The sequence below is a fragment of the Paenibacillus sp. FSL K6-2441 genome (assembly GCF_037964765.1).
Taxonomy (GTDB): Bacteria; Bacillota; Bacilli; order Paenibacillales; family Paenibacillaceae; genus Fontibacillus; species Fontibacillus phoenicis.
This window is the reverse complement of record NZ_CP150174.1, coordinates 4,117,672-4,175,342: the sequence shown is the minus strand read 5'-3', so window position 1 is coordinate 4,175,342 and position 57,671 is coordinate 4,117,672. Positions and strand designations below refer to the sequence as shown.

The 57,671-nt window shown below is 48.1% G+C and carries 50 protein-coding genes (2 of these 50 only partly in view); 47 read left to right on the top strand and 3 right to left on the bottom strand.

All coding sequences use genetic code 11. The features are described from left to right. From NSQ80_RS19285 to NSQ80_RS19145, 29 genes are all read left to right on the top strand, one after another. A protein-coding gene (locus NSQ80_RS19285; RefSeq protein WP_339300459.1) for a hypothetical protein crosses the window boundary here: on the top strand, positions 1-189 show its end. 666 nt of this gene lie to the left of the window's left edge; only the last 189 of its 855 coding nucleotides appear in the window; its start codon lies off the left edge, out of view; the stop codon is at positions 187-189. Further along, positions 114-1,349, top strand: coding sequence for a helicase-related protein (locus NSQ80_RS19280; RefSeq protein ID WP_339302191.1), 1,236 nt, complete (start codon positions 114-116; stop codon positions 1,347-1,349). Before NSQ80_RS19285 ends, NSQ80_RS19280 begins: the two co-directional genes overlap by 76 nt. Before the next feature lies 1 nt (position 1,350). Continuing rightward, on the top strand, positions 1,351-2,610 hold the full coding sequence (locus NSQ80_RS19275) for a hypothetical protein (protein ID WP_339300457.1): 1,260 nt from the start codon (positions 1,351-1,353) through the stop codon (positions 2,608-2,610). Between the two features lie 112 nt (positions 2,611-2,722). Next, on the top strand, positions 2,723-3,139 hold the full coding sequence (locus NSQ80_RS19270) for a TIGR03826 family flagellar region protein (protein WP_028538147.1): 417 nt from the start codon (positions 2,723-2,725) through the stop codon (positions 3,137-3,139). A 132-nt stretch (positions 3,140-3,271) separates the two neighbouring features. Next, the gene (locus NSQ80_RS19265; RefSeq protein ID WP_028538146.1) at positions 3,272-3,565 is read left to right on the top strand and encodes a flagellar biosynthesis anti-sigma factor FlgM; all 294 of its coding nucleotides are present in this window, start codon (positions 3,272-3,274) and stop codon (positions 3,563-3,565) included. Beyond that, positions 3,562-4,062: a flagellar protein FlgN gene (locus NSQ80_RS19260; protein ID WP_028538145.1), complete on the top strand. Its 501-nt coding sequence runs from the start codon at positions 3,562-3,564 to the stop codon at positions 4,060-4,062. Before NSQ80_RS19265 ends, NSQ80_RS19260 begins: the two co-directional genes overlap by 4 nt. Positions 4,063-4,087: 25 nt before the next feature. After that, positions 4,088-5,653, top strand: a complete 1,566-nt coding sequence (gene flgK, locus NSQ80_RS19255; protein WP_028538144.1) for a flagellar hook-associated protein FlgK — start codon at positions 4,088-4,090, stop codon at positions 5,651-5,653. Between the two features lie 18 nt (positions 5,654-5,671). Further along, positions 5,672-6,574 (top strand): flagellar hook-associated protein FlgL, encoded by a 903-nt coding sequence (flgL, locus tag NSQ80_RS19250; RefSeq protein ID WP_339300452.1) that lies wholly within the window; start codon positions 5,672-5,674, stop codon positions 6,572-6,574. A gap of 11 nt (positions 6,575-6,585) precedes the next feature. Next, positions 6,586-7,158, top strand: coding sequence for a DUF6470 family protein (locus NSQ80_RS19245; protein WP_339300450.1), 573 nt, complete (start codon positions 6,586-6,588; stop codon positions 7,156-7,158). A gap of 70 nt (positions 7,159-7,228) precedes the next feature. Continuing rightward, the gene (gene fliW / locus NSQ80_RS19240; protein WP_339300448.1) at positions 7,229-7,687 is read left to right on the top strand and encodes a flagellar assembly protein FliW; all 459 of its coding nucleotides are present in this window, start codon (positions 7,229-7,231) and stop codon (positions 7,685-7,687) included. Then, positions 7,665-7,901, top strand: coding sequence for a carbon storage regulator CsrA (gene csrA, locus NSQ80_RS19235; RefSeq protein WP_339300446.1), 237 nt, complete (start codon positions 7,665-7,667; stop codon positions 7,899-7,901). The genes fliW and csrA overlap by 23 nt, the downstream gene beginning before the upstream one ends. 167 nt (positions 7,902-8,068) lie before the next feature. Further along, entirely contained in the window at positions 8,069-8,899 is an 831-nt protein-coding gene (locus NSQ80_RS19230; protein ID WP_339300444.1) for a flagellin, read from the top strand. 75 nt (positions 8,900-8,974) lie between these two features. Continuing rightward, complete coding sequence (locus NSQ80_RS19225) at positions 8,975-9,307, top strand: flagellar protein FlaG (protein ID WP_339300442.1); 333 nt, start codon at positions 8,975-8,977, stop codon at positions 9,305-9,307. Between the two features lie 15 nt (positions 9,308-9,322). Beyond that, positions 9,323-10,804, top strand: a complete 1,482-nt coding sequence (gene fliD / locus NSQ80_RS19220) for a flagellar filament capping protein FliD (protein ID WP_339300440.1) — start codon at positions 9,323-9,325, stop codon at positions 10,802-10,804. 42 nt (positions 10,805-10,846) lie between these two features. Next, entirely contained in the window at positions 10,847-11,230 is a 384-nt protein-coding gene (gene fliS, locus NSQ80_RS19215; RefSeq protein ID WP_339300438.1) for a flagellar export chaperone FliS, read from the top strand. Between the two features lie 5 nt (positions 11,231-11,235). Beyond that, positions 11,236-11,574, top strand: coding sequence for a hypothetical protein (locus NSQ80_RS19210; RefSeq protein ID WP_339300436.1), 339 nt, complete (start codon positions 11,236-11,238; stop codon positions 11,572-11,574). A 16-nt stretch (positions 11,575-11,590) separates the two neighbouring features. After that, positions 11,591-15,817, top strand: coding sequence for an IPT/TIG domain-containing protein (locus NSQ80_RS19205; protein ID WP_339300434.1), 4,227 nt, complete (start codon positions 11,591-11,593; stop codon positions 15,815-15,817). Positions 15,818-15,873: 56 nt separating this feature from the next. Continuing rightward, a complete protein-coding gene (locus NSQ80_RS19200; RefSeq protein WP_339300432.1) occupies positions 15,874-16,971 on the top strand; it encodes a glycosyltransferase in 1,098 nt (365 codons plus the stop codon). Between the two features lie 17 nt (positions 16,972-16,988). Beyond that, positions 16,989-18,887, top strand: a complete 1,899-nt coding sequence (locus tag NSQ80_RS19195) for a glycosyltransferase (protein WP_339300431.1) — start codon at positions 16,989-16,991, stop codon at positions 18,885-18,887. 16 nt (positions 18,888-18,903) lie between these two features. Next, complete coding sequence (locus NSQ80_RS19190; protein ID WP_339300429.1) at positions 18,904-20,631, top strand: glycosyltransferase family 4 protein; 1,728 nt, start codon at positions 18,904-18,906, stop codon at positions 20,629-20,631. 20 nt (positions 20,632-20,651) lie between these two features. Continuing rightward, complete coding sequence (locus NSQ80_RS19185; protein WP_339300427.1) at positions 20,652-21,308, top strand: class I SAM-dependent methyltransferase; 657 nt, start codon at positions 20,652-20,654, stop codon at positions 21,306-21,308. Positions 21,309-21,322: 14 nt separating this feature from the next. Further along, positions 21,323-22,741 (top strand): glycosyltransferase family 4 protein, encoded by a 1,419-nt coding sequence (locus NSQ80_RS19180; RefSeq protein WP_339300425.1) that lies wholly within the window; start codon positions 21,323-21,325, stop codon positions 22,739-22,741. Between the two features lie 300 nt (positions 22,742-23,041). Next, entirely contained in the window at positions 23,042-23,239 is a 198-nt protein-coding gene (locus NSQ80_RS19175; protein WP_009225364.1) for a cold shock domain-containing protein, read from the top strand. Between the two features lie 191 nt (positions 23,240-23,430). Then, on the top strand, positions 23,431-23,934 hold the full coding sequence (locus tag NSQ80_RS19170; RefSeq protein WP_339300423.1) for a VanZ family protein: 504 nt from the start codon (positions 23,431-23,433) through the stop codon (positions 23,932-23,934). 132 nt (positions 23,935-24,066) lie between these two features. Next, the gene (raiA, locus tag NSQ80_RS19165) at positions 24,067-24,618 is read left to right on the top strand and encodes a ribosome-associated translation inhibitor RaiA (RefSeq protein ID WP_009225366.1); all 552 of its coding nucleotides are present in this window, start codon (positions 24,067-24,069) and stop codon (positions 24,616-24,618) included. Between the two features lie 224 nt (positions 24,619-24,842). Then, positions 24,843-27,350, top strand: coding sequence for a preprotein translocase subunit SecA (gene secA, locus NSQ80_RS19160; protein WP_339300421.1), 2,508 nt, complete (start codon positions 24,843-24,845; stop codon positions 27,348-27,350). 413 nt (positions 27,351-27,763) lie between these two features. Continuing rightward, positions 27,764-28,874 (top strand): peptide chain release factor 2 gene (prfB, locus tag NSQ80_RS19155; RefSeq protein WP_339300419.1). Its coding sequence is split into 2 segments (ribosomal slippage): positions 27,764-27,835 and positions 27,837-28,874, totalling 1,110 coding nucleotides; the frame shifts between segments, so codons are not numbered across the junction. Positions 28,875-29,010: 136 nt separating this feature from the next. Further along, positions 29,011-29,895, top strand: a complete 885-nt coding sequence (locus NSQ80_RS19150) for a YitT family protein (protein WP_260071087.1) — start codon at positions 29,011-29,013, stop codon at positions 29,893-29,895. Between the two features lie 224 nt (positions 29,896-30,119). Then, positions 30,120-32,456, top strand: a complete 2,337-nt coding sequence (locus NSQ80_RS19145; protein ID WP_339300417.1) for a fibronectin type III domain-containing protein — start codon at positions 30,120-30,122, stop codon at positions 32,454-32,456. Positions 32,457-32,489: 33 nt separating this feature from the next. Here the strand turns inward: NSQ80_RS19145 and NSQ80_RS19140 are convergent, their stop codons facing one another. Next, the gene (locus NSQ80_RS19140; RefSeq protein WP_339300415.1) at positions 32,490-33,215 is read right to left on the bottom strand and encodes a PIG-L family deacetylase; all 726 of its coding nucleotides are present in this window, start codon (positions 33,213-33,215) and stop codon (positions 32,490-32,492) included. 232 nt (positions 33,216-33,447) lie between these two features. On the opposite strand from NSQ80_RS19140, the gene argC reads away from it, so the two are divergent. The 14 genes from argC (at position 33,448) to NSQ80_RS19070 (ending at position 51,120) form a co-directional block, all read left to right on the top strand. Then, positions 33,448-34,503 (top strand): N-acetyl-gamma-glutamyl-phosphate reductase, encoded by a 1,056-nt coding sequence (argC, locus tag NSQ80_RS19135; protein ID WP_323079143.1) that lies wholly within the window; start codon positions 33,448-33,450, stop codon positions 34,501-34,503. Positions 34,504-34,543: 40 nt separating this feature from the next. Further along, entirely contained in the window at positions 34,544-35,779 is a 1,236-nt protein-coding gene (gene argJ / locus NSQ80_RS19130) for a bifunctional glutamate N-acetyltransferase/amino-acid acetyltransferase ArgJ (protein ID WP_339300414.1), read from the top strand. A gap of 64 nt (positions 35,780-35,843) precedes the next feature. Then, the gene (gene argB, locus NSQ80_RS19125) at positions 35,844-36,629 is read left to right on the top strand and encodes an acetylglutamate kinase (RefSeq protein ID WP_009225373.1); all 786 of its coding nucleotides are present in this window, start codon (positions 35,844-35,846) and stop codon (positions 36,627-36,629) included. A 57-nt stretch (positions 36,630-36,686) separates the two neighbouring features. Further along, positions 36,687-37,949, top strand: a complete 1,263-nt coding sequence (locus tag NSQ80_RS19120) for an aspartate aminotransferase family protein (RefSeq protein WP_323077924.1) — start codon at positions 36,687-36,689, stop codon at positions 37,947-37,949. Positions 37,950-37,952: 3 nt separating this feature from the next. Then, entirely contained in the window at positions 37,953-38,915 is a 963-nt protein-coding gene (gene argF / locus NSQ80_RS19115) for an ornithine carbamoyltransferase (RefSeq protein WP_260071093.1), read from the top strand. Between the two features lie 24 nt (positions 38,916-38,939). Then, positions 38,940-40,178 carry an argininosuccinate synthase gene (locus NSQ80_RS19110; protein WP_009225376.1) on the top strand — a complete coding sequence of 413 codons (1,239 nt, stop codon included), beginning with the start codon at positions 38,940-38,942 and terminating at the stop codon, positions 40,176-40,178. Between the two features lie 260 nt (positions 40,179-40,438). After that, on the top strand, positions 40,439-41,854 hold the full coding sequence (gene argH, locus NSQ80_RS19105; RefSeq protein WP_339300408.1) for an argininosuccinate lyase: 1,416 nt from the start codon (positions 40,439-40,441) through the stop codon (positions 41,852-41,854). A gap of 158 nt (positions 41,855-42,012) precedes the next feature. Further along, the gene (locus NSQ80_RS19100; RefSeq protein WP_198524797.1) at positions 42,013-43,260 is read left to right on the top strand and encodes a transposase; all 1,248 of its coding nucleotides are present in this window, start codon (positions 42,013-42,015) and stop codon (positions 43,258-43,260) included. A 560-nt stretch (positions 43,261-43,820) separates the two neighbouring features. Next, positions 43,821-45,818, top strand: coding sequence for a methyl-accepting chemotaxis protein (locus NSQ80_RS19095; protein WP_339300406.1), 1,998 nt, complete (start codon positions 43,821-43,823; stop codon positions 45,816-45,818). 240 nt (positions 45,819-46,058) lie between these two features. Continuing rightward, entirely contained in the window at positions 46,059-46,703 is a 645-nt protein-coding gene (locus NSQ80_RS19090) for a YhbD family protein (protein ID WP_339300404.1), read from the top strand. After that, positions 46,703-47,425, top strand: a complete 723-nt coding sequence (locus NSQ80_RS19085) for a hypothetical protein (protein ID WP_339300402.1) — start codon at positions 46,703-46,705, stop codon at positions 47,423-47,425. The genes NSQ80_RS19090 and NSQ80_RS19085 overlap by 1 nt, the downstream gene beginning before the upstream one ends. A 29-nt stretch (positions 47,426-47,454) precedes the next feature. Then, entirely contained in the window at positions 47,455-48,201 is a 747-nt protein-coding gene (locus NSQ80_RS19080; RefSeq protein ID WP_339300400.1) for a hypothetical protein, read from the top strand. Between the two features lies 1 nt (position 48,202). Next, entirely contained in the window at positions 48,203-49,753 is a 1,551-nt protein-coding gene (locus NSQ80_RS19075; RefSeq protein ID WP_339300398.1) for an MDR family MFS transporter, read from the top strand. Between the two features lie 98 nt (positions 49,754-49,851). Then, positions 49,852-51,120 carry an MFS transporter gene (locus tag NSQ80_RS19070; protein WP_339300396.1) on the top strand — a complete coding sequence of 423 codons (1,269 nt, stop codon included), beginning with the start codon at positions 49,852-49,854 and terminating at the stop codon, positions 51,118-51,120. A gap of 90 nt (positions 51,121-51,210) precedes the next feature. On the opposite strand, the gene NSQ80_RS19065 is transcribed toward NSQ80_RS19070, so the two are convergent. Continuing rightward, the gene (locus tag NSQ80_RS19065) at positions 51,211-52,512 is read right to left on the bottom strand and encodes an MFS transporter (RefSeq protein WP_009225384.1); all 1,302 of its coding nucleotides are present in this window, start codon (positions 52,510-52,512) and stop codon (positions 51,211-51,213) included. A gap of 369 nt (positions 52,513-52,881) precedes the next feature. On the opposite strand from NSQ80_RS19065, the gene NSQ80_RS19060 reads away from it, so the two are divergent. After that, positions 52,882-53,547 (top strand): DNA-binding response regulator, encoded by a 666-nt coding sequence (locus NSQ80_RS19060; protein WP_339300393.1) that lies wholly within the window; start codon positions 52,882-52,884, stop codon positions 53,545-53,547. Positions 53,548-53,806: 259 nt separating this feature from the next. Here NSQ80_RS19060 and NSQ80_RS19055 read toward each other — a convergent pair whose 3' ends face one another. Further along, positions 53,807-55,420 (bottom strand): VanW family protein, encoded by a 1,614-nt coding sequence (locus NSQ80_RS19055; RefSeq protein ID WP_339300391.1) that lies wholly within the window; start codon positions 55,418-55,420, stop codon positions 53,807-53,809. 231 nt (positions 55,421-55,651) lie between these two features. Between NSQ80_RS19055 and ftsE the strand changes: the two genes are divergently transcribed. The 3 genes from ftsE to NSQ80_RS19040 form a co-directional block, all read left to right on the top strand. Continuing rightward, the gene (ftsE, locus tag NSQ80_RS19050; RefSeq protein WP_339300389.1) at positions 55,652-56,338 is read left to right on the top strand and encodes a cell division ATP-binding protein FtsE; all 687 of its coding nucleotides are present in this window, start codon (positions 55,652-55,654) and stop codon (positions 56,336-56,338) included. Beyond that, positions 56,328-57,242, top strand: a complete 915-nt coding sequence (ftsX, locus tag NSQ80_RS19045) for a permease-like cell division protein FtsX (RefSeq protein ID WP_260071105.1) — start codon at positions 56,328-56,330, stop codon at positions 57,240-57,242. Before ftsE ends, ftsX begins: the two co-directional genes overlap by 11 nt. Positions 57,243-57,338: 96 nt before the next feature. Continuing rightward, positions 57,339-57,671, top strand: the start of a protein-coding gene (locus NSQ80_RS19040; protein WP_260071106.1) for a M23 family metallopeptidase. The gene runs 885 nt beyond the window's last position; only the first 333 of its 1,218 coding nucleotides appear in the window; it begins with the start codon at positions 57,339-57,341; its stop codon lies off the right edge, out of view.

Below are 57,671 nucleotides of genomic sequence, written 5' to 3'. Positions count from 1 at the left end.
GCACGCCCTGCGGGTCGTGCGGCTCCCGCGGCTGCGCCTACTGCGAGGCGTGCCTCGCGCTCGGGCGCAGCCGCTCCTGCGCGCTGCTGCTGCGCGGCAGCAGCGCGGGCGCCGTGCCGCCGCATGCCGGAGGCGGCACGGCCGCGGGCCTGGCCCCCACCGGGTCCCTGCTGGACCGGTGGGGGCTGAGCACCGCCCAGCGCAGCGCGGCGGGGCAGGCGCTGCGCTTCCTGGCGCAAGCGCAGGAAGCGGCTTCGCAGCGGCCAGGGGCAGCAGCAGCTCACGGAAGGCAGGCTCTCTCTCTGGTCTCGCGGCGCTCCCTCTCGCGCCAGATGGAAACCGAGCCAAGACCGCCGCGCTTCCTCCTCTGGGCCGTAACCGGTGCCGGCAAAACCGAAATGATCTTCCCGTTGCTGCGCTATGCATTGGATAGCGGCGGCCGGGTGCTGGTCGCGACGCCGCGCCGTGATGTCGTGCTGGAGTTGGCGCCGCGGGTGGCGAAGGCTTTTCCCGAGGAGCCGATGGCGGTCTTGTATGGCGGAAGCCCGCAGCGATGGGAGGAGGCGCGGTTGATCTTGGCTACAACCCATCAGCTGATGCGGTTTTACCAGGCCTTTGATTTGGTTGTGATCGACGAGCTGGATGCTTTTCCGTATCACAACGATCCGATGCTGAACTTCGCGGCGGAGGCCGCTTGCAAACCGGAGGGGCGGTTTATTCTCCTCTCTGCGACGCCGCCTGCGCGGATGCGAAGAGAGATCCGGGCGGGGCGGTTACCGCATGCGAAAGTACCGGCAAGGTATCACGGCCACCCGTTGCCGGTTCCTGAAAGAATCACTATGGCGAGCGTGGAGTTGTGCCTTCGCCGCCGCGTGTTGCCCTCAGCACTGCTTCACCCGCTGCGGCATTCCGTTCAGCGCGGGGCGCAGATTTTTCTCTTTGTCACGCGGATTCGCCAAATTGCAACTTTTTCTGAGCTCTTGCGGACTTATTTTCCCGGGATCCGTATTGAAGGGACTTCTTCCACCGATCCGGACCGGAATGAGAAAGTGCGCGCCTTTCGGGAAGGGCGAATTCGCATGCTGGTGACGACAACGATTCTGGAGCGCGGGGTCACCGTACCCAAAAGCGATGTATACATAGTGGATGCGGACAGCGACTTGTTTGATGAAGCCTCATTGGTGCAGATGGCAGGAAGAGCCGGCCGCTCCAAGGACGATCCGAACGGAAAGGTTGTGTTTGCCGCACCGGCGTGGACCAAGTCGCAGCGAGATGCGATTCGGCAAATCCGGATGATGAACGCGGCGGCTTACAAAAACGGCTTTATACAGGTAAAGGAGGTTCAATAAGATGATGAAGTCATCCCAGAGTGTTGCGAATGATGGTTCAAGCACGCGAAACCGAAATCGGCGTGGGGTTGCCAAGTTCCGATATTCCAAGCAAAGTCCTGCGGGACAATCCGTCGGCAGATGGATTTCAGGGCATTTCGACGAGACTCATGTTGATCTGATGAATTCTAGCCTGTCTCATTCAGCTGGAATAGGAGCACCAGCGGCAACCTGGCTCCGTTCTGCGGATGATTTCATATCAGGCTCTGACGCTTTGTCTTCCAGCACTTTTTTCAATACTGAGGAGAAAAGCTTTTCCTGGAACGGATTGTTAGCTCCGTTACATCAGTTGTTGGCACCTCCCGCCATCCCTTGCTTAACGTGTGGAAAGACAATATCCGAGCGCGTACGAGGTTATCCAGAAATCTGCCTATCCTGCTATCTCTCGATCCCTTGGATCAAAAACCCTCGTTGCCAAATCTGTGGTCGGTCAATGGGTTGCCCGGATTGCACTCGGAAAGGACAAGCCCCCCGCAGCTTCGTGATGAATCGAAGTGCTGTTGCCTATAGCCCGGCGATGCGCGAGTGGCTTGCCCAATATAAATACCGTGGAAATGAAACCTATGGCACGATTCTAGCTCGAATGACGGGTGTGGCTTACCGGCAAATGGTGAAGGAATTAGAAGAAGCAGGTTATATCAGCAAAGGTAAAATCGGCGAATCTTCCTTCCGATTTCATGCGGTAACCGCCGTTCCAGTCAGCAGCGAACGCATGCAGGAACGTGGATTCAATCAAGCCGCTCGGTTGGCCTATGGTGCTGCAACGGCAGGGCGAATCCCTTTGCTGAATTTGCTGGAACGTTCGCGCCACACCGAGAAACAAAGCTTCAAGACACGATGGGAGCGCCTGCATGACCTGCGCGATGTTTTTCGCCCGACTGCTCTTGCCGCAGAAAAACTTTTGGCAGCAGCAAACGAGGTGAAGCTGAATCGAAGCCAGCCCTCCTACTGGGCGACATCTTGGGCGTGGGCTTTTGGAGGGGAGATGCATGCCAAACCTCAGGCTACCGCACAGAAGTCCAACGATTCAGATGTTGCAAAACCGAATTACTTTTCCCAAATCCTACATGATCAGTCGCCTGAGCCGATTCGTATATTACTAGTCGATGATGTCTATACGACGGGAAGCACGCTTGAGGCTTGCTCCCGCGTACTTCATGAGCTTTGTGGACGCATAGGTCGCCGCGCCGAAGTTTATTGTTTGACTTGGGCTCGATCCTAGAAAATGTAAACTTCCTAATTCTTCTGATCAAATATATAGACGAACCCCCTATAAATGAGGTAATCTAGCATCAAACGAAGCGATTCTTGAAAGGACGTCGAAGCATATGGGGATCAATCTAGAGAATTGTCCGCGCTGCGGGAGATTGTTTGCCAATAATTTCAGAGATATTTGTCCTTCTTGTATCAAGGAAATTGAAGAAGAGTACGAAAAATGCCTGAAATATTTGCGTGAAGAGAAAATGGCCACAATCCAGGAAGTTCATGAAGCAACTGGTGTTTCTATTCGTCAAATCACTAAATTCATAAAAGAAGGTCGCATTTCCGTTGCAAATAACCCGAACATGATGTATCCCTGCGAAGTATGTGGTGTATTAATTCGGGATGGAAATATGTGCGATTCTTGCCGCACTCGTCTTGTACGCGGTTTTGCTGCAGCAGCTAGAGAGGACTCCCAGAATGGCCAGGAATTTGGCGATAAGCGTGGCAATGGTGCTTACAATGCAATCGACAAATTCCGTAGTCCTTAATGACTAAAACCCTGATTCTTTGGCATAATATTCTTTAACCTCCAATCGTTCGCTATTAAAAAAGCCTAAACCAACGCCGATAAACTTAGTAAAGATTATCGGCTTTTTTATTTGAAGCGAGGTGAATGTAAGTTGAAAATCAATGAAACGGGAAGAATCGGCGGAATTAATCCATATCTACGAAATATTGAAAATCGTGACAACCATTTACCAAAAAAGAAACAAGTAGACCAAGTTTCCATCTCATTGGAGGCTAAGGGGATGCTTGAGGAATATAAAAAGGTTCAGGACCCTCAGCGTATTGAACGGATTGCCAAATTGAAGGAAGAGGTGTCGTCGGGGACATACCATGTGGAAGCCGGGAAAATCGCAGAGAAGCTAGCTCCATACTTTAAGTCGTTTATCGAATCAGGTGAAAAAGAATGAGTGTACAACAAGTTGTCGACGCATTGCGACATTTGGACGAGTTGTACCGCACCTTGATTGAACTTGGGGCTGAGAAGCAAAAAGCGATTATGGCTAATGATGTGGCTGGTTTGACTCAAGTCATGACCAAGGAAACCCGATTGCTGAAACAAGCAGCTGAGTTAGACGAACTGCGTGAGGAGTCCGTATTCCGGTTTTTGAAGGAGAAGGGAATTCGCTCACAATTAAACCTTACGATCACGGAAATGAGTCGCTTGGTATTTGATACCGAGGAGAAGCAGATGCTTTTGGACGCACAGAGGCAATTATCAATAACATTACAAGAATTGAAACGTCTTAACGCTATTAATAAAGAGCTAATTGAGCAGTCGCTTACGTTTATTGATTATAGCTTGAATCTGTTAACAAGCCTGCCTGAGGACGAATTGATGTACACTGATCCAACGAAACAACAGGCTACGAAGAAAAATAGAAGTTATTTCGATACTAGAGCATAAGGGACGACAGGAAGCGAGGTAAATTATGAGATCGACTTTTCATACGCTCGAAGTGGGCAAGCGAGGAATTCTGGCACAGCAAACAGCACTTGCCACAACTGGTCATAATATTACGAATGCCAATGCACCTGGCTACTCTCGTCAAGTTGCGAAAATGGCAGCGGCAAGACCCATTGAGTTCCCAGGATTAACCAAATCAACAAACCCCAACCAACTCGGCATGGGTGTAGAAGTTACCAGTATCAGAAGAATCCGCGACTTTCTGCTCGATATTGAGTATCGGAATCAAAATTCAGATCTATCCACTTGGAATGTTAAACAAGAGGCACTGTCCAATATTGAGGGGATCTTCAACGAACCTTCTGAAAACAGCATCGCCACAAGTATCTCGGAGTTTTGGAACGCTTGGCAACAATTGAGCAAAAACCCCAGTAGTTCGGACTTGTCCTCACGTACAGTCGTTCAGCAGAAAGCAATTGCTTTGACCGAAACTTTCAATCATATTGCATCACAATTAAATACGCTTAGTAGCAATATTACTCAGCGAATTGATGTGAAAGTGGCTGAAGCTAACAATACGATTCAACAAATCTCCGACTTGACGATAATGATCAATCGAGTGGAAGGTTTGGGGGATAACGCAAACGATCTGCGAGATCAGCGGGACTTACTCGTGGATCAATTATCTTCTTTAGGCAATGTCCAGGTTACAGAAACTGATGATAACTATCAGGTTATGTTTGGTGATGTACTAGTTGTGAATGGTACGCAGGCACCAGTAGAGTTTACTTTGGCTAATACAGCGTCTCTCACCAAGGGTGAGATTGCAGGATATATTGAATCTCGTGATGTATTTGTTCAAGGCTACATTAACCAAATGAATGTGATGGCAAACACTTTGGCAACAGGTAAAATTGAAGTCACATTACCTGCCGGATCTATTTTGCCGGATGGCGTTACAATTCCTGGAGCCCAAATGGATCCAGCCAACCCGCGGAAATTGATGCAGGATATTAAATATACCGTTGATGGGTTAAATGGTCTGCATAAGTTGGGGTACACTCTCCAGGAGCCAGCGACCGTGGGGAAAGATTTCTTTGTATCTAGCGATGGCGGAGCTATTACAGCGGCTAATATTCGTGTTAACCCGGAAATTCAAGCTAATCTTGCTAATATAGCGGCATCGATGCGCACAGAGCAGGTAACAGTGAACGGTGTTGTAACGGAGAAAGTGCTTCAAGGGAACGGTGACCTTGCTTTGCTCATCGCTTCACTATCCGAAGGGAAGTTTGATTACAGTACTCAGAACGGTGCGCTTACTAATGAAGGTACCTTTGGGAGCTATCTTCAATCGGTTATAGCTCAATTAGGTACGGATTCGGACGACGCTTACCGTATGGTTCAGAACGGCACGTTGTTGTCCGATCATGCTGATAGTATGCGACAGGCCGTAAGTAGTGTATCGCTTGATGAAGAAATGGCGGACATGATCAAATTCCAGCATGCCTACAGTGCATCCTCTCGTGTGATTACAACCATTGACGAGATGTTGGATAAACTAATTAATGGTACCGGTGTAGTCGGGCGGTAGATAGGAGATGAATGACAAATGCGTATTACTCAATCGATGATGAGCAGATCCATGATGAGCAATCTGCAAAATAACTACCGACGTTTGGACAAGTATCAGGAGCAAATGATGACGAACCGTCGCCTCAACCGTCCTTCCGACGATCCAGTTGGCGTCGCAAGCGCCTTGCAATATCGGGCAGAGATTAGCTCGACTACGAAGTTTGAAGAGAATGTGGAAGATGCGGATTCTTGGATGGCTTTTACGGATAGCGTATTAACGGAAACAACGCAAATTATACAGCGTTTGTCTGAACTCGCGGTGCAAGGTGGAACGGATACCGTCCCGGCTGATGCGAGAAATAATATAGCTCAAGAAGTGGATCAGCTTTACAAGCAACTGGTTTCCCTCGGCAATTCTCAATTCAAGGGGAAATACATCTTTAACGGGGAACGCGTGAATGAACAGCCATATCCAAGCGATCCAGCTAATACAGCATATAGTTTGGATCAAGGAGAAGTTGATTATCAGATTGGAGCGGGAATCTATATCTCTGTTAACCTTTTAGGAGACAAGGTATTTGGAGCATCAGGAGATCCAACGGGCCTATTTGCTGTTATTGATAGATTTAAAAATGCCTTAACTGATACAAGTCCTGCTGGAACCCAGGCTATCCAAGATATCATCCCACAGCTTCAAAAAAATCTAGAAAATGTGATTACCGCTCAGGCTGAAGTTGGCGGTAAGCAAAACCGACTTGAATTCACAATGAGTCGACTAGAGGATCTGAATTTAAACTACGTCTCGCTTCAGTCTTTGACGGAAGATGCCGATATGCCTTCCGTTATTACCGAGCTAAAGACAGCGGAAAGTATTTATCAGGCCTCGCTAGATACAATGGCACGGATCATTAGACCAAGTTTACTCGACTTTCTGAACTAGGAGGGATTTTGGTGCAAATTCCTCGCATTCAGATTCAACAAGGCTATAGCAAGATTGCGTTAGAGACGACTCCAGGACGTTGGAGCATTGAGCAACCCAGGCCTTCACTTAACTTGCATCAAGAGCCTGGGAAGTTAGAAATGCAGCGAACAGACGGAACACTTGAGGTTGATGCGAGAAGAGCTTGGTCGGCTCTAGGGTTAGCTAAATTTGATGAGTTTACGGATCGAATAGCACAAAGCTCGTTAGAGTCATCCTTGCAAAATATTGCTGAAATTGCGCAAGCGGGTGACCGGATGATGGCGTTTCATAAGCCGGGAAATGCCTTTGCCGAAATTGCACGACAAAACGCACTTAAGGATAGGCCTATCGAATATCGCGGTTCTCCGGATTACGATAATGTTGATGTGACCTTTACTCCAGGGTCACTCTCAATGAATTATCTTCCAGGCAAAGTTACCGTTGATCCCGAGCTTCGTAAGCCGGTTATTGATTATTATCCAGGTAAAGTTAATCCGTACTTAGTCCAAAAAAACTTTATATTTATGACGGCAACAGGAAGGCAACTAGATGAAGTTGTCTAAAGGAGTATAGCTATATTGAAAACAAGTTGTTTCATATAGCTATTTTTTGTTAATTCAAGGAGGTCTCTCTGTGAAAATAAAATCAGTAAGATTTGGTGAAATAGAAGCTAATTCCGATAACACTTGGACTTTTGCTTCACCCATTCTAGGTTTTGAAAACTTTAAAACCTTTGTTCACCTGACTCAGACCAATAGTCCTTTTGAATTTATTCAATCCGTGAATGATGAAAATCTAGCTTTTGTTGTTGCAGATCCATTTCAATTCGAGGCGAACTATGAGTTTTCATTGGATCAACGTTGGCTCGATATCCTCAATATTCAAACGAAAGATCAAGTTCTTGTAAGATCCATAGTAACAGTTCGCTCCTCTGCGGATATAACGATGAACCTTAAAGCCCCGCTAGTGATAAATTTGAAAACAAAGGAAGCGGCTCAAATTATTTTGGATCGCCCAGAGTTCAATACTCGACATTCGATTTTTAATGCAAATCAGCGGGAGGTCAGCCATGTTGATATTGTCGAGAAATAAAGGGCAAAAAATCATGATCAACCACGATATTGTGATTTCTATTGTCGATGTTTCCGGAGATCAAGTGCGAATCGGTATCGAGGCCCCTAAGCAAGTAACTATATATAGAGAAGAAATTTACAATGCCATTCAACAACAAAATAAAGATGCGATTGTAATAAATGGGGATATTAAGCAATTTTTGCTTGAAATTGATCCACCAAAACCAAAATAATTTTTTAAAAATGTTGATTTGCCTGTAAACAATATAAAAAAGGTCTCCGATATATATATTATGGGGCGAAAGTTATGGTATTGGCGGCCGCAAGCCATAAAATCGACCAAACTAACGGGTGAAGCAAGGATGCTAATCACCAACACATTCCAAGGAGGAATTCTAGTATGCGTATTAACCACAACATCAGTTCTTACAACACTCAACGTCAATTGTCTTTTAACAACACGCAACAAGGTAAATCTCTGGAGAAATTGTCTTCCGGCTACCGGATCAACCGTGCTGCGGACGATGCTGCTGGTCTGGCAATCTCCGAAAAAATGCGTAACCAAATCCGTGGCTTGGAGCAAGCTTCCAGAAACGCTTTGGACGGCATTTCTTTGATCCAAACAGCTGAAGGTGCGTTGAACGAAACTCATGCTATGCTGCAACGTATGGCTGAATTGTATGTACAAGGCGCTAACGAAGTTTTGACTACTACAGATGCTGCTAAAATCGATGCGGAAATTAATCAACTTACTCAGCAGATCGGTTCCATTGCACAACAAACGCAATTTAATACCAAAAAATTGCTTGACGGGTCCACATCATCCGTTATTTTTCAAGTTGGTGCTAATGGTGGCGAGACGATTACTCTTAATCTGCAAGCTGCGCTTGCAACTTCTCTAGATATTGCTGGTTTGACTAGTTTGTCTTCGAATCCAACAGCAATGAACTCGACTGCTGCTGCAAACCTTGCTTCTGTTCAAGCGGCAATCAACTCGATTTCTGCAATTCGTTCTGATCTCGGTGCTGTTCAAAACCGTCTGGAACATACAATTAACAATTTGGGCACTACTTCCGAGAACCTTCAAGCAGCTGAATCCCGTATTCGTGATGTTGATATGGCTAAAGAAATGTCCGAATTTACGAAGAACAACATTCTTCAACAAGCTGCTACTGCAATGTTGGCACAAGCCAACCAGCAACCTCAAGGTGTATTGCAGTTGCTGCGTTAATTTTCATCTTAGCCGGCCGGGATACCGGCCGGTTTTTTTATATAAGTTAGTTTAATGTGAAGAGGAGGAAACGAAGTGAGAGTTGATCCGAACTCTTCATCTGCTTTTCTGACACCGGGTATAAGGGATGTTCATTCCTCCGCTTTGTTGAGACCAATTGATTCAAAAGACACCCCGAACAAGGAGGATTATACGGTAGAGGAACTTGCGGATAAGATTAATAAAAATCTAGCTGAAGCAGGGACTCATATCAAAGTAAAGCTACATGAAAAAACGAATACTATTATGGTGACTGTAGTATCTGATGAAACTAATGAAGTTGTTATGGAGATTCCCAGAGAAAAGACCCTCGACCTGATGTATAGTATGTGTGTTCGGGCAGGGATATTCATGGATGAAAAAATGTAGAAAGGGGGAGATAGAGTGACTTCTCCAATTCGATTGACAGGATTTAGCGGGATGTTGGATACAGATAGTCTTATTAAAGATTTGATGAAAGCGGAACGTATCCCCCTTGATAATGTTCTGAGAAAAAAACAGTTTACTCTTTGGCAGCGTGAAGATTATCGTTCAATGAACACAGCATTATTATCTTTTCGATCTGTTGTTAACGATCTGCGTTATGAGTCAAACTTCCAAACAGTTAGAGCAAGTTCCTCTAATTCTAGTGTGCTAGAAGTGGCATCTGGTGGGGCGAACCCTAGTTTGAGTCTGGTCAATGTTACTAAACTGGCAACGTCTGCAACTATTGTAGGCGGTCAAGTTACTCAATCTCCAACTGATCCGGTGTCTGTGGGCGGTACAGTAACCATAACCGGTGCTACGGGTTCGGCAGAAATTACGATAACTGCAGGGACATCAACGATGGATTCCATAGTAAAGGACATAAACAGCAACTCCTCTATAACTGGAGTAAAGGCAAGTTTTGATAACACAACAGGTGTGTTATATCTTAGCTCAAATTCTACAGGGGCAGCATCCAAAATCGAAATCACATCGAGTGGAACTAATGCGCTGGCTCAAGTTTTTCAGTTGGACAAGTTATCAGCGACCGGGGGCGATGCGGAATTTACTGTAAATGGTGGCTCAGTAATTAAGTCAAACTCAAATAATATAACTATTAACGGAGCTCAAGTTACACTTCGTGGCAGTGGCGAGGCGACTATTAGTGCAGTTACGGATCGAAGTACAGCAATTGATAAAATCAAGAATTTCGTAGCAAAATACAATGAAATAATAGACTTGTTTTCTACTGCTACTTCTACTAAGCGGAACCGGGATTATCAGCCTTTGACAACTGAAGAGAAAAGTGCAATGTCCGAAAGCGAAATTGAATTGTGGGAGAAAAAGGCGAGAGCAGGTACATTGTATCAAGATAGCTTGCTTACGGGGGCGCTTGGATCTTTTCGTTCAGCATTGAATACCCCACTAGATTTATCCAATAAAAGTCAATTGGATATGCTATCTGACATAGGGATTACAGTCAAGTCAGACTGGAGGGAGAATGGTAAGTTAGAAATCGACGAAACCAAATTGAGTGAGGCTATAAATACTCGTTTTGATGAAGTTGTTCAGTTGTTTACAAAGACATCTGACACAATTGCCGATACTTCGGATAATGTCAAGAAGCGTAGAGGAGAGCTAGGTTTTGCCGAGCGTATTTATGAAGAAATAACAAAGCAATTGACAAATCTTACAAAAAAAATCGGCTCTGGATCGATCGAAGCTTTGGATGATAGTGTGTTAGGAAAGCAACTCAAAGAACTTGGTGATAGAGAGTCGGATTTGGAACGGAAATTGGAGGATATTGAGACAAGATATTACAAGAAGTTTACGGCTATGGAACAAGCTCTTCAAAAACTCAACAGCCAAAGTTCTTGGTTATCTTCTCAATTAGGCGGATAGTTTTGAGAATGTTAATAGAATTAACTTATGGAGAGATTAAACATGCAGAACACACAACAATTGCAATACCTAAAAGTACAGGTTGAAACAGCTAGCCCTGGCGAGTTGACTTTAATGTTGTATCAAGAGATCGTAAAATCTTTGCTTAAAGCAAAGCAATTTTATGCTTGGAAACAATATGAAGAGATGAATACGGTGTTGCACAAAGTGCGAAGCATTTTTAATGAACTGATCATAACATTGAATTTCAAGTACGAGATATCCGAGGATCTTAGAGATTTATATTTATTTTATAATGCTCATATTGCCAGATTTATCGTTAGTAAGGACGAGGTTCTTCTTGATGAAACTCTTGAATTTGCTAGATTGATGGTAGATACATGGAAGCAAGCATTAATGACTTTGAAAACTGGTAAAGGTAATTAAGTGAAATGACAAACACACCTGAAACGACTATCGATCAGATCCTCTCGCTTTATAGAGAGTTTCTGAAAGCCCCTTCTTTTGAAAGTTATGAATCAAGAGAGAATGAAATAGGGGCTCTGTTTGACGAACTGAAACAACAAGATCTCGGTAATGTCGACCACTTGAAAATACTTGAACTCAAACAATTACATGATCACGTAATAAGTATAATTCTATTAGAAAAAGAAAGTCTTGGAGAAACTATTTCCGTCTTTAATAAAAAAAAACGTGCTAAGTATCAATATGGAAAAGTATCCAATTACGAAAGTGGTATGGATGCTTTTTTCCTAGATTATAAAAAATAAAAAGGAGGTTTAGTTTATGAAGTTCCCCATAACCAAAGGAATGTTAATACTTCTAGCTGCTGTCCTCATCTTCGTGCAGTTTCCAATGACAAATGCAATTGCATCAGGGAATGAAGCCGTCCAAATTAACAAGACAGTGAATCCTATTGCAATTATTGAGGGGGGAGAAGCTGAAGTAAGACTGGATGTTTCAGGTTCAGGAGATGTTAATTTTGTAAAGCCTAATGATATTATTTTGATCATTGACCGTTCTGGAAGTATGGTCTCCGGCGAAGACAAAATGACTAATGCTAAAAATGCGGCCAAAGGATTCATTGATTTGGTCGACTTTAGCAAGCACCGAATTGGTATTGTAGACTTCTCGAGTGATGTGAAATATAAAGGTCTATCGTCTGACCCAAATGATTTGAAAAACTACATTAATGGAATACAAGCAGGTGGTGGTACTAACACAAAAAGTTCTATTGAAAAGGCACGTGAGCTGTTAAGCAACCATAGAACTGATGCCCAGCCTGTAATCCTATTACTGACTGACGGTGAAGCTACAGAGCCAACTAATCCTGAAACTGCACGTGTTAAAGCGCTGGAACAAGCTGGACTTGCTAAAGATGAAGGAATTGTCTTTTATACAATTGCCCTATTAAAATCCAACGAAGATCCTGAAACTAGTGCCCCAAACCAATTGATGAAGGAGATGGCCACTACAGCTCATCACCATCATTTTGTACTAGGTTCAGTAGGACTTACCGAAATTTATAAGGCTATTGTTGACGAAATAGGGGTAGCAAGTGCCTATGATGTTTCGGTAACCGATACAATAGGACCGGAGTTCGAAATCGTACCTGATTCCTATACACATAATATCCCACAGCCTGTTATAAACGGAAATACTGTTACCTTTAAGTTTAATGAGCTAAAAGAGGAAACTCTTACCCTTACATATAAGATTAGACATAAGCCAGGATCTAGAGTTGGTAATCTGTCTGTAGGTGGGGCGAACATCAATGTCACCTATAAGGATTATGCAGGTTCTCAGCGTCAATTCACTGTAGCACATCCAACTATTAATGTTAAATACCCTGCACCGGAAATCACATCAATAGTTGAAAATAAGGGAGCAATTGTTGGTGGTGAAAATGTAATCATAAACGGTAAAAATTTTCTCCCAAATCCATCAGTTCTTTTCGGTAATACTCCTGCTACATCAGTCCAATATGTTGATTCTACGAAATTGATTGTAACAACGCCGAAGGGTACACAAGGAGAGGTAGTAGTCAAGGTAATAAATACAGATTCTCAATATGCTACTGCTTCTTATAGATATATCGCAAATCCTGTTGTAACTTCAATTCAACCGAATATCGGCCCCTTGGCAGGAGGAACAAAGGTCACAATCATCGGAGATTATTTCCTTCCGGGAGCGATTGTAAAATTTGGTGATTTGCCAGGAGAAGTTATTTCTGTTTCCCCGAAACAGATTGTTGTGACTACCCCTGCAGTTTCTGCAGCAGGCTCAGTTGATGTTACAATTGAAAATCCTGATGGGACATTCGTTGTTGTTCCGAATGGATATTCGTATGTACTTGCACCAGAAATTATAAGTGTAACACCTGCTAAAGGACTAACACTTGGTCAAGAAAAGATAAACATTAAAGGTAATAATTTTCTTAGTGGAGCAAAAGTTTATTTTAATAATACATTAATTTCGTCATCGGTAATTTCAGGTGGAATAATTGAAGCAACAACACCCACTTGGGCCGTTGCTGAAAATGTAAAAATTACGGTAGTAAATCCCGATGGACAAGAAACTGTTCTTAATCCTGGATATCAATATGTCTACCCGGCCCCATCTATCGTAAGTGTCACCCCAAACCAAGGGGAAGTTACGGGTAATCTTATGTTAGATATAAGAGGAGAATATTTTCAAAATGGGGCTAAAGTATTTTTTGATAATGTTGAACTAACTGGAGTTATTTTCTACTCCGGAACACAGCTCAAGGTAAGAACTCCAAGCTGGGCAGATCAAGATATTGTTGATGTTAAAGTAGTTAATCCGGACGCTCAAGCAGCAACTGTAACAGATGGATTTGCATATACCTTACCTGCAGCTCCCCAACTAACAGAAATAAGCCCGATTGAAGGGCCTTTAAGTGGCGGAACTAGTGTCAAGATAACAGGTAAGAATCTTGGATTAGTTACTAATGTCTATCTTGATAATGCAAATGTTCCAATTAAATCGAATAGTGGAACGGATATTATAATCACCACTTTAAAAGCAACAACTCCTGGCAAGGTAGATATCAAGGTAGTTGATAAATATGGTAGAGAGTCCATATTAGTAAAAGCTTTCGAATATCTTGCTCCGCCACCACCGCCATTGCCTACTATCGTTTCTGTTACTCCTAATGAGAGTGAAATGAAAGGCGGTATTACAGTAATTATAAAAGGAACTAACTTCGAGGGAACGTCAAAAGTATACATTAACAATATTGCGGCTCCAACCCTTTTTTATAGCAGCAAAGAACTTAGAGCAACTGTTCCAGCGTCGACTGTTAGTGGTACAGTTGATGTGAAAGTGGTTAATTTGAGTGGGGAAGAGGCTGTTGCAGCTGATGCGTTTACGTATCTTGCTCCACCACCAAAGGCAGCCCCAGTTATCTCTACTGTGACCCCGAGTGAAGGTGCGTTACAAGGAGGATATATAGTTAGGATTCTTGGTAGTAACTTTGACTCAACTGCAAAGCTTTACTTTAATGACTCTATTGTCCAATCAACGTATTATTCAAGTTCAGAAATTCGGTTGACGGTACCTCCTGCTCAGGTTGCTGGAACTGTCGATGTGAAGGTTGTCAATTCGGATGGCCAAGAATTCGTTGCAACAGATGCTTTTACCTATTTGGCCCCGCCACCTCCGCCAGCTCCAACAATTACTTCAGTAACACCAAATGAAGGGAAGATTGATGGCGGTTATTATATTATTGTTAAAGGATCTAATTTTTCTAGTACCTCTAAAATTCACATTGATAATCAACCAGTTTCAACTCTATATTATTCAACGAGTGAATTAAGAGGTTTAGTTCCAGCTTCGTCTATTGAAAAAGTGGTGGATGTTAAAGTTTTGAACTCGGATGGTCAGTCCGCAATCGCAGCAGGTGCATTCAAATATGTTGCACCACCACTTCCACCAGGTCCAACCATATCTTCCTTATCGCCAAATAATGGTGTGTTAACAGGAGGATATTATAGTTTCATTAATGGTGAAAACTTTAACACCACATCCAAAGTATACTTTAACGATTCTCTCGTAGGATCTACATTTTACTCAAAAACACAGCTTAGAGTGCTGGTTCCTGCCAACTCAGCGACTGGTCCAGTTACTGTAAAAGTTATAAATGGTGATGGTCAAGAAGCTGTTATGGTAAATGGTTTTACTTATTTAGCTCCACCTCCACCTACAGTTACTCAAATTACTCCAAATAATGGAGAAATGATAGGGGGATACTATATAGTCATAAAAGGTTCGAATTTCAATTCGACCTCTATGGTTTACATTAATAACGTAGCCTCTCAAACACTTTTTTATTCAACAAGTGAAATACGGGCTAAAGTGCCGCAGGCTTCACAACCTGGGATAGTAGATGTTAGAGTAGTGAATAGCGATGGTCAAGAAGTGACAGTGTCTGGAGGTTTTACTTATAATTCTCCTCCATTACCGCCTGCACCTGTCATTACTTCTATTACTCCTAATAAGGGTCAAATGACAGGTGGATATTACATCATTATCAAAGGGGCTAATTTTGATAGCGACACGAAAGTATGGCTAAATAATGTACAAGTTAATACATTATTTTATAGTATTAACGAAGTCAGAGGACTAGTTCCAGCATCTACTACAAGCGGCCCGATTGATGTTAAGGTAGTAAATAAAGATAGGCAATTTGCCGAGGCTGTAGGAGGCTTTGTTTATGAAGAACCCCCTAAAAAACCTGCTCCGACAATAACAAGTGTTACTCCTAATTCAGGTCCGTTGGGGGGAGGCTCCTTTATCTCAATCAAAGGGACTAATTTTGAAGGAGCTACAAAGGTGTATATTAATGATATTAGTGTTCAAACATTGTTTTATTCCACTGGAGAGGTTAGAGCTAGGGTTCCTGCGGGAACAGTTCCAGAGGCCGTTGACATAAAAGTTGTTAACAGTGATGGTCAGTTTGTAATTTTAGAAGACGGGTATACTTATAATTGAGTTACAAATAGGAGTAGGCGGGGACGCCTGCTCCTTATTTTCTGGAGGTTCTTATTATGATGAAGGGTTTGTCTCTATGTATGATAGTGAAAAACGAAGCGGATCTGATTGAAAAGACACTTCTTTCAGCGAATCCACTTGTTAAAGAAATGATAGTCGTAGATACTGGCTCAACCGACGGGACTCCTGAAATTGCTCGCAAGCTTGGTGCAAGAGTATCGTATAAGGAATGGAATGATAACTTTTCAGATCTAAGAAATTATTCGATTCAACTAGCGAGTCATCCTTTTATATTAATTTTGGATGCTGATGAGGTGATAGTGGATAGTAAACTTTGTGAGATGCAAGACTTGTTCCGATATTTAGAAAGTAACGAAGGTTCTGCAGGGGCTGTATCCATAATGAGTGAAACATTAACGGGCGATAAATCAATTTCGTCAATAACACGTATTTTCCCAAATGATGCCCGCTATCGCTACGAGGGTAGAATACACGAGCAGTTAACCTTCCATGGTAAACCTATTCATACAATAATTGATTCCCTGATCAAAATAAATCATATAGGATACACTCCTTTACAAATTAAGAAAAAAAACAAATATGACCGTAACAGGCAATTATTGATTAAAGAACTAAAAGAGCGTGATGATAAAAGTTATGTTTTATATCAAATCGGAAAAACTTACTACAGTCAAAAAGAATATACTCTTGCTAAACAGTATTTTCAAGAATGTGTTGAAATTGAAATCAATACCAACAGACGTATTTTTTTGAGTAATGCACTCTTGTTATTAGGATATTGTTGTATCTTCTTACGGAAATTTGACGAAATGCTGTTTTACTATAATTTGGCTATTGAAATTTACCCTGATTATACCGATTTATATTTTATGTACGGTGTTGGATTAATTGAAGTAAAAAATTTGAATGCATTTAAAGAAATACCGAACATTTTTAAACATTGTGTTGAGTTAGGTGAACCGTCATCTTTAAAATATGAGACGGTGAGAGGAGTCGGTTCTTTTAAAGCATTTTTCAATTTAGGCTTATATTATGAATTAACTAACAACCTAGATTTATCACGATATTACTACGAGTTAAGCAGTCAAAGTGGGTATGAACCGGCTCTAAAACGCTTGAAACACAACCTCTGAGAAAGGACCCGATAAGAATGAAGAATAAATCTGTGTCATTGTGTATGATAGTCAAAAATGAGGAAAAATGTTTAGAACGGTGTCTGAAAAGCGTACAAGGAAAAGTTGATGAGATAATTATTGTAGATACAGGTTCAAACGACTGCACAAAAGAGATTGCAAGGAAATATACTGATCAGGTTTATGATTTTGAATGGATAAATGATTTCTCAGCTGCAAGAAACTATTCTTTAAACTTTGCAACCTCTGACTATATTCTTCACATGGATGCTGACGAAATACTTGACGATCCAGAAAATGAACTTAAAAAAAATCTCGATAAGGATTTTTACTATATCCGTATTAAGAATGATCTCGGATCCGGTCAATACCTATCTCATCATTTTATTAGACTCTTTAAGAATTCTCCAGAAATACGATATCGTGGTGCCTTGCATGAACAAGTTTCATACGATCCCAATAATCATAAGTATGGTCATCTCTCGTTGGTAATCCTTCATGAAGGATATAAGACTCATATTGTGAATGAAAAGAACAAAATTCAGAGGAATTTGAACATTCTTATAAAAGCAATTAAAGAAGAACCCACAGCGTTTAATTATTATAATCTCGGGATGCAATACTTAATTGAAGAGAGGTATTCAGAGGCGCTAACTGCTTTAAAAAAGTCTTACTCACTTGGAAGTCATTTTGCTTTTTCTCAAAAAGTAGTGCTGGATATTATGAAATGTTTACAGTCATTAGGACAATACGAAGAAGCGATAAAAATAGGAGCTGATGCGGTTCTATTGTATAAAGAATACCCTGATTTTTGGTATCAAAAAGGTTTGACATATATGGAATGGGGCATGTATAAGGACGCAGAACTTTGTTTTCTGAAATGTCTAGAAATTGGTGAAGAGAACTCGCATATGTTAGTTCAGCACTATGACGGAACGGGGTCTTATTTAGCTCGTGCAAAATTGGCCGAAATTTGCTTGTATCTGGATAAGACGAATGAAGCATTAAATTACATTGTTTTAGCTGTAAAAGAATCGCCAGATACATTAGCCTTATTTGATATATTTTTGTCACTTTATCCAAACGCAAACAGTAAGGACTTGTTTAATACCATTAATAAATTATGGCCATTTTCAGTTCAAAGATATACTGAATTTGTGGGGTATTTGTATAAACAGAGAAATCCATTACTAAAAGAATTCATATCATATTTTAACATGGACGTCTATTACCCTGTTTCGACGTTAATTAATATTATTTCTGGAAACTATGAACAAGCAATATCCGAGTTAATGAATAAAATAGATGCATCGAAAGAAGAGGATCCCTTTTTAATTAATAATCTATTATTATTAATAATTTTAACTCGGAAATATGATTTAATGGACCGTTTCCGTATTAAAATGCAACTCTCATCCCAAGAATATAAATGGTTGAGAGAAATGGTTGTAGAGGGGAAAATATCAAAAGTACCAACAAGTAAAAAGTTGCTAACTCTTTGGAGGCAACTTGTCGTGGATTCAATTCAGTTTCAATATTATGTAATCTTAGATCAATTAATTAATTCAACGAATAACCCACAGCTAAGATTCATCATAGCAGAGAGCTTACAGTCGTTCGGTTTTAATGAACTAGCCCTAGAAGTATTAGTAGAAAGCAATCACAGGGAACTTAACCGAAAAATATTTATAACTGCTGCTAAATCACTAAGAGCACTGGGACATCCTGATGATGCACTTTATTATTTTAAAAGGGCTGAGCAAATTAAAGTTGATTATACGATATTGTTTGAACAATGGAGAACTATTAGTGAGTTAGATAAACAAGGCGAAATTGAGCTTCTAGAAAAAATAGAAAGACTTTATCCAATGTCTAATTGGGCGTCACAATTGAAAAGCGGGGTCAATTTTGAATAAGAATGGTGGACTTTGAATGATAGCAGCTTTAAGACAGAGAGAACTGTTAAATAGACTTGAAAGAGTAAATTTAGCTAAACCGCAAAAATTAGAAAAACGCTCAAAAAAAAATCGAAATAGGAAGCCAAGCGTTACTTATGTTATGACTCATGTTAGTATTTGCGGTGGAGTAAAAATTATTTTCGAACACACAAATCGATTGAAAGAGTTAGGATGGGAAGTTTATGTAATTTCACACTTTCCTAAACCGGACTGGTATCCTATATATGCTGATTATCGTCAAGTACCTTTTGGAATTGAACTAGCACAAGGAATTCCTCAATGTGACGTTATTGTAGCAACTTATTGGGATCATATCCAGGCATGTATTGAAACTGGTATTGCTCCTGTAGTTTATTTTGAGCAAGGTGATGAGCATCTATTCCATATTGAACGTTTATCAGAAGAAATACGCTCTTTTGTTAAAGTTCAATTTGATTTGCCGCAATTTGTCATGACTGTTTCAAACCAAGCATCTTTATTAATTAAAAATAATTATGAACGAGAAGCTATTGTTATACCTAACGCAATTGATCATGGTATTTTTAAGCCAATAGATCACCCTTCCTCTAATAATCAAAAATATATCTTAATGATGGGAAACGAAAATATTTCATTTAAAGGTATTCCTACGATCGTTAAAGCGTTTAGTAAAATAAATGAAAAATATCCTGATCTGAAGCTATATTGGATTAATCCAAAGGAACCAAGTGAAGGGTGGAAATGTGTTGCGGATAAAATTTTTGTTAACCCAAAACAGTTAGAGATCGCAGAGCTATTCAGAAATGCACTTTTTTATGTATCGGCTTCAGAATATGAAACGTTCTCATTACCTGTTTTAGAAGCAATGTCTTCTGGTTGCCCCGTTATTTCCACGGATAATAGCGGTGTATTAGAATATGGAATTAATAACTTCAATATATTGTTGACTCGATTCGGTGATATTGATGATTTAGTCGTTAAAATGCAAACCCTTATAGAAGATAATGAATTGCGCAAAAAGCTAATGTTCAATGGTTTAAAAACTGCTCAGCAGTATGACTGGAAGAATATTATTTCCCATTTAGATACTTTCTTGCAACATGTTTCAGAATATGATTTGGAAAATTCGTCCGGTGAATGGGAGATAAAGGCTGATATTGGTGCCTTTATTGATAATGATGGCTACTTAAAGTTCAAGCAAGCTTTAAATCAAGTGCCTGATGATAGAGTTTACTTGCCCGTAATTTATAACTGGTTGGAGGATCATCCTATTATAAGATGGGAATTGGCTGCTTGTCGAAAAAACCGAAATAATGGAAGCTTTGTTAGAGTTTTTGCGCCCTTAATAGGTAATGTTAATGCATTGGATGCTATTTATTTGGGGAAAGGAATTAATTATCTTTTATCGAAATCCTACGACCTAGCAATCGATTTTTTTACTGGTGCTTACTCGACCTCAGATGAAACATGGAAACCAGTAATCTTAAAATGGTTAATACTTTGTTTAATTGAACAGGAACGTGATGCCGAGGCTGTCCAACTTCTTTCAGATGCCATTAAGTTATACCCTCATAATACTGATCTACTTTATTTAAATCTCCAGATCAATCTACTTAACGGCTATCATGATAGTAATAAACTGATAACTAGTATCCAGATTATAGGAGATGCAATTGATCAAAATGAGTGTTTTTATAATTTATCTCAAAAAGTAAAAATATAATATAACAAGGTGGAAAGAGTATGACTAATCAGTATGATGAAAAATATTATAGTGGAAACAGCAACTATTCTTCTTATCAATATGATACACGGTTTATTCAATGGGCTTACGATATAAAAAAATATCTCAATCCAAAAACATTATTGGATGTAGGGTGTGCCAAGGGATACTTAGTTCGTTCGTTACGATTACTTGGCGTTAATGCCAAAGGAGTTGACATAAGTAGTTATGCGATCGAAAATGCGGATGAACTAGCTAAGGAGTATGTGAGATGTTCAAGTGCAACAAGCATTCCATTTAATGAGAAATTTGAATTAGTTGTAGCTTTTGATATTTTGGAACATATTCCAGAACCTGAAGTGTTTACTGCAATTGATGAATTAGCGCGTCTTGGGGACACAGTATTTTTAAAGATGCCTCATTTTTATGACCCTTGGGATTTAGATGAGACACATGTAACCTTATACCCCAAATCATGGTGGAATGAAGAGTTTGTAAAAAGAGGTTTTGAGGTTATAACAGATCACGAGATACTGAAGAAATTTAATTATATGGGCGGAATGCTGTATTCAAAGATTCCGCTTAATAATAACTTTTTAGAACCTACTGTTTCTGTTTCGGCAACTAGAGAAGAAGTGATTCTCTTTGAAAAATGCAAATATATGGATATATTCTAGTGAGGAGAAAAGATATGAATATTTGGATAGCGGCATTAGATGCTCATGGAAATGGTGGTATTACAACTCATATAAAGGCTTTGACGCGACAACTAATTGAGATAGGCCACAATGTCGAATGGGTAACCCCAAATGGCGAAATTACAGAGCACTTATCTAATATTGTAATCAATACAAATCAACAACTTTTTAATCGGTATCCCAATAATTTATCAGTAGACATTATAGAAACTTGGGCAGTACGGTTAGAGATGAATTTTCGTCTAAAACTTAGTGAAGCAACGCCCGATATCGTCCATTGCCATGACGTTATTACATACCAACAAATAAAAGTTTTAGCAGAGGAACGTAATATTCCTATTATTTTGACTGTTCATGGCCACGTTCCTGATGAAGAGGTAAATCACGGCCATATTGAATATAATTCAATAGAGTACAGATATTGGAGAAAATGCGAGTGGTTCGCATTAAAAGAATTGGATACAGTGGTTAGTGTCGGAGAAGAGCTAGTCGACTATCTAAAAGGTATAAATGATCGAGCCAATATTGTACACATCCCGAATTTTTTACATCACAGTTTTTCAGAAATTACATTAAGTGATGTACGAAAACAGTTGTCAGTAAGAGAAGATCAAATATTGCTTTTTTCCCCAAGCCGATTTGAATTAATAAAAGGAATAGAGTATTTACTAGATGCTATGTTATTGTTGCCGAACAACTATTCACTTTTATTGATTGATAATGGAAAAACTAAATTGCAAGAAGAGATTGAAAAACGTAATCTTCAAAGCCGAATAAAAGTTATTCAACCTGTATCGAATGAAGTCATGTCATCTTTATATGCTGCGGCAGACTTATGTGTGATTCCATCAATAAAAAAAGGAACGCATACTGAAACTTCATCTTTCACAGCGATTGAATCATTTACTATGGGGACACCAGTGGTTGCTAGCGAAGTGGGCGGTCTTAAGGAAGTGGTGGGACAGTGGGGAAGGTTAGTTCCGATGCAAAATAGTAATGCTTTAGTTGAGGGGATATTAGAGATTTTTAGTTCCAACGAGAGAACTAATGAATACCGAGATCTAGCATATGAAAGATCAAAAACATTTGCAGCAAGGAATGTGGTACCAAAATTGCTTTCTTGCTATGAAGCAACAATTACTAATTACCAGAAAAAGCATGTTACACCTTTTATACTTTATGGGTTTAGTGCTAAAGTATTAAAAATGATATTCTTAACTATCTTGAATGATACTAATCAGATTAAAGAAATTTTAGACTTCTCAAAGGTTAGATTTGGTGTTGGTTATCGACAGAATTTGTACGAATCTTATAGTATCGTAATTAACCTCATTAAAGATCACTATCCAGATTTACACCAGGCCGGAGTGAATATTAAGAACGAACTTCTGGAGTATTTATCTAAAAGATAAATATAGAATGGTTTTAATCAATGTTCCGGGAAGAATGTATATCAACTAAGACAATTGGAAACAGAGATAATCGAATTATGACATTATCCAAAGTTTCAACGATAGTTGTTCTGGGTAGTTCAAAGATTAGAAACTTTACTGCCCTTTAATTTGCTTTTTCGACATAAAATTACAAATTCCTTACAGTAAAACCTTTTCCTTGGCAATTGACACTGGATAACCTTGGGTGGTATAGTCAGACGTGTGGGGCTTGGTTACAAGGATCACACTCTTATTTGATAATGAAGGGAATGTTAGTGCATGCAAGGTAAAGTAAAATGGTTCAACGCAGAAAAAGGCTACGGTTTCATCGAAACTGAAGAAGGCGGCGACGTATTCGTACACTTCTCCGCGATCCAAGCTGAAGGCTTCAAAACGCTGGAAGAAGGCCAATCCGTCGAGTTCGAAATCGTTGAAGGCGCACGTGGTCCACAAGCCGCTAACGTAATCAAACTGTAATCATCCCGGCACAGCCGACCTACATATGAACGGTACGATGGTTAACAATTAAAGATTCGCTAGCAATTCCCCGGGGAAACCCGGGGTTTTCTTATGATATTCTGTCTACTTGAATGTGCGTCGATAGACGTTTTTCTTATGTTATAATTTCGTAAAATGAATGAGTTCGCAAACGAATGAGGTGACCTCCCTTGCACAACCTTCGGCCTTGGCTGCGCTGGCTGCCGGCGATCGCAATGATGGCGATTCTTTTTGGGTTTTCTTCGCAGTCTTATGAGGAGCAGTCGCTGGTGCCGGAAATTGAGAAGAGCACCTCGGACCAGTGGATTGAGAATCGATTCGGCGGGATCCGGTTCAGCTATGGTGACTATGAAATCAGTGTGGACAGTGTGGGCGGGGCGAGCTTCATCGAGTTTTTTATTCGCAAAGCGGCGCATTTCGGCAGTTATGCTTTACTGGCGGCATTCCTGGTTTACGCCTTAGGCGGTTGTGGGCGCTCCAATCGGCGACTGCTCTTCGCGATCCTGATCGCGTTCCTCTATGCCTGCACGGATGAGCTGCACCAGAGCTTTACGCCGGGGCGGACGGCGATGGTGCAGGACGTGCTGCTGGATACGATCGGGGCGGCATGCGGCGCGGCGTTCACGATTTTGTTGAAATCCCGGTGGAGAACCGGGAAGCGTCGCCGGGCTTGAAAACGCGGGGAATTTGCCGGCCGTCTGCATGTCTTTTTACGGATGTCGCGATGGTTTACAGCCCTTTAACACTTTTTACTTTGCCTTTACGTCATGGTATAATAAAGGTGCAAAGCAAAGGAGGAGTGCCCTATGAATTTTAGTATTCGAGGACAGCAGATTGAAGTGACTGAGGCCTTGCGTGACTACGTAGACAAGAAGCTCAGCCGGCTAGACAAGTACTTTGATGCACCCCCTACCTCAGACGGTACTGTCACGTTAAGTGTGGTACGAGGCTTGCACGCGGTCGAGGTAACGATTCCTTTGACCGGCGTTGTGCTCCGTGCGGAAGACCGCAGCGACGACATGTACGCATCCATTGATGCGGTTGTGGACAAGCTTGAACGTCAAATCCGCAAGCACAAAACGAAAATCAACCGTAAGCTGCGCCAGAAGGGCGTGAAGAACAGCCTCTTTGTAGAGGACGCGACCACAGGCTCCGTTGCGCTGGATGAAGGCGAGGAAGAGCTGGAAGTGGTTCGCACGAAACGTTTTACCTTGAAGCCGATGGACGTAGAGGAAGCGATTTTGCAAATGAATATGGTAGGACACAACTTCTTCGTTTTCTCGAACATCGACACCAAGGAAGTTAACGTCGTCTACAAGCGCAATGACGGCAAATACGGTTTGATTGAACAGGATTAACCCCCTGCACTCCGTGCAATCATGGCAAGTTGTTTCAAACTAGGTGGTAATTCCTGTGATACTAACGCAAAGGAAACGAGCCTTATCCGCCCGCGGATAGGGCTCTTTATTCGTATACAAAGGCGCTTTACCGCAATGCAGACGTGACGGAGCGTGTTGCGGCGTGCCTTACAAACTGTTACAATTTAGGCAAATCATCTGTTTATGCGTGAAAGGGGTAAATCATGCTGGGATTAGTAAAGAAGATATTTGGCGACACGAATGAACGTGATGTCAAACGTCTGATGAAGACGGTCGATTATATTAATTCATTAGAACCGCAATTTGAGGCGCTTTCGGACGAGCAGTTAAAAGGGAAAACCGCCGAGTTCCGGGAACGGATCGAGAAAGGCGAGACGCTGGATGAGCTGTTGCCAGAAGCTTTTGCCACAGTACGGGAAGCTTCGAAACGCACGCTGGGGATGCGTCACTTTGATGTGCAGCTGATCGGCGGGATGGCGCTTCACGAAGGTAAGATTGCGGAGATGAAAACCGGTGAAGGGAAGACGCTGGTCGGAACCCTGCCGGTTTATTTGAATGCGCTCCTGGGGAAAGGTGTGCATGTCGTTACCGTCAACGACTATTTGGCACAACGCGATAGCCAGCAGATGGGGCAGATTTACAACTTCCTCGGCATGACGGTTGGGGTGAACCTCAACGGCATGGAGCATGAGCAGAAACAAGAAGCTTACGCTTGCGACATCACGTATGGCACGAACAACGAATTTGGGTTTGACTACCTGCGCGACAACATGGTGCTCTACAAAGAACAGATGGTACAGCGGCCGCTGTATTATTGCATTATTGATGAAGTGGACTCCATTTTGATCGATGAAGCGCGGACACCGCTCATTATATCCGGCCAAGCTCAGAAATCCACCGAGCTGTATTATGCAGCTGATCGTTTCGTGAAGACGCTGACGCCGGAGGAAGATTATACCGTTGATATTAAAGTAAAGGCCGTTTCGCTGACCGAAAAAGGGGTCGCTAAAGCGGAACGCGCTTTTGGCATTGATAACTTGTACGATCATAAACACGTTACTCTGAACCACCACGTGGTGCAGGCACTTAAAGCGAACGTTATCATGCGCCGCGACGTCGATTACGTTGTGACCGATGATGAGGTGCTGATCGTCGACGAATTTACCGGCCGGATCATGCAAGGTCGCCGTTACAGTGACGGACTGCACCAGGCGATCGAAGCCAAAGAAGGCATCGAGGTACAGAACGAAAGCATGACGCTGGCGACGATTACGTTCCAGAACTACTTCCGGATGTATCGCAAGCTGGCCGGGATGACCGGTACAGCGAAGACCGAGGAAGAAGAGTTCAAGAAAATCTACGGCCTCGAAGTGCTGCAAGTGCCGACCAACCGGCCGAACCGTCGTATCGACTTGCCGGACGTCGTTTACAAGAGCGTTGAAGGCAAGTTCAAGGCGGTTGTCGAAGAAATCGTTAAGCGCCATAAGAAAAAACAACCGGTGCTCGTCGGTACGATCTCGATCGAGAACTCCGAACGCGTATCCGAGATGCTGAAGCGCAAAGGCATCCCGCACAAGGTGCTGAACGCGAAATACCATGCGGAGGAAGCCGAAATTATCTCTCACGCAGGGGAACCGGGTTCCGTGACGATCGCTACCAACATGGCGGGCCGCGGTACCGACATTTTGCTTGGCGAAGGCGTGGCCGAATTAGGTGGCCTGCATATCATAGGTACCGAACGCCACGAATCGCGCCGGATCGATAACCAGTTGCGCGGTCGTGCCGGTCGTCAAGGCGACCCCGGCTCCACGCAATTCTACCTGTCGCTGGGCGATGAACTGATGAAGCGGTTTGGCGCGGACAACGTGCTGAACATGATGGAGCGCTTGGGCTTCGAGGAAGACCAACCAATCGAGAGCAAGATGATCACCCGCGCGATTGAGTCGGCGCAAAAACGCGTAGAAGGCAACAACTTCGACGTGCGCAAAGTCGTCCTGCAATATGACGACGTTATGAACCAACAGCGTGAAATTATCTATAAACAGCGCCGCGAGCTGCTGGAATCGGAGAACATTAAGCAAATCGTTCTCGATATGATCAAGCCGGTCATCGAACGGGTGGTTGAAGCCCATACCGCTGACGAGCTGCCGGAGAACTGGGAACTGCAAGAGATTGCCGATTACGTCAACAGCAAGCTGCTGGACGAAGGCGCCATTACGAAAGACGATCTGTGGGGCAAAGAGCCGAATGAGATGGTCGAGTATATTTTTGAACGCGTCCTGACGAAATACAACGCTCGCGAAGAAGCGATTGGTCCGGAAATGGTACGGGAGTTCGAGAAGGTTATCGCTCTCCGTGCGGTCGACAGCAAATGGATGGACCATATCGACGCGATGGATCAGCTGCGTCAAGGCATTCATCTTCGTGCATACGGCGGTACCGATCCGCTGCGCGAATACCAATTTGAAGGCTATGAGATGTTCAACGCGATGATCGCCAGCATTCAGGAGGAAGTCGCGACGTACATCATGAAGGCGCAGATCGAAACGAACCAGGAACGCCAAGCGGTCGTGGATGAGAACAAAATCACCACGAGCGGCGAGCCGGCAGAGAAACGCCCAGTCAAACGTGGCGAAACGATCGGCCGCAACGACTTGTGCCCATGCGGCAGCGGCAAGAAGTATAAACACTGCCACGGCCAAAACGCGTAATGTCGGCATAAGCTGGGTGCGGCGGGGAGCCTGAGGATTTCCTTAGGCTGCCCGCTTTTTGCTCCGTTTGGAGGGAAAACCTGTTCTCGGCCGCAGCGGCCGCGCCGATGTTGGTTCATCCGAGGTAGCCACCTCGACGTTGGTTCAGCCACAGGCGAAATAGGGGTAAAAAAGGGCCTTATTTTGCTTTTTTGGGCGGATGTCTGGTAAATAAGGGAGTTTTTTGGCCTTATTTTTGCAGACTATGGCTCAAAACAGGGTTTTTCCAGGTTTAGGAATGAAATAAAGGTAGATTTTGGCCTTATTTTTTGAAATTCGGTGCCCGGGAGTTGAATAAGGGTACAAAAGGGCGTTACCTTTAAACCAAAGTGGCAGCTACAAATAAACTTTTACAAAGAAAGGTGATCTACTGTATGATCGATGCGAACGTGAAACAAGACATGCGCGAAATCGCAAAGAAATTAACTAACCTTAGGGGGTCTCTTTGACTTAGATCTGAAGCAAGAGATGATCGCCAACTATGAGGAGAAAATGGCGGCACCGGATTTCTGGGACGACAATGAGAAAGCTCAAGGGATTATCGCGGAGATGAATGCGGTGAAATCCCAGGTGGACCAGTATACGGCGCTGCAGAACGAATACGATGAGCTGGAAATGATGGCGGAGCTCGCCGAGGAAGAAGGCGATGAATCGCTGGCTGCGGAGGTTGCAGACTCCGTAGAGAAGCTCGTGAAGAAGTTGGAGGAGTTCGAGCTCCAGCTGCTGCTGAACCAGCCGTACGACAAAATGAACGCGATTCTCGAGTTGCATCCTGGCGCAGGCGGCACCGAGTCCCAGGACTGGGGCCAAATGCTGCTGCGGATGTATACTCGCTGGGCGGAGAAACGCGGCTTTAAGGTCGAGACGCTGGACTACCTGCCGGGCGACGAAGCCGGGATCAAGAGCGTTACGCTGTTGATCAAAGGCTACAACGCCTACGGCTACCTGAAGGCGGAGAAGGGCGTTCACCGGCTGGTGCGGATCTCGCCGTTTGACGCTTCCGGACGCCGTCATACGTCGTTCGTCTCCTGTGACGTCGTGCCGGAGATCAGCGATGACGTGGAGATCGAAATCCGTAATGAGGATTTAAAAATCGATACGTACCGCGCCAGCGGTGCCGGCGGTCAGCACATCAACACGACCGACTCGGCCGTGCGGATTACCCACATCCCGACCGGGATCGTGGTGACCTGCCAGAACGAACGCTCACAGATCAAGAACCGAGAACGGGCGATGACGATGCTCCGCTCCAAGCTGTACGAACGCAAGATCGAGGAGCAACAACGCGAGTTGGATGAGATCCGCGGCGAGCAATCGGATATCGCCTGGGGCAGCCAAATCCGCTCGTACGTGTTCCACCCGTACAGCATGGTGAAGGATCACCGGACGAACGTGGAGACGGGGAATGTCGGCGCGGTGATGGACGGGGATCTGGACGCTTTTATCGACGGTTATCTGCGCAGCCAGATTAAGACGGAGAGCTAATCAGCGGGACGGGAGCGCCTTGATGTGCCTTCCCGCCCGAGCCGCTACTAAATACGACCCACCTTGGCCACGTTTGGTACGGGTGGGTTTTTCTATTTTTACATATTTCATGAAATGCAAGTAAGGAGGGGAAGCAATGCCGCCGAAAGTTCGCAAACGCCGATTTCAAGACTATATTCCGGTCACCGGTCCGATACGCCATACGCTGGATACGTTGATGATTATCGTAGGCTCGCTGATCACTGCCTTGGCGTTTAATTTGTTTTTGGTCCCCAGTCATATCGCCTCGGGCGGTGTCTCGGGGTTATCTATCATCGTTCAGTCGCAATTTGGAATCGAACCAGCCTACACCCAATGGGCCCTGAACATCCCGCTGTTCATCGCAGGCTACGTGCTGCTCGGGCGGGACTACTCCATCCGTTCTCTGCTGGGCACGGTGGTGCTGCCGTTCTTCGTCTTTTTGACACGGGACATTCCCGTACCAACGACAGATCCGTTGCTGGCTTCGTTATATGGAGGCATCGGGGTGGGGATAGGACTCGGTATTGTGTTCCGAGGCCGGGGATCCACCGGCGGGCTGTCCACCTTGGCGCAAATTATTCAAAAATACAGCGGCCTCAGCCTCTCCGTTTGCGTTGTGATGATGGACGGGATTGTGATTGTGTTGGCGTTATTTTTGCTGACCCCGGAAAAAGCGCTCTATGCCCTGATCGGACTGTACATCACCGGTAAAATCATCGATGCCATCGAGCTGGGCTTCAATTACACGAAGGTCGCTTACATTATTGCCGACCGGACGGAGGAGATCTCGCAGGCTGTGCTCACTCACCTGGACCGGGGGCTGACTAAGCTGGACGGTCACGGCGGGTACACCGGCGATGCGCGGACCGTGCTGATGGTCGTTGTAGGGCAGAGCGAAGTCACCCGGCTCAAGACCTTGGTGCAGACGCTGGATCCCAATGCCTTTGTCATCATCACGAATGCACATGAGGTATTGGGGGAAGGGTTTAAGAGAGCATAGAGAGATGCCGCGTAATCCATAAGTGGGACAAGTAGCTTGATCTACCTGACCGTCCTTATGGATTTTTTTATTTTTAAAATGAAATTTTACATAAACAATACCGTTAAGGAAAATATAGATTTTTCATCCTATTCTAGGAATTTATGTTTGGACAAGCGGTACTGTGAGTGGTAGCCTTTAAGCATCAGGCCTGATAGTTATTATTTCTCATAGGAGGAATTCTTTTGAAACGATTTATTGGCATCATTGCACTTGTGATTGGTATTATAACTGGCTCAATTACATATCCCGCGTCCACCCACGCGGCATCTCAATTTACGGGTGGATTATTGGACGGGATTTTGATAGAGATTGGAGCTTCGGTTGGGCAATCGACGACTACGGTTGCAGAAATGACAGATGGCGATGTGTCGACAAGAGGAATACTTAGTACATCAAATGTAGCATGGCATTCCTTTTCTTCCCCAGTAGAAATTTCTTCTGTCGTGCTGAAGAGTAGTGGGGCAGGAATCATTGAATTTTATGATAATCAAAATAGCCTGCTGCAAAGATATAATGTTATAAGCAATGATGGGATTCAAACCCTTCCAACTCCAGTACAGAATGTTACGACTGTTGTTTTAAAAGGTGCATCAAGCAATATCAATGTGTACGAGTGGAATGTATTTACGGTCCCTTCCGTGCCACCAACAGCGACGACCATCAATTGGATCCAGGCCGGGGATCAAATTGTAAAATTGGATTGGGATCATACAGGAGCTGCCTCTTATAATGTAAAACGTTCAACATCCGCTGGCGGCCCTTACACCTTACTGGCGAACATTAAAGGAACAACGTATGTAGATCAAGCCGTCACCAATGGAACGACCTATTATTATGTAGTTAGTGCGGTCAATGAGGCGGGGGAAAGCAGCGATTCGTCTGAAAAAAGTGCTAAACCGAATACAACCAAATATACGGGCGGATTGTTAGATGGGTTATTAATCGAAGCGGGTAATACAGTTGGGACTCCAACGAGAACAACACGTGAAATAACGGACAACAATACGGGGACGAGATTCGTTTTAACTACTGGGGGAGTGGCTTGGTATACATTTACTTCACCGGTAGAAATCAATTCTGTGATTGTGAATAGCAGCAACGTTTTGGCTGTTGAGTTCTACGATGCCAATAATAACTTGCTGCAGAAATATGATCTTATCAAAAATGACGGAATTCAAACGCTCCCGACCCCAGTACAGGATGTGACGACGGTTGTTTTAAAGAACGGATCAAGCAGTAACGTTTCTGTGTATGAATGGAATGTATTTACAAACCCTTCAGCACCGCCACTTGTGACAACCATCAACTGGATCCAGGGCGGAGATCAGATTGTAAAATTGGAATGGGATAACACAGGAGCTGCCTCCTATAATGTAAAGCGTTCGACATCCCCCGGCGGCCCATACAGCTTACTGGCGAATGTTAAAGGCACAACATATGTAGATCGAGCCGTAACCAATGGAACGACCTACTATTATGTAGTCAGCGCGGTGAATGAGGCTGGGGAAAGCGGCAATTCAGCGGAAAAAAGCATCAAACCGGATGCAACCAAATATACGGGTGGATTGTTGGATGGATTGTTAATTCAAGCGGGTAATACGGTAGGGACCCCGACGAGTACCGTGCGTGAGTTGACAGACAATAATACAAGTTCGAGATTCGTCTTAACTACCAAGGGAGTAGCTTGGTATACATTTTCTTCGCCGGTGGAAATCGATTCGGTGATCGCAAATGGCAATAACCTGGCTATTGAGTTTTATGACGCTAATAATAACCTGCTGCAGCAATACACAATTATCAATAAAGACCAGGTTGAAACCCTTCCTACCCCTATCCAAAACGTTACGACCGTTGTACTTAAAAACGTAGGTACAAGTAATATAAGTGTCTACGAATGGAACGTCTTTGGCAAAGGCGGAGAACCTACCGATGTACCAATGAATTTGACAGCATCGGCAGGGAATAAAAAAGTTGTTTTGAATTGGGTAAGCTCTGGCAGTAATGTAACGAGTTATATTGTGAAACGCTCTCTGGTTCCTGGCGGGCCGTATACGGCTATTGCCACAGTGCCGGGGAACACAACAACTTATACGGACACTAATGTTGTAAATGGCACGACATATTATTATGTCGTCTCTGCGGTTGGAACGGCAGGTGAAAGCGCCAATTCTAACGAGGCATTTGCTACACCCAAAGCCGATGTAGTTACTCCTCCTGGGCAGACTGGAGAGCGGGCGCTGCTTCGGATTACTTTAAACAACGGCATTGAGAAAGAGTACGACCTGTCTATGGCAGAGGTAAACGACTTCATTAATTGGTACGAAGGCCGGGCAAATGGAGTTGGAACGGTGATGTATGCCTTTGATAAGCACAACAATAATAAGGGGCCGTTCAAAAGTCGCAAAGACTACGTATTTTTTGATAAAATTATTACTTTTGAAGTGAATGGATACGATGTCAGTACGAGCGGGCCGGAGGAGGATGGGGAATACCCTGCTCCATATCCAGAAGAATATTAATAACGTTAGAAAGCACGGGTTGAAGTAAACACTTCAGCCCGTGCTTTTTTTCATGGTTCGGACCAACCCATCATAGATAGACTGCTCGTTTTTTTGTGGATACCGTTCGCCCCGCTCCCAGATCAGCTCAAATGACTCGAATTGGTGATGCGGCGGTACCTGCGGTCCTAAAACGCCAAATACCCGCTCCACGCTCCAAATTTGCGACTCATGGGCGGCCAGGGCTTGGCGTTTGGCTTCCCAACGGTTGCCGGCCGCCACGCGCAGCACGCTGGAATGATCCGAAGTATACGATCCCAGTTGGTTATAATACAATTTCTGCACGGTAGGCGCTTGGCCGCCAAAAACGACATCGTTTACGGCGTGATGGATGACGATATGATCCGGGTGTCCGGATAGGCCGTCTTCCGGGAACGTCACGACGACCTCCGCCTGATGGCGCCACAAGAAGTCGGCAATCTTCTCCCGCAGCATCGCCGGGTCCGCCTCCTTCAGCTTGCCGTCCGGCAGCCCCAGCTGCTCGACAACGGAGATGCCAAGGATCTCGGCGGCTTTGGCCAACTCCTGATCCCTGCGGGCAGCTAACTGTTCGCGTGTCAATTCCCCTAAGCGACCGGTTTTACCCGCGTCTCCCCGGGTGGCGGTCAGCAGCACCGCCTTGCCTCCTTCATCGGCGATTTGCCGGATTAAATAAGAACACCCAAATGTTTCATCATCGGGATGAGCGTATACGAATGCGATCGTTTTTTCGTTCGACATGGTGCTTCTCCTCCTTTTAGTGCGGTACATGAGCACCTTCTAAATATACCTGATTCAGCCCCTGCATAAAAGTTGGGCGGCCAAAGAGAGGCCTGAGATGGGAGGGGAAATTTTTTGTGAGAGTTGTTGTATTTATATAAGTTCAGACGTATAATAATACATATTTATAACGGATTTATGCATATTGTTGATTTCATAGGTTTGATTCATCGGGAGAGGAAGCGAGGTTAGCATTGTGAACGGGGAGAAAATAAAAGTAGCCATCGTCGGTTCCACGGGGTATGGGGGCGTGGAGCTGATTCGTTTTTTATGGGGACATCCGCATGTCGAGATCGCTTCGGTGATTTCCGTTTCCAGCGCGGGAGAGCCCTTAACGGACGGGTTCCCGCATTTATCCGAGATCATCGTTCAGCCGCTGGACGGCTTGAATCCGGAGGAGCTTGCGACGAAGGTCGATGTGGTATTTACCGCAACGCCATCCGGGGTCAGCACGAAGCTGGTGCCGCAGCTGCTGGAGGTTGGACTGAAGGTTATTGATTTGTCCGGTGATTTTCGGCTCAAAGACGGCCGTGAATACGAGGCTTGGTATAAACATGAGGCTCCGGCAGCAGCGTTGCTTGAGCAGGCGGTGTATGGCTTGGCGGAGATTTACGGCGATGAGGTGAAAGGCAAGGAGTTCGTCTCCAACCCGGGCTGCTATCCAACCGCTACGCTGCTTGGTCTGATCCCGGCGCTGAGTGCAGGCTGGATTGATCCGGGCAGCATCATCATCGATGCCAAGTCGGGTGTATCCGGCGCGGGCCGGGGCATGAACCTGACAAACCATTACGCGGAAATCAATGAAAATATGAAAGTATATAAGGTCAACAAGCACCAGCACATCCCAGAGATCGAGCAAACCTTAGGGAAAATCACCGGTGAACCGGTCACGGTGACGTTCACGACGCACCTGACGCCGATGACGCGGGGGATTATGTGCACGATGTACGCCACGTTGAAGGGCGCCTATACAGAGGAAGATTTGATCCAGCTGTACCGTCAATATTACGAAGGACGTCCGTTCGTCCGCATCCGGGACAAAGGCAAGTGGCCGGCGACCAAGGAAGTGTTCGGCTCGAACTTTTGCGACATCGGCTTTGCGGCGGATGCACGTACAGGTCGGCTGACGATCGTGTCCGTCATTGATAATTTGGTCAAAGGCGCGGCGGGGCAAGCGATTCAGAATTTGAACCTGATGATGGGCTGGGAGGAAACGACCGGCTTGAAGTTCACACCGGTTTACCCATAGGGAGATATCAACTTATTTAGGCTTGTGAAAGGAGTACGTCATGGGAGTGGTTAGTTTATTTCGTGCAGCGCCGGAGGGGAGCATCACCACGCCAAAAGGCTTTCAGGCCGGCGGGCTGCATTGCGGTCTGAAGAAAACGACCCGCAACGATCTCGGCGCAATCCTCTGCGAGGTGCCGGCGGTAGCCGCCGCTGTTTATACGACGAACGTCTTCCAGGCGGCACCGCTGAAAGTGACGCGTGAGAGCGTCGCGTCCAGCGGGCAGCGGCTGCGGGCCGTCGTCGTCAACAGCGGCAACGCCAACGCGTGCACCGGCGCGCAAGGCGAAGCCGACGCGTACGCGATGCGCGCTGCGGCGGCGGAGGCGTTTGGGCTCGGCGAACACGAAGTCGCCGTAGCCTCCACCGGCGTCATCGGCGAGCTATTGCCGATGGACCGCGTCCGCGCCGGCATCGCTGGATTGCCGGCGGCGGTGGCAGCGAACGGCGAGGGGGCCGAGCAGTTCTGCCAGGCGATTTTGACCACGGACCTCGTGAAGAAAGAGGTGTGCGTGAAGCTTGACGTGGACGGCCGCGAGGTGACGATCGCGGGGGCTGCCAAGGGCTCGGGCATGATCCACCCGAACATGGCCACGATGCTGGCGTTCGTCACGACCGACGCCGCGATTGAGCCACAGGCGCTGCAAAGCCTGCTCGGGCAAACGACCAACGTGACGTTTAACATGATCACCGTTGATGGCGATACGAGCACGAACGATATGCTGCTGGCGATGGCGAGCGGGTTGGCCGGCAATCGGGAGCTATCCCCCGGACACGCCGATTGGGACGCGTTCGCTGCGGCGTTCCGCCACGTGTGCGAGACGTTGGCCAAGGCGATCGCCCGCGACGGGGAAGGAGCAACCCGCCTCGTTGAGGTCACGGTCCAAGGCGCCGTGAGCGACAACTCGGCTCGCGCGATCGCGAAGACGATCGTTGGCTCGAGCCTCGTGAAGTCGGCGGTGTTTGGCGCCGACGCCAACTGGGGCCGCATCATCGCTGCGGTCGGCCGTGCGGGAGAGCCGGTCAACCCAGAGACGGTGGACATCAAGCTGGGGGACATCGTCGTGTTGGAGGGCTCGCGTCCGGTTCCTTTCGATGAGGATGTGGCGCTTGCTTACCTGAAAGGCGACACGATCAACATCTCCGTTGACCTGCATAACGGCCAAGGCGAAGCCACCGCCTGGGGCTGCGATTTGACCTATGACTACGTCCGGATTAACGCGGCTTATCGCACTTAATTTGAATTCATATCCTAAATCATTTATCAGATGAGATGAACTCCGGAAAGGAGCAGGCAGACTAATGTTTGTGATGAAATGTGGCGGCAGCACGCTCGCGGAGCTGCCGAATTCTTTTTTTGCCGACTTGGTGAAGCTGCAAAAAGAAGGGGCAAACCCGGTGATCGTCCATGGCGGCGGCCCAGCCATTTCGGAGAACCTCGGTAAGCTGGGGATTGAGAGCACGTTCGTCGACGGACTGCGTTATACGACGGATGAAGTCCTGGACGTCGTGGAAATGGTGCTGGCCGGCAGTATTAATAAGTTGATCGTGCGCCGCATCGCTCAGAATGGCGGGAAAGCGCTGGGCTTATCCGGTGTGGACGGCAGTTTGCTGCAGGCGAAGCCGGTTGCGAACAGCAAGGAAGTCGGATTCGTTGGGGATGTGACGGGTGTTAACGCGGATTTGATCCGCGGCGTACTGGATCTCGGCTACATTCCGGTCATTGCGCCCGTTGGTATTGATGCCAGCGGAGCACAACGTTATAACATCAACGCGGACACGGCCGCAGGAGCGGTTGCTTCGGCATTGGGTGTTTCACGTATGATCGTCGTCACCGATGTGCCCGGAATTTTGAAAATGACCGGAACCGAAAGAAAAGTACTCGATTCCATTACCGTACAGCAAATCGAGGATATGATTTCGACCGGGGAAATTTACGGCGGAATGATCCCGAAGGTGCGCGCCGCCGTGGCTTGCATCAGCGGCAGTGTCAAGGAAGCAGTGATTGTAGGCGGCAACGAGCCGGGCGTACTCGGAAAAGTGCTGTCCGGGGAACGCATCGGTACCCGAATCGTGCGGATGGCGTAGCGAAGCGGATGTCGGAAGGTTATATTAGTAATTAAGTAGATGGGAGTGGAAAAAACGATGGCGCAAAGTGATCTGAAAGAAGCAACAACGGCTCCGGGCACCGGAGCAAACGCCGTAGCAGCTGCGGCGGAAGGGAGCAGCCCCAGCGCGTTGTTCCCAAGTTATGCCCGGTACCCGATTCATTTGGTTAAAGGGAAAGGCAGCTGGCTGTGGGACGACAAAGGCAACCGCTACCTTGATTTCATGAGCGGTCTTGCGGTCGCCAACCTGGGGCATGCCCCGGAGAAGGTGGCGGCCAAGGTGAAGGCTCAGCTGGATGAGCTCTGGCATGTGAGCAACCTGTTCCATATTCCGCAGCAGGAAGCTGCAGCGCGGAAGCTGACGGAGATTAGCTGCGCGGACGTCGTTTTCTTCTGCAACAGCGGCGCCGAAGCAAACGAAGCGGCGATCAAGCTGGCGCGGCGCTACCATCAAAAGGTGAAAGGAACGAACCGCTTCGAGATGATTACGTTCAACCAATCCTTCCATGGGCGGACGTTGGCTACGCTGACCGCGACCGGCCAGCAGAAGGTCAAGGACGGTTTTCTACCGCTTCCTGAAGGCTTCAAGTCCGTACCTCTGCATGACCTGCCAGCACTGAAAGCAGCGATCGGCCCGCAAACGGCGGCAGTGATGCTGGAAATGGTGCAAGCCGAAGGCGGTGTGTACCCGGTGGAGCCGGCGTTCGTGCAAGAGCTGTCTGAGCTGTGCAAGGCAGAGGGGCTGCTGCTCATCATCGACGAGGTCCAAACCGGCATGGGCCGTACGGGCAAATGGTTTGCGCATCAGCATTACGGCATCGAGCCGGATATTTTTACATTGGCGAAAGGGATTGCCAGCGGCTTGCCGGCTGGGGCCATGCTGGCCAAAGAGTATTTACGCGAAGCGTTTCCTCCGGGCAGCCATGCGTCTACATTTGGCGGCAATCCGATCGTCACGTCGGCAATCATTGCCACGCTGGAGACGATGCAGGAGGAGCGGATTCCGGAACATGCCGCGGAGATGGGCGAATATTTGACGGGCCTCCTGAAGGAGACATTTAAGGACGAGCCGTTCGTCCAAGAAGTGCGCGGCAAAGGCTTGCTGATCGGCATTGGGTGCGCCGGACCGGTGGGCGACATCGTACTGCTCGGACAACAACATGGACTGCTGTTCGTCACCGCCGGCCCTGAGGTCATTCGGCTGTTGCCGAACCTCAAGGTGTCGAAGGAAGAGATCGACCAGGCCGTAGCGATTTTGGCAGACGTCATCGCCGCTTATACTTCCAAGGAGGGGAACTAATCAATGACTTTGCTGGAACCATCGAAACGCAGCAGCATGAATTTAAGCGGCCGCGATTTTATCGAGCTGACGGATTATTCAACCGACGAGATCCACTATTTGATCGATTTGGCGATTGAGCTCAAGCGCAAGCAGAAGAACGGCGAGGTGTACCAACCGCTGCTGGGAAAAACCGTCGGGCTGATTTTTGAAAAATCGTCAACGCGGACACGGGTGTCTTTTGAAGTGGGGACGTATCAGTTGGGAGGTCATGCGCTGTTTCTCAGCAAAAACGACATCCAACTTGGACGCGGCGAAACGATCGCCGATACGGCGGGGGTCATGTCGCGCTACCTGGACGGGATCATGATTCGGACCTTCGGTCATGATAAGGTGGCTGATCTGGCCCGCTATGCTACCGTACCGGTCATTAATGGACTTAGCGACTTGGCCCATCCGTGCCAGGTGCTGGCTGACTATCAGACGCTGTATGAGCATAAGGGCAAGCTGCAGGGCTTGAAGCTGGCTTACGTGGGCGACGGCAACAACATGGCGCACTCGCTGATGATCGGCGGGGCGAAGCTAGGTGTCCACGTGTCCGTGGCCAGCCCGGAAGGGTATGAACCGGATCCACAGATCGTTGCGGATGCGCAGGAAATCGCCAAAGCGACGGGCGCAGTCATCGAGGTGGTGCGCGATCCGAAGGCGGCGGTGCAAGAGGCGGACGCCATTTACACCGACGTGTGGGCGAGCATGGGCTTCGAGGAAGAGCAGAAGATCCGCGAAGCGGCCTTCCGCAATTACCAGGTCGACGAGCAGCTGGCGCGGTATGCGAAGCCGGATTACGTCTTTATGCATTGCCTGCCGGCCCATCGGGGCGAGGAAGTAAGCGAAGGCGTGATCGACGGGCCGCATTCGATTATTTTTGATCAGGCCGAGAATCGGTTGCATGCGCAAAAGGCGCTGATGGCCGCATTGATGGGATAATTTTTTTCGGGAGGACTAGGAATCATGGCAAAGGAAAAAATCGTACTGGCATACTCCGGGGGCCTGGATACGTCGGTCATTCTAAAGTGGTTAAAAGAAACATACGATGCGGAAATTATCGCGTTTACGGCCGACATCGGCCAGAAGGAAGAGCTGGACGGGCTTGAAGCGAAGGCTTTGGCAACGGGAGCTTCCAAAGTATACATCGATGATCTGCGCGACGAATTCGCTAAGGACTTCATCTATCCGATGTTCCAGGCGGGCGCTTTGTATGAGGGGCAATATCTGCTGGGCACCAGCATCGCCCGTCCGCTGATCGCCAAGCGCATGGTGGAAATCGCCCGCGCGGAAGGCGCAACGGCGATCGCTCACGGCGCCACCGGCAAAGGCAACGACCAAGTGCGCTTTGAGCTGGCAGCAGCGGCGTTGGCGCCGGAAATTCGCGTGATTGCCCCTTGGCGGCTGAGCGAGTTCCGCGATCGCTTCCCGGGACGCGCCGAAATGATCGCGTATGCGGAAGCAAACGGCATTCCAGTAACGGCCTCGGCAGCCAAGCCGTATTCGATGGACCGCAACCTGCTGCATATCAGCTATGAGAGCGGCGTGTTGGAGGATCCGTGGTTCGACGCATCTGCACCGGAAAACAAAGACATGTACCTGCTTAGCGTTTCGCCGGAAGATGCCCCGGATCAACCGGAGTATCTGGAGCTGGAGTTCGAGCAAGGCAACTGCGTGGCGCTGAACGGCGAACGGTTAAGTCCGCTCGGGGTGATGGAGAAGCTGAATGAGCTGGGCGGCAAACATGGCATCGGCCGCGTCGACATGGTCGAGAACCGCTTTGTCGGCATGAAGAGCCGCGGGGTATACGAGACGCCGGGCGGAACCATCCTGTTCACGGCTCATCGCAAAATGGAGTCGCTGACGATGGACCGCGAGGTCATGAACCTGCGCGACAGCCTGATCACCCGTTACAGCACGCTCGTTTACAACGGCTTCTGGTTTGCGCCGGAACGGTTGGCGCTGCAAGCGCTGGTGACCGAGAGCCAGAAGAATGTGACGGGGACGGTGCGCGTGAAGCTGTACAAAGGTAACATCATCGCTGCCGGCGTGAAAAGTCCGGTCAGCTTGTACAACCCAGACATCGCTACGATGGAAGCCGATCCAACACAGGCGTACGATCAAGGTGACGCGACCGGCTTCATCCATCTGAACGCGCTGCGGCTGAAAGTCGGCGCGGGTGTGGCGCAAAACAGCGGCAAGTAAAGGGTGTACCCAAAATCTATTCGAAAAATCGAGTACAATTCGCCGATTTTCAGCGATTCGAACCCAATGTGTATGAAATTTCGTATATAATTGAGCATTTTGCGGGGATGAGGCGGGAATGTGTATGATTTTTCGAATAGAATTTGCAATTTCGATGGTTCGCGAGGAAATGTAGTCGAAATTTCGAATACATTTCCTTCTGTTTCTGTTCTGAATTGATTGGAAATAGCAATCAAGTTTCGAGTTAAGGAGTGGGTCAGGTGAGCAAGCTGTGGGGTGGCCGCTTTACGAAGCAGACCAACCGTTTAGTTGAGGAGTATACCGCCTCCATCGGGTTTGATAAAGCGTTGGCGGAAGAGGATGTGCAAGGAAGTCTCGCGCATGTCACCATGCTGGGCAAATGCGGGATCTTGCCGGAAGAGGATGTCGAGAAGATCAAGGAAGGTCTGCATCAGGTCCTGCTGAAGATCCGCCGCGGCGAGATGGAATACTCCGTGTCGGACGAAGACATCCATATGAACATTGAGAAGCAACTGATCGACGAGGTGGGGCCGGTTGGCGGGAAGCTGCACACCGGGCGCAGCCGCAACGACCAGGTAGCGACGGACATGCACCTTTACCTGCGCAAGCGGGTGGTCGAATTCGTGGGCCTGTTGCAGGAACTGCAGGAGGCGCTGCTGGGACAAGCCAAAGCGAACCTCGACACGATTGTGCCGGGCTACACCCATCTGCAGCGGGCGCAGCCGATCCTGTTCGCCCATCATTTGCTGGCGTACGTGTCGATGTTCCAACGCGATATCGAGCGCCTGCAGGACAGCTACAAGCGGATCAATGTGCTGCCGCTGGGCGCGGGGGCGCTGGCCGGCACGACGTTCCCGATCGACCGCCATTTTGTAGCCGAGCAGCTGCATTTTGACGGGGTGTATGAAAACAGTCTGGATGCCGTGAGCGACCGAGACTTTATCGTCGAGTTTCTCGCGAACGCCTCCATCCTGATGATGCACCTCTCGCGTCTCAGCGAAGAGCTCGTGCTGTGGAGCAGCACCGAATTCCGCTTCATCGAGCTGGATGACGCGTTCTGCACCGGCAGCAGCATTATGCCGCAGAAGAAAAATCCGGACGTGCCGGAGCTGGTTCGCGGCAAAACGGGCCGGGTCTACGGCAACCTGATGGGCCTGTTAACCGTGCTGAAGTCACTGCCGCTGGCGTACAACAAGGACATGCAGGAGGACAAGGAAGGCATGTTCGACACCGTCGCCACGCTGCAAGGAGCGCTGCAGCTGTTCGCGCCGATGATCGCCACGATGAAGGTGAACAAGGAGCGGATGCGCGAAGCGGTCAACCAGGACTTCTCCAACGCCACCGACATTGCCGACTTCCTGGCAAGCAAGGGTCTGCCGTTCCGTCAGGCGCACGAAGTTATCGGCAAAACCGTCCTATACTGCATCCAAAATGGCAAATACCTGCTGGATCTGACGTTAGACGAGTTCAAGCAGTTTTCGCAATTGTTTGACGATACCATTTATGACGTGCTCCAGCCGGAGACGGTGGTAAATGCTCGTAACGTATACGGCGGGACAGCTACTGCTCAAGTGACGGCTGCCATCGAACGTGCAGAGAGCAAGCTGGAAGCGGGCCGCCAATGGACGCAAGAGTATCTGGAAAAAAGTAAATAAGCGATTAGCCAATTCGCAGGCAGAGCTCGGAGACAGCCTTCGTCGATAGACGAACGGCTGTTTTTTTTAACATTATAGAATTTATAAATTTTGGGGTGGAAGCAGGTCTTCCGCCTTATTTCTGTTTTTGGTAAGGTTAGGATATGGAGACGAACATTTTGAAACGAATCTTCTTTGATGAGCGAGGGCACTGGGATCGGTTTGTGGCAAAACATGGTGGCAAGCTGCGTGCCAATGTGCGGAAAGAAGTAGAGAAGTTCCGTCGATGCGGGGATCCCAGAAACGGTTTTAAGCTGATGGTATGTGAAGGATGTCATGACCTACGGCTCGTTCCGTATCGTTGTAAAGGAAGATTCTGTACGACCTGTTCATGCGGAGAAACAGAGGAATGGGCACGTCTCCTGGAACAAGATGTATTCCAAGTCAACCACCGCCATGTCGTCTTCACGATCGACGAAGGATTACGGGAAATCTTTCTGCTCCATCGGGCAAAATTACTCAAAGAATTTATGGATGAAGCGGTACGCTTAGTCAAAGAACATTTTGAGAAGAAACATAAGGTAACTCCCGGAATCGTAGCCGGGTTGCATACGTTTGGGGCACGGCTTAACTTCAATCCTCATGTACATATGCTTGTAACGATGGGAGGAATGAAGAAGACCGGCGAGTGGAAAACATACGATTTTATTCCGTTCGAGATGCTGCGTAAGCAATGGCAGACGGTTGTTTTGAAGCTGATTCGTCGAAAGTTAAGTGAACAAGAGAAAAAGCAAGTGCAGTCCCGTTTGCAAAAAGCTTACTGCGAGAACGGAGAAGGCTTTTATGTGCATGCTCCGAAACAGAAAGGGAACGTCAAGCAGCAACTCGGGTATATCGGGCGATACATGAGAAGACCAGCGATAGCGGTTAGCCGGATCGAAGCGTATGACGGAGAAAAGGTGACATTTCGTTACCGGGATAAGAATGACGGGGAAGAGAAGACCGAGACGATTTCGGTAGAAGAATTTATGGGTAGACTTGTGCGGCATATTCCGGATGAAAACTTCAAAACGATCCGTTACTACGGGGTTTATTCGCGGCGGATCAAGAGCCTGTGCAAGAAGTTAGTCAGTGAGTGGCAAAAAGCCGCGAGAAGATGGATTGTCAAGGCAAAGCGGATATTAAAACGCAGAACGTGGAGTGAACGGATCAAGGAGCAGACGGGGAAGCCGCCATGTTGCCCAAAATGCGAAAGTTATTACGAATACAAGGGAGAAGCCTGCCTTGAGGATGGGAAGTTGAAGGTGAAGTACGCGGTGTGCTCCACCTCAAAGGCATGTCTGGAGAGGATGATTCGGGATGTCGCCGGTGTCAAAGAAACGAAAGGTAGCGAAGAAAAAGAAAAAGCCGCAAAGCGGGCTGCATAGCAAAGCGAAAGTAACCTACATCTGTCTTCAATGTCATACAACAGAAGAGATTCCGCTGAATGTCGTTCGGAATTTCGATGCGATGGATGATGGAGATCCAACCGTACCTCCGCAATTCAGCTGCGAAGAATGTGGAGGAGGCATGTACCCGGAATATTACGAGGGAATTCATGGTTACGAGTACAGGATTAGCGATGTAAGAAAATAGCCGGGTATAAGTTTTTCTCCCACACCCGGCCATTTTACACGTATGAACTCAGTTGAACGAACTTAAAAGGACGCCGCCAGGCGTTTTTCTTATTTACCTTGCTTCGACGCCCTCGAGAGGGCGCCTTCTGTACATTTTGAATTTTATGGAAATTACATGAAAATTTCAGAAAACACTAAAGGATTCGTCGGTTTTTGTCGAAATATAGTAATAACTTATCTTGCCAAGCCTTTTATTTTGGTGCATTGACTCAGACTGAAGCAACATTGGCGCGGTTTTGTAGTTGATCAACCCTTGGCAGACAACAAGAAGCACAGGATGCCCATTACAAAATAAAAGGAGAAGAACGACGATGAAAAAAAGATGGATGCAGATTCGACAACTACTGGAGGTCCGTACCTTACGCAACCGGATGCTCATCATTTTTGCCGTACTGCTGGCGGTCCCTAATCTGGCGACCTCTTACTCCAGCTATACCCGCGCCAGCGAACAGTTACATGAACAAATGGATGACAACACCCGATCGAGCGTAAATCTGTTGAATGATACGATTAACCATATCGTGGAGGCAGAGGTTCGCAACGTGGAGCAGCTGGTGCAGCAAATCGATTCCGCCCAGGTGGATGCCAAATCTCCGGAGCTGCGGAAACTCATTGACCTCTTCGTAGAAAAACATCCAGAGCTAGAGAATCTGGTGGTTGGCAATCAGAACGGAGCGTGGATGAAAGCCCCCGATCCTGGCAAACAGGACTATGACCCGCGCAAACGGGATTGGTATATCACCTCCATGGAAAACCCGGAGGAAACCGTAATCATCGATCCATTTGTATCGGCGACGACCGGCAATTTTAATCTTTATATCAGCCGCGCGTTAAAAGACCATCGAGGAGCGATCACGGTCGCCCTGGACTTGGCAAAACTGAATGCGGACGTCAGCAGCATTCACTTGGGGGAACGCGGGTATATTTATATCTTGGACCGTTCGAACAAGTTCGTCTCGCATCCGACCAAAACGGTTGGTGAAGAGGCTTCAGGTGAACATCTGGCGAAAATCCATGAGGCGGAATCGGGCTATTTGACGTATACCGATCCAGAAACCGGGAAGGAAGAAAGCGCGTTTTTTACGACCAACCCACTGACCGGGTTTAAAATCGTTGGGGTTCTGGATGTGCAGGAATTCCGCGACGCCTCAAAGCCAGTCATGTGGACTTCCCTCATTGTCCTGGCTGTCTCAATGATCGTTGCGGGCATCCTGCTCATCCTCGTGATCTTGAGCATCACGCGCCCGATCGAGCGGCTTAACCGCTCGGCCAAACGGGTGAGTGAAGGTTACTTGAACGAGGATGTAGCCACGAAGCGTAAGGACGAGATCGGTGAGCTGACCGCGAACTACAACGGCATGTTGGCCTCTCTGCGGGAAATGGTACGGGAGATGTCTGAAACGGCCAGCCAGCTGGCCGCCTCCAGCGAAGAATTAAATGCGGGAACTGAGCAGAATGCCAAGGCGGTTGAGCATGTCGCCCAGCTGGTGTCGGACGCCTCGAATCATGCCGAGAAACAAGCCGCTGCTTCGTTAGAAAGCGCCAAGACGATGGATGAAATGTCCCAAGGCATCCGGAAAATCGCGGACGCGTCCGGTCTCATCGTTGAGTCGTCGTTGCAAACGGTAGAGGATGTCCGGGAGGGCAGCGGGAAGGTGAACCTCGTCGGATTGCAAATGGAAGAGATTCGCCGGTCAACGCTGGAATCGGCGGAGATTCTGCAGCAGATGAATGAGCTCAGCGGACAGGTTGCCGGAATGAGCAGCGCGATTACGGAGATTGCCAACCAAACCAATCTGCTGGCGCTAAATGCAGCGATCGAAGCGGCGCGTGCCGGCGAGGAAGGACGCGGCTTCGCCGTGGTAGCGGGCGAAGTGCGTAAATTGGCGGAGCAGTCCGGAGCGACGGCGGAATTGATTCAACGGACCATCGGGCAGATGACCGAACTTACGAGCAAAGCCTATGAAGTGATGAATCATAAGGTGAATACGAATGTCGAGCGAGGAAGAGCCGTGACAGAGGAAGCGCAAACGGCTTTCCAAGCGATCGAGCGGTCGACGCAGCGGATTTCGGAGCAAATTCACGAAGTGTCGGCCATTACGCAACAAATGTCAGCGAGTGCCGATCAAATCGCTCACGCGGTCGAACAAATCGCGGCGACCTCGGCCAGCAGCATGGAGGGCTTGCAAGAGGTGACGGCCGCAACCCAGGAACAGCTGGCGTCGATGGAGGAGATCTCTTCCGCATCGGAAGGCTTGGCTCGAATGGCAGCGGATATGCATGCTCAGATCGACCGGTTTAAGCTCTAAAGGGATAAACATCGAATCAATGCAGTTCATGCCCCTAGTCACAGTTCGTGGCGAAGGGGCATTTTTTGCCGGATTTCCACCCCGGGCCGGGCGCATAAATCCGCCCCGAGACGGATGGAGAAGATCCGAGGGTCGATTAAGATGAATAGCAGCAACGACTTGGATCGATCTCCATTCACGCCCGCTTTACAACGTAACAATGTTATGTTACGCTGTTTGTGCAATGAAAGGAGCATGACAATGAGTGAGGATTTGATTTCCAAGAAGGAATTGCTGGATCTGACGGGCATTTCATATGGACAGTTGTATCGCTGGAAGCGCAAGAACCTGATCCCGGAGCAGTGGTTTATCCGCAAATCGTCTTTTACCGGGCAGGAAACGTATTTTCCAAGGGAAAAAATCCTGCAGCGCATTGACCGCATTCTGGGCATGAAGGATGATTTATCGCTGGATGCTCTGGCGGACGTCTTCTCGGGGAGTCCGAAGGATATCCGTTTAAGCGCAGGCGAACTTTTGGAACGAAACATTGTTACATCAACATCATTGAACTTATATATGGAGACCACAGAGAAGAAAGAGGCGCAGCCGAACTTTGGCTTCGATCAGATGTTGATCGTCTACGTGCTCGACAAGCTGCTGCAAAGCGGGGATATTTCCCTGGAGGAAGGGCGTTTATTAGTTCAGGCGCTCGAGGATCATTTACCGGGCTTGGCCGGGCAGGAATGCGGCGTGCATCTCATCCGCAAAATGGGGGTAGCCGCTTTTATCCTGGTGCCGGGGGATGGAGACATCTATGTAGACCGCAGTGTCCGGACGATCGTTCGGTTATCGCTGGCGCGCTGTACAGAGGAATTAAAACTTTTAGTGAGCGGGAGTGAAGGATAATGGCAGAACGAAGCGTTAAGGATTTGAAAATTAACGGCGTAGGTCAGGCATCCGGCGGCGCGTACCGTGAAATCCAAGCCGAGGGCATTGCTAGGCTGAACGGAGACATTACGTGCGAGGCGCTTACTGCCAATGGAACGCTGAAAATCAAAGGAACGATCCATGCGGACGAATTCAGCCTCAACGGCACCGGTTCCTCGGATGGGTTGCTGCAGGGCGGCAAATTCGAGTTGGATGGGATGTTTAAAGTCGGCAACGATGTACGATGTAACTCGCTGCATGTCCGGGGGATGCTCCAAGCCAGGGGCTCTGTGATCGGAGAAACGGCCAAGGTGGACGGCGCATTAAAGCTGGAAGGCAATGCCGAATTTGAAACCGCGGAGGTATACGGCCAAATTCAGGTTGGCGGGATGCTGAATGCGGGAAAGCTGAAGATTGATTTGGAAGGCCCTTGCCATGCGAAGGAAATCGGCGGGGAACAGATCGTAGTCCGCCAACGCAAAGGCAAACGACTGCTGGACTATATCTCCCCGCTGTGGGCTTCCCGGTTAACGGCCGATGTGATCGAGGGCGATGACATACGGTTAGAGGGGACGAAAGCCGAAGTGGTACGCGGCAACTCGGTAGTGATTGGACCGGACTGCGAGATTGGCCGCGTGGAGTATAAGGAACACTATGAGGTTTCGCCGCAGGCTTCGGTCGGGCACGCGGAACAGAAATAAAACGAAGGATCACGAAGGAGGGATTGGGGATGGCTGAACAAGTCATGCAAGACCGCAGCGCCGATTTGAAAATCGTCGGCAACGGGACGTCAAACGGCGGGTTTTTTAATAAAGTCAAAATTGTCGGCGAAGGCGAAATCAACGGAGATGTAGATTGTCGCAGCTTAAGTTGCACGGGGACGCTGGAGGTTGATGGAGGCTTGCGTGCCGAGACCGTCAAGGCGACAGGTACGATTGCAGTCACCGGACCGATGCGCGGAGAAGAGCTGAACCTCACCGGCACCCTTAACGTCCGGGGCAGCCTTCAAGCCGGCAAAGCCAAGCTGAATGGAGAAATCCGCATCGATGGCGGCATCGCAGGAGAGGAGATCGGGCTGTTTGGAAGCTGCGAGTTGAATGGTGACTGTCAGGCCGAACGGTTGCGACTTAAGGGGGCACTACAAACCCAAGGCACGATCAATGCCGAGCGGGTGGAGATTGGGATGTTTGGCCGCAGCGAAGCGGGAGAAATCGTCGGCGGGCAAATCCGCATCGCCCCGCACCCGACCTGGAAGTGGGTATCGCTGTTTAAGCCTTGGGGCACACCGGCGTTGCAGGCAAGGGTGATTGAAGGGGATGTCATTCGCCTGGAAAATACCGTAGCCGATGTCGTGCGCGGCGGGGATGTCCATATTGGTCCGGGCTGTCGGATCCGACTCGTGGAATATACAAAGCACTATCATCAAGACCCGCACAGCGAGGTGGGGGAGCACTTGAACGTTTGGAGGAATGAATAAGATGAACACACAAAAAAGCAGCCGTCTCGGCTTCGTGGTTGCCGGTCTACTGCTCGGAATATTAATGTCCGCCATGGACAATACGATCGTGTCTACGGCAATGGCCACGATCGTGTCCGAGCTCGGCGGACTGGATAAATACGTATGGGTGACCTCCGCATACATGGTCGCGGAAATGGCGGCGATGCCGATCTTCGGCAAGCTGTCCGATATGTATGGACGGAAACGTTTCTTTGTTTTTGGCATAGCATTGTTCTTGTTAGGGTCTATTCTCTGTGGTACGGCTGACACCATCGTGCAGCTTAGCATCTACCGAGCGATCCAGGGGATCGGGGGCGGAGCGCTGATGCCAATCGCTTTTGCCATCGTGTTTGATGTGTTCCCGGTGGAGAAACGCGGCGCCATGGGCGGTTTGTTTGGCGCAGTATTTGGGATCTCCAGCCTGGCCGGTCCGCTGCTTGGGGCATTTATTACCGACCATCTGAACTGGCGCTGGAATTTTTACATCAATATCCCGATTGGCATTCTCGCCTTGTTCTTGATTCTGGCTTTTTACCGAGAATCGGCCGTTCACTCCAAGCAACGCATCGATTGGTGGGGTGCAGTGACCTTGATTGGTGCGGTGGTTGCCCTGATGTTTGCGTTGGAACTGGGCGGGCAGCTGTACGCCTGGGACTCTGGGCAGATTCTTGGACTGTTCGCGGCATTTGCCGTCTTGTTCACGATTTTCCTGCTGGTGGAACGTAAAGCAGAGGAGCCGATCGTTTCCTTCGCAATGTTCCGGAAGCGGTTGTTTGCCAGCAGCAATCTCGCCGGGTTGTTTTACGGTGCTGCATTTATCGCAGCTTCGGTGTATATTCCGTTGTTCGTGCAAGGAGTCACGGGCGGTACAGCTACCAATTCGGGCTTGATCCTGTTGCCGATGACGCTGAGCTCTGTAGTTGCCTCGCAAGTCGGGGGCTTTCTCGTGCAGCGTACCAGCTTCCGTAATGTGATGATCTTATCGGCGGTTATTTTTATCTTGGGGATCGCTTTGCTGGCTACCATTGCGCCAGACACGACCAAGTTGATGCTGTCGATTTATATGGCCATCGCAGGCTTTGGCGTGGGGTTCTCCTTCTCTGTATTGGGAATGTCGGCCATTCAAGATTTTGGACCTTCACAGCGGGGAGCTGCCAGCTCGACGATGTCGTTCATTCGCTCGCTGGGGATGACAGTGGGGATCACCATCTTTGGGATCGTGCAGCGGAACCTGTTTGCGAACCGGTTAAACGAATCGTTATCCCGCATGGGCGGCGGAGCCGAAGGGCTTCCATCCCTGGATGATCCGCGGACGCTCCTGGCTTCGGAAGCACGTAAAGCCATTCCGGCACCGGTTCTGGAGCAGATTGTAACGGATCTGTCGAAGTCGATTACCACGATGTTTTGGTGGACGCTGGTGCCAGCTGTACTGGCTTTGATCACGGTATGTTTTATGGGCCATGCCAAAATGAGCGGGTTTGGGCCTAATGCGGCGGGTCGAAATGAAACGAAGCCGGTGGTTTCGGAGTGAGATATATCCAGATTCAAGGGAATCAAAGAAACAATTGACATCCCTACAGTTGATATGGATAATCTATAGTTTATCCTGAGCAATAATGAGGTGTTTACGTGAAAAGTAACGAGTCACAGGCTTTGCCTGGTTTCGGGAGCTTGTTCCGGAATCGGTTCTACCAGACAATCCTGATCTCTAACCTGTTCTTGCAGATTGGAATCTGGGTCCGCAATTTTGCGATTCTGATGTTCGTCACAGACCAGACCAATAACGATCCGCTTGCGATCTCGCTCATTTCCGTCGTAGAGTTTGCCCCGATCTTCGTGTTCTCCTTCATCGGTGGGGCGTTTGCGGATCGATGGAAGCCGAAGCGGACGATGATCTGGTGCGACTTCCTGTCCGCCGTCTCGGTCTTCGCCGTGCTGCTGACGTTGCTGTACGGTTCGTGGGAAACGGTCTATTTTGCGACCTTTATCTCGGCGATTCTGTCGCAGTTCTCGCAACCGTCGGTCATGAAGCTGTTCAAGCAGCATGTCCATCCGGATAAAGTGCAACAAGGGATGGCGTTGTTCCAGTCGTTGGTCGCTATTTTCATGGTGATTGGGCCTTCGCTGGGGATTTACTCCTATCACCAATTTGGGATTTACATCTCGATTGGCGTGATGGGCGTGGCTTTCCTGATCTCTGCTTTGGTGCTATTCCGGCTTCCGGCGGACGTAGAGCTAGAGGAAAAACAAGAGAAAACCTCGAATATCCGCAAGGAACTGGCGGATGGCTTCCGCTATGTATGGCGGAGTCCTGTACTGAAGGTACTGGGCGCCACGTTTGCCATCGCCGGCTTCTCGGTCGGGATTATCCAAACTCTGGGATTGTTTGTCGTCACTGAACGTTTGGGTCAGCCTAAGGAATTCCTGCAATTTTTGCTGGCGGTGAACGGGGTTGCGATGCTGATTGGCGGCGGTGTGATTATGGGCTTAGCTAAAAAGATCCCGCCCCAAATGCTCCTAGCCTTCGGGATGGCGGTCAGCGCCGTCTGTATCGTGGGGATGGGGCTGTCGACCAGCGTTCCGTTGACGTTGGCGTTGCAGTTCCTGAACGGCTTGACGTTCCCTTGCATCCAAATCGGGATCAACACGATGATCCTGCAATGGACGGAGCAATCCTATGTCGGTCGCGTCAATGGTGTACTCAGCCCGATGTTCATGGGCATGATGGTCATCATGATGTCGGTGTCCGGCGTGTTGAAAAAGTTCTTTCCGCTCGTCAGCATTTACGCCGTATCCGGCATCATCATGCTGCTAGGCGCGATGATCCTGGTGCCGATCTTCAAGCACAAGCCGGCGGCGCAGCCGCAGCCGCAGCTGGAAGGACAGCCAACGAGCTGAGGTTGGCAGTAAAGCAAAAAGCTGTCCCCATGGGGCCTATGAGAGGTCCTCGGGGACAGCTTTTTTGCGTTGCGGGGCTTGGGGCTGTTTTTATCGTGCGTCGACATATCCCTTGCGCCCGGCGGCGTAGCCAAAGAGGGCGGTTAACATCGACACGCCCGTGATCACGGCAAGCGGGGTGTCCCAGTTGCCGCTGAGATCGTGGAGATAGCCAAACAGCGTTGGCCCAAACGCGGCCAATATGTAACCGATGGATTGCGCCATGCCCGACAGGGCGTTGGCTTGCTCCGTCGTGCGTGAGCGCAGCGAGAAGAAAACGATGGCTAGGCCAAAGGTGGAGCCGGCACCAATCCCAAGTAAGAGGATGAAGAGTGGGGCCAGCGCGACCGATCCGGCCCAGATGCCGCCGAAGCCAATTACGCATAACGCGGCAGTGGCGGCAGTCATCCACTTCTGGCTGTCCGACCGCGCGGCGTACAGCGGCATCAGGAACGAGCCGGCCATACTGATCAACTGCATCATTGATAACATCCAGCCGGCTTGTTCGGCGCTCATCCCGCGCTCCTGCAGAATGTCCGGCAGCCACGAAATGCTGACGTAAAACAGGATCGACTGGAAGCCCATAAACATCGTCACCAGCCAGGCAACCCGTGAACGCCAAATACGAAGGCGCGGGCCGGAAGCTTGGCTCAGATCGGACTGCGGGCGTGCCGTAGTGTTGGTTACTTCACCCTCCGGGGTGGCGGAGCGGCCCGCAACGGTTGCTTTGTTCAGGTTCTGGCCAGCTTCGGTGCGTTTTGGCAACAGCGGCAGCCAGACCAAGCTGGCGATCGCCGTCAACACCACCCAAATGGTTAATGCGCCACGCCACCCCAGTGGACCTTGGGACAGCGGTACACTGATCCCGGAGGAAATCGCCGCCCAGAAAGTCAAGCACGTGGTGAACAGGCTGGTCATCAAACCGACTTGCTGCGGGAAGTCGCGTTTGATCAACCCAGGCAGCAGCACGTTACAGACCGCGATCGCGATGCCGATCAACGCGGTGCCGGCAAACAGCGCAGCAACGGACGGCAGAGAGCGGACGAGGATGCCGCCGGTCATCAGGACCATGCTGTAGAACAGCGTCCGCTCGATCCCAAGCTTTGCGGACAAGCCGGGTGCAGCCAGCGCAAACACCGCGAAGGCGATCAGCGGCAGTGTCGTCAGCATGCCCGACATCGCGTGCGACAAGCCCGTGGCCGCCTCGATTTCGCCAATGAGGGCGCCTACACCGGTGATGGGCGACCGCAAGGCGGCGGCGGTCAGGAGCACGGCGGTTACCAGCAGCCAAACAGAAGCGCTGCGCGTCTGATTTAAGGCTGGGGTAGAGGCAGATGCGATCGTTTTATTCATATATTAAGGAAGCCTCCTTCTTACATCGCGATTTCGGCAACAAGGATAGATTAGTTCGAAGCTTGATACCCTAGTTTGGAGACGCCGCGAAATATTTTATGCAGTAAATTTATTGTGAACGTTGCGGCAGGTCTCAGATGCAGTCCAGTATACTTCAAGTTTACATCATGCGGCAAATTTTGGGTGATTGGTCACCTGTTCCAGTTGGAGAAGTATATGGAAGAATATGGCGAGCATGTGGTATAATAATGAGTAAATCACAAAACAAATATAGAGCCGTGAAGCACACGCCTTTTGTTGTTGGACGATGTAGTTGTCTCGTCCGTCGACGGAAGGCGTTTTATTTTTCCATTGGAGGAGGTTGGTTGGATGGGATTTCAGGAGACCTATGCGCAGTGGATCAGCGATCATTTGGGACGCCGGCAAGGGGAGAGAGAACGAAGATTGAGGGAGGGGCATGGGTATGCGGAAAAGGCATTTGTCGAAAAAGTGTGGTGGCCCGCTTTCGGGCATTTTCGGCAGCTTCATCCTGAATATGAGGTGACCGATTTTAAAGACGGATACCGCTATCTTGACTTTGCTTACCTACGTTCCGGAATTAAGCTTGCCATTGAAATCGACGGATATGGCCCGCATCTGCGCGGGATCAGCCGGGATCGCTTCTCGGACCAATGCCGCCGGCAAAACGACCTGATCCTAGATGGCTGGAAGGTGCTGCGATTTACTTACGATGATGTCAGCGAGAACCCGCGTTACTGTCAGCAAACTCTGCAGCAGTTTATGGGACGGTGGTTGGGGGAGGCGGATAATTTGAGGCAGATCAACTACCAGGAGAGGGAACTGCTTCGTCAGTTTCTTCGTGCGGGAAGACCGTTAACACCGGCGGATATCTGCCAAACGATGGGCGTGGAAAATAAAACTGCGCGCAAATGGCTGCGGCAGTTGTTGGAGAAGCGGTGGATCCAGCCGGCCAGCGGCAGCGTACGGATCCGTTCTTATCGACTTTCGCTCGACGCCGAGCGTCTTCTTTTGTAGACCAAGAGGGAATAACGCCCTTTTGTGGTCTTATTTGACTCCCCCAGACAATTTCCGGGGAAATAACGGTAAAAAATGTCCTTATCCTTAAGGAAACGTCGCAATAAGGGCGGGTTTAGATTTCATATCGTAAAATAACGCCACAATTTTCCCTTATTTCAGTGAAACGGCGTGAAATTGACGAAATAAGGCCTATTTTTACCGTTATCCTCGGGGTTAGAAGGGAGGGAGGAGGGGCGATGCCGCCTCCCCGTGATTCTTACCGAAAATTCGGCCCGGTGACGCCGTCCTCCAAAATCTGCTTAGGTAAGCTATCAGAGGAGTTGCCGCCGCTGGAGTTGCCACCCGAGCTGCCCGAGCCGACTTGACCGCCGGTTCCTGAACCGCCCGTGCCGCTACCTTTGCTGCCGCCATTTCCGCTCCGATTGTTCTCGCGATTGCCACTGCCTGCATCTTCGCCATTGCTGCTCCCGGTGGACCCCGCCTTGACTTCACGCACTGCGATGACATTAGGTTGCGCCGGATACGTGTCTTTGGAGAGCAACGTGCGTTCGACCGTCTTGCCGTCTACTTTTTTGATGCGGTACGTCTCCACGACATATCCCTGCTTCCCGCGCACGAGCACTTGCTGGCTGCCCGCAGGCAAGGAGCGGTTGATCACATACTTGTTGGGCGGGGAAATGACTTCGGTTGTACGCGACTCCAGCGTGTAACTCACGTTCTCCGGCATATCGCCAAAAAGCTTAACAGTTAGTTGACCGTTTTTCACCTCGGCGCGGATGAGGAGATGGTGGCCGGAGGTGTTTTGGAAGCGGAAATTGATGTAGCCTTTGGCGAACGTGGCGTCCTGACCTTTGGGCAAGTATTTGACCGGAAGGGAGTGGTTGCGCCGCTCCACGATGGTCAGCCCGGCGCGAACCGCCGCATTGTAGAGCGTGCTCGACACCTGGCAAATCCCGCCTCCAACCCCAGGGGTCAGCCGCCCGCCAAAAATAACCGGCGCCTCCCGGAAGCCGTACGTTTTCTCGGCATACTCAATCACTTCGTTGTAATCGAAAACTTCGTCTGGAGCCAATACCATCCCGTCGATGCTGCGGGCTGCCGCGTCCACGTTATGCACCCGCCCGGCCCCGCTGGACATCAGGCTTGTGGAGAACTGGACGATTTTGCGGCGGATGCCTTCTTTTTGGAGCCGTTCTACGGTGATTTCGGGCTCTACAGTTTTGAGCGGCACGGTAAACTGCAACGTAGGAAGCTGTTTCGATAATGCGTTTGGGGTTGGTTCATGCCATAAATTCTTTTCCAAACGACGTACTTCTTCACCAAGCTGCTTCGGCACCATTTCCAATAAGCGTTCCCAGTCGATGCGTTGCACGGCCGTACCCGGCAAATAACGAATTTGGTCCTGTGGCGTAATCGTTCGCACGGCGTTCACTGGGGAGCCAAATCGATTCTTTTCCCACTCCGGGGAAAACATCGTCTGCAGCTTCTTCGGATCGAAGGTGATGCTGAGCGTCTGCTGCCGAGGAAAACTTCTTCTCGCCATTCCCCGTTCCCATAAGGAGCCTTCTTCCAGTCGCTGTACCTCATCATGAAAAGCTTCTGCGTCAAACGTAATCCCGGCATGCTCCCAAGTTAGGGTTTTGGTAGTGCCGTCGACCGTAAACACAGCTTGCTTCCGGTTTAATGCGGCGATCTCCTGGTCAAGGAGCCGCAGAGCTTCATCGCGCTGGCGCCGGCCCAGATCCAATCCGGCCACGACCGTGCCCGAAGGCAAGGTGTCCTGCGAGACATAGAGTGCGAGCGCTCCCCAACTTGCGGCGCCGAGAAGCCCAACGCAGAGTAATATAGCTGCCAAATGTTTCTTTTTCATAGCCGTCTCCTTTAGGCGAAGCCCTTGAGATTCATAGAAAAGAACCTTGTACAACCATATGTATGATCAAACGGCTGGAAACTTTCGGGTACTCAAGTGGTAACATCTTTGTTACAATAAATATCGGACTTCAAGGAATTTCCTCAACTTTTAAAGGATTTGGCTGGAACATGTCGAATGTAAGATAGGGCCACCTATAGAAACGGAATCATAGATTTAGGACGTGATCAAGTGATAGAAATGCAGGATGTCTGGAAGACGTATCCGAATGGTACCCACGCCCTTAAAGGCGTTTCGGTCAAGATCGACCGTAATGAATTCGTGTATCTGGTTGGTCCCTCCGGCGCAGGGAAATCGACTTTCATGAAACTGATTTACCGGGAAGAAGTGCCCACTAAGGGGCAGATTTCCGTTAACGGCTTTAACATTGGCAAGCTAAAACCTCGCAAAATTCCCTATGTGCGCCGAAATATCGGGGTGATTTTCCAAGACTTTCGGCTGCTTCCGAAGCTGACGGCTTACGAGAACGTGGCTTTTGCTTTGGAGGTGATCGAAGCCCCGAAGAAGATCATCAAGAAACGCGTGATGGAAGTGCTCGACCTGGTCGGGCTGAAAAATAAAGCGGATCGCGATCCTTCCCAACTATCCGGCGGAGAGCAACAGCGGGTGGCGATTGCCCGGGCGATCGTCAATAATCCGTCCGTCATTATTGCGGACGAGCCCACGGGGAACCTCGATCCTGAGACCTCCTGGGGGATTATGCAGCTGCTGGACGAAATCAACTTCCGCGGTACCACCATCGTTATGGCTACCCACAACAAAGAGATTGTAAATACGATGCGCAAACGCGTCATCGCGATTGAACACGGCAATATCGTGCGAGACCAGCTGAGAGGGGAATATGGTTATGACTATTAGCACCTTCTTGCGGCATTTGCGGGAAGGCGCAAAGAGCGTGTTCCGCAACGGTTGGATGTCGGTGGCGTCCATCACCTCGATCATCGTATCGTTGCTGATCTTAGGCGTGTTCACCTTGCTTGTGCTGAACGTCAATGCGTTTGCCGATGAGGCGGACAGCCAGGTACAGATCAAGGCTTACCTAAACTCAGATGTGTCTGAAGCCCTGCGCGACCAGATCTATAACGAGATCGGCTCGATGGAAGAAGTCAGCAAAGTAAAGCTGATCCCCAAAGCCGAAGGCCTAAAGGATTTCCGGGAGAAGCTCGGCGAGGAAGGCAAGGACCTGCTGGAAGGGTACGATGAGACGACGAACCCGATTCCTGACACGTTTGAGGTTCAGGTGATTGAACCCACTACGGTGCCTTACGTAGCCAGCAAAATCAATGCCCTGAACGATAAATACGAGGAGAAGCCGATCTATAAAGTCAATTACGGACAAGGTACGGTGGAAAAATTGTTCAAAATCACCCGGGCGATCCGCAATATCGGATTTGCTTTTGTGGCTGGCCTTGCCCTGATGGCGATGTTCCTTATCTCCAATACGATCCGGGTGACGATCTTAGCCCGCCGCCGCGAGATTGGCATCATGAAGCTGGTTGGCGCGACGAATACCTTTATTCGTTGGCCTTTCTTCGTAGAAGGCGCCTTAATAGGTCTGATCGGTTCCCTGATCACCGTAGGCGTGCTGTTCTTTAGTTACAACGAGCTGGTGACATCGGTCAAATCCGACGTGACGCTGGCCATTCAGCTGGTACCGCTCCAAGAAATCGGTCTGGAACTAGGCGGATTGCTTGTCGGCTTAGGACTTTTGATTGGCATTTGGGGAAGTACGATGTCGATTCGGAAGTTTTTGAAGGTGTAACGGAATTAAGGAAGCGAAGGAAACGAGCCGATACATTGTTATATCTACAAAAGTCGGAATTTTTAATTACCTTTTAAGAAGGATGGGGAAACGAAGTTGAAGAAATGGATAACCACACTCACCGTTGTCGCATTAGCCGCTTTGATTTTCCAACCTACTGAAGGCTTCGCCAAGACCAAAACCATCAGCCAGATCGACAAAGAGCTGAAGCAGCTTCAGGAGCAGGCTAAGCAGGCCAAAGCGCAGCAGGAGAAAGCCGAGAATCAGAAGCAGGAAGCACAGCATTACGTCAATAAAAATACCAATTATCTGAAACAATTAATGAGTCAGATTGAGGTCGTGAGCAACGAGTTAACGCAAATTTCACTCGAAATTGAGAAAACGGAAGAGGATTTGCGCGAAACTGCGGAAAAATTGGACGAGACCCAA

What these genes read in the sequence shown, in the direction of transcription:
- fliS (WP_339300438.1), top strand. Translation starts at nt 10,847, where the DNA reads ATGCAGAACACACAACAATTGCAATACCTAAAAGTACAGGTTGAAACA.
- raiA (WP_009225366.1), top strand. Translation starts at nt 24,067, where the DNA reads ATGAATTTTAGTATTCGAGGACAGCAGATTGAAGTGACTGAGGCCTTG.
- argJ (WP_339300414.1), top strand. Translation starts at nt 34,544, where the DNA reads ATGGGAGTGGTTAGTTTATTTCGTGCAGCGCCGGAGGGGAGCATCACC.
- argB (WP_009225373.1), top strand. Translation starts at nt 35,844, where the DNA reads ATGTTTGTGATGAAATGTGGCGGCAGCACGCTCGCGGAGCTGCCGAAT.
- argF (WP_260071093.1), top strand. Translation starts at nt 37,953, where the DNA reads ATGACTTTGCTGGAACCATCGAAACGCAGCAGCATGAATTTAAGCGGC.
- NSQ80_RS19095 (WP_339300406.1), top strand. Translation starts at nt 43,821, where the DNA reads ATGAAAAAAAGATGGATGCAGATTCGACAACTACTGGAGGTCCGTACC.
- NSQ80_RS19075 (WP_339300398.1), top strand. Translation starts at nt 48,203, where the DNA reads ATGAACACACAAAAAAGCAGCCGTCTCGGCTTCGTGGTTGCCGGTCTA.
- NSQ80_RS19080 (WP_339300400.1), top strand. Translation starts at nt 47,455, where the DNA reads ATGGCTGAACAAGTCATGCAAGACCGCAGCGCCGATTTGAAAATCGTC.
- NSQ80_RS19275 (WP_339300457.1), top strand. Translation starts at nt 1,351, where the DNA reads ATGATGAAGTCATCCCAGAGTGTTGCGAATGATGGTTCAAGCACGCGA.
- NSQ80_RS19210 (WP_339300436.1), top strand. Translation starts at nt 11,236, where the DNA reads ATGACAAACACACCTGAAACGACTATCGATCAGATCCTCTCGCTTTAT.
- flgK (WP_028538144.1), top strand. Translation starts at nt 4,088, where the DNA reads ATGAGATCGACTTTTCATACGCTCGAAGTGGGCAAGCGAGGAATTCTG.
- ftsX (WP_260071105.1), top strand. Translation starts at nt 56,328, where the DNA reads ATGACTATTAGCACCTTCTTGCGGCATTTGCGGGAAGGCGCAAAGAGC.
- NSQ80_RS19090 (WP_339300404.1), top strand. Translation starts at nt 46,059, where the DNA reads ATGAGTGAGGATTTGATTTCCAAGAAGGAATTGCTGGATCTGACGGGC.
- NSQ80_RS19055 (WP_339300391.1), bottom strand. Translation starts at nt 55,420, where the DNA reads ATGAAAAAGAAACATTTGGCAGCTATATTACTCTGCGTTGGGCTTCTC.
- NSQ80_RS19140 (WP_339300415.1), bottom strand. Translation starts at nt 33,215, where the DNA reads ATGTCGAACGAAAAAACGATCGCATTCGTATACGCTCATCCCGATGAT.
- NSQ80_RS19200 (WP_339300432.1), top strand. Translation starts at nt 15,874, where the DNA reads ATGATGAAGGGTTTGTCTCTATGTATGATAGTGAAAAACGAAGCGGAT.
- NSQ80_RS19195 (WP_339300431.1), top strand. Translation starts at nt 16,989, where the DNA reads ATGAAGAATAAATCTGTGTCATTGTGTATGATAGTCAAAAATGAGGAA.
- NSQ80_RS19205 (WP_339300434.1), top strand. Translation starts at nt 11,591, where the DNA reads ATGAAGTTCCCCATAACCAAAGGAATGTTAATACTTCTAGCTGCTGTC.
- NSQ80_RS19260 (WP_028538145.1), top strand. Translation starts at nt 3,562, where the DNA reads ATGAGTGTACAACAAGTTGTCGACGCATTGCGACATTTGGACGAGTTG.
- NSQ80_RS19150 (WP_260071087.1), top strand. Translation starts at nt 29,011, where the DNA reads ATGCCGCCGAAAGTTCGCAAACGCCGATTTCAAGACTATATTCCGGTC.
- secA (WP_339300421.1), top strand. Translation starts at nt 24,843, where the DNA reads ATGCTGGGATTAGTAAAGAAGATATTTGGCGACACGAATGAACGTGAT.
- NSQ80_RS19060 (WP_339300393.1), top strand. Translation starts at nt 52,882, where the DNA reads ATGGGATTTCAGGAGACCTATGCGCAGTGGATCAGCGATCATTTGGGA.
- NSQ80_RS19185 (WP_339300427.1), top strand. Translation starts at nt 20,652, where the DNA reads ATGACTAATCAGTATGATGAAAAATATTATAGTGGAAACAGCAACTAT.
- NSQ80_RS19175 (WP_009225364.1), top strand. Translation starts at nt 23,042, where the DNA reads ATGCAAGGTAAAGTAAAATGGTTCAACGCAGAAAAAGGCTACGGTTTC.
- NSQ80_RS19190 (WP_339300429.1), top strand. Translation starts at nt 18,904, where the DNA reads ATGATAGCAGCTTTAAGACAGAGAGAACTGTTAAATAGACTTGAAAGA.
- flgL (WP_339300452.1), top strand. Translation starts at nt 5,672, where the DNA reads ATGCGTATTACTCAATCGATGATGAGCAGATCCATGATGAGCAATCTG.
- NSQ80_RS19085 (WP_339300402.1), top strand. Translation starts at nt 46,703, where the DNA reads ATGGCAGAACGAAGCGTTAAGGATTTGAAAATTAACGGCGTAGGTCAG.
- NSQ80_RS19230 (WP_339300444.1), top strand. Translation starts at nt 8,069, where the DNA reads ATGCGTATTAACCACAACATCAGTTCTTACAACACTCAACGTCAATTG.
- NSQ80_RS19180 (WP_339300425.1), top strand. Translation starts at nt 21,323, where the DNA reads ATGAATATTTGGATAGCGGCATTAGATGCTCATGGAAATGGTGGTATT.
- NSQ80_RS19065 (WP_009225384.1), bottom strand. Translation starts at nt 52,512, where the DNA reads ATGAATAAAACGATCGCATCTGCCTCTACCCCAGCCTTAAATCAGACG.
- csrA (WP_339300446.1), top strand. Translation starts at nt 7,665, where the DNA reads ATGTTGATATTGTCGAGAAATAAAGGGCAAAAAATCATGATCAACCAC.
- NSQ80_RS19120 (WP_323077924.1), top strand. Translation starts at nt 36,687, where the DNA reads ATGGCGCAAAGTGATCTGAAAGAAGCAACAACGGCTCCGGGCACCGGA.
- NSQ80_RS19110 (WP_009225376.1), top strand. Translation starts at nt 38,940, where the DNA reads ATGGCAAAGGAAAAAATCGTACTGGCATACTCCGGGGGCCTGGATACG.